At 69.5% G+C, this 57,278-nt stretch carries 51 protein-coding genes (2 of these 51 only partly in view); 33 read left to right on the forward strand and 18 right to left on the reverse strand.

Annotated features, from left to right (window positions below; translation table 11 throughout):
• The 5 genes from ACZ3HL_RS01680 to ACZ3HL_RS01700 form a co-directional block, all read left to right on the forward strand.
• A protein-coding gene (locus ACZ3HL_RS01680; RefSeq protein ID WP_007034748.1) for a ClpP family protease crosses the window boundary here: on the forward strand, window positions 1–145 show its final stretch. It extends 458 nt beyond the left edge of the window; the window shows 145 of its 603 coding nt (coding positions 459–603); its start codon lies beyond the left edge, outside the window; it ends in the stop codon at window positions 143–145.
• Between the two features lie 27 nt (window positions 146–172).
• Window positions 173–844 (forward strand): ATP-dependent Clp protease proteolytic subunit, encoded by a 672-nt coding sequence (locus tag ACZ3HL_RS01685; protein ID WP_005158392.1) that lies wholly within the window; start codon window positions 173–175, stop codon window positions 842–844.
• Window positions 845–1,062: 218 nt separating this feature from the next.
• Window positions 1,063–2,358 (forward strand): ATP-dependent Clp protease ATP-binding subunit ClpX, encoded by a 1,296-nt coding sequence (gene clpX, locus ACZ3HL_RS01690; RefSeq protein WP_016332355.1) that lies wholly within the window; start codon window positions 1,063–1,065, stop codon window positions 2,356–2,358.
• A gap of 104 nt (window positions 2,359–2,462) precedes the next feature.
• Window positions 2,463–2,843, forward strand: coding sequence for a hypothetical protein (locus ACZ3HL_RS01695; RefSeq protein WP_465416452.1), 381 nt, complete (start codon window positions 2,463–2,465; stop codon window positions 2,841–2,843).
• Between the two features lie 73 nt (window positions 2,844–2,916).
• Window positions 2,917–3,837 (forward strand): anti-sigma factor RsbA family regulatory protein, encoded by a 921-nt coding sequence (locus ACZ3HL_RS01700; protein ID WP_465528116.1) that lies wholly within the window; start codon window positions 2,917–2,919, stop codon window positions 3,835–3,837.
• 2 nt (window positions 3,838–3,839) lie between these two features.
• Here the strand turns inward: ACZ3HL_RS01700 and ACZ3HL_RS01705 are convergent, their stop codons facing one another.
• The gene (locus tag ACZ3HL_RS01705) at window positions 3,840–4,781 is read right to left on the reverse strand and encodes an alpha/beta hydrolase-fold protein (protein ID WP_465528118.1); all 942 of its coding nucleotides are present in this window, start codon (window positions 4,779–4,781) and stop codon (window positions 3,840–3,842) included.
• A gap of 104 nt (window positions 4,782–4,885) precedes the next feature.
• Window positions 4,886–5,584: a TetR/AcrR family transcriptional regulator gene (locus ACZ3HL_RS01710; RefSeq protein ID WP_465528120.1), complete on the reverse strand. Its 699-nt coding sequence runs from the start codon at window positions 5,582–5,584 to the stop codon at window positions 4,886–4,888.
• Window positions 5,585–5,656: 72 nt separating this feature from the next.
• Here ACZ3HL_RS01710 and ACZ3HL_RS01715 point away from each other — a divergent pair, with 72 nt between their 5' ends.
• A complete protein-coding gene (locus ACZ3HL_RS01715; RefSeq protein ID WP_465528122.1) occupies window positions 5,657–7,090 on the forward strand; it encodes a carotenoid oxygenase family protein in 1,434 nt (477 codons plus the stop codon).
• Between the two features lie 133 nt (window positions 7,091–7,223).
• On the opposite strand, the gene fdhD is transcribed toward ACZ3HL_RS01715, so the two are convergent.
• Complete coding sequence (fdhD, locus tag ACZ3HL_RS01720; protein WP_465416443.1) at window positions 7,224–8,054, reverse strand: formate dehydrogenase accessory sulfurtransferase FdhD; 831 nt, start codon at window positions 8,052–8,054, stop codon at window positions 7,224–7,226.
• Between the two features lie 119 nt (window positions 8,055–8,173).
• Between fdhD and ACZ3HL_RS01725 the strand changes: the two genes are divergently transcribed.
• The 4 genes from ACZ3HL_RS01725 to ACZ3HL_RS01740 are packed head-to-tail and all read left to right on the forward strand — an operon-like array spanning window position 8,174 to window position 11,866.
• A complete protein-coding gene (locus ACZ3HL_RS01725) occupies window positions 8,174–9,535 on the forward strand; it encodes an L-lactate MFS transporter (RefSeq protein ID WP_465528124.1) in 1,362 nt (453 codons plus the stop codon).
• Window positions 9,532–9,660 carry an MFS transporter small subunit gene (locus tag ACZ3HL_RS01730; protein WP_400945053.1) on the forward strand — a complete coding sequence of 43 codons (129 nt, stop codon included), beginning with the start codon at window positions 9,532–9,534 and terminating at the stop codon, window positions 9,658–9,660. The genes ACZ3HL_RS01725 and ACZ3HL_RS01730 overlap by 4 nt, the downstream gene beginning before the upstream one ends.
• Before the next feature lie 13 nt (window positions 9,661–9,673).
• A complete protein-coding gene (locus tag ACZ3HL_RS01735; RefSeq protein WP_465528126.1) occupies window positions 9,674–10,417 on the forward strand; it encodes an SDR family NAD(P)-dependent oxidoreductase in 744 nt (247 codons plus the stop codon).
• A gap of 48 nt (window positions 10,418–10,465) precedes the next feature.
• Window positions 10,466–11,866 (forward strand): LCP family protein, encoded by a 1,401-nt coding sequence (locus ACZ3HL_RS01740; RefSeq protein ID WP_465416436.1) that lies wholly within the window; start codon window positions 10,466–10,468, stop codon window positions 11,864–11,866.
• A gap of 3 nt (window positions 11,867–11,869) precedes the next feature.
• Here the strand turns inward: ACZ3HL_RS01740 and ACZ3HL_RS01745 are convergent, their stop codons facing one another.
• From ACZ3HL_RS01745 to ACZ3HL_RS01755, 3 genes are all read right to left on the reverse strand, one after another.
• Window positions 11,870–12,754, reverse strand: coding sequence for a hypothetical protein (locus ACZ3HL_RS01745; RefSeq protein ID WP_465528128.1), 885 nt, complete (start codon window positions 12,752–12,754; stop codon window positions 11,870–11,872).
• Window positions 12,755–12,836: 82 nt separating this feature from the next.
• On the reverse strand, window positions 12,837–15,149 hold the full coding sequence (locus ACZ3HL_RS01750; RefSeq protein WP_465416430.1) for an FdhF/YdeP family oxidoreductase: 2,313 nt from the start codon (window positions 15,147–15,149) through the stop codon (window positions 12,837–12,839).
• Between the two features lie 43 nt (window positions 15,150–15,192).
• Window positions 15,193–15,513 carry a hypothetical protein gene (locus ACZ3HL_RS01755; RefSeq protein ID WP_465416428.1) on the reverse strand — a complete coding sequence of 107 codons (321 nt, stop codon included), beginning with the start codon at window positions 15,511–15,513 and terminating at the stop codon, window positions 15,193–15,195.
• A 122-nt stretch (window positions 15,514–15,635) separates the two neighbouring features.
• Here ACZ3HL_RS01755 and ACZ3HL_RS01760 point away from each other — a divergent pair, with 122 nt between their 5' ends.
• Window positions 15,636–18,269, forward strand: coding sequence for a valine--tRNA ligase (locus ACZ3HL_RS01760; RefSeq protein ID WP_465528130.1), 2,634 nt, complete (start codon window positions 15,636–15,638; stop codon window positions 18,267–18,269).
• 51 nt (window positions 18,270–18,320) lie between these two features.
• Here ACZ3HL_RS01760 and ACZ3HL_RS01765 read toward each other — a convergent pair whose 3' ends face one another.
• Together ACZ3HL_RS01765 and ACZ3HL_RS01770 are read right to left on the reverse strand one after the other, a co-directional pair.
• The gene (locus ACZ3HL_RS01765) at window positions 18,321–19,196 is read right to left on the reverse strand and encodes an SGNH/GDSL hydrolase family protein (protein ID WP_465528132.1); all 876 of its coding nucleotides are present in this window, start codon (window positions 19,194–19,196) and stop codon (window positions 18,321–18,323) included.
• Window positions 19,197–19,303: 107 nt separating this feature from the next.
• A complete protein-coding gene (locus ACZ3HL_RS01770; RefSeq protein ID WP_465528134.1) occupies window positions 19,304–19,933 on the reverse strand; it encodes a class I SAM-dependent methyltransferase in 630 nt (209 codons plus the stop codon).
• Window positions 19,934–20,003: 70 nt separating this feature from the next.
• Between ACZ3HL_RS01770 and folC the strand changes: the two genes are divergently transcribed.
• Window positions 20,004–21,680 carry a bifunctional tetrahydrofolate synthase/dihydrofolate synthase gene (folC, locus tag ACZ3HL_RS01775; protein ID WP_465528136.1) on the forward strand — a complete coding sequence of 559 codons (1,677 nt, stop codon included), beginning with the start codon at window positions 20,004–20,006 and terminating at the stop codon, window positions 21,678–21,680.
• Window positions 21,677–22,072: a DUF4233 domain-containing protein gene (locus ACZ3HL_RS01780; protein WP_240594590.1), complete on the forward strand. Its 396-nt coding sequence runs from the start codon at window positions 21,677–21,679 to the stop codon at window positions 22,070–22,072. The genes folC and ACZ3HL_RS01780 overlap by 4 nt, the downstream gene beginning before the upstream one ends.
• A 54-nt stretch (window positions 22,073–22,126) precedes the next feature.
• Here ACZ3HL_RS01780 and ACZ3HL_RS01785 read toward each other — a convergent pair whose 3' ends face one another.
• Window positions 22,127–24,508 (reverse strand): penicillin acylase family protein, encoded by a 2,382-nt coding sequence (locus tag ACZ3HL_RS01785; RefSeq protein WP_465528138.1) that lies wholly within the window; start codon window positions 24,506–24,508, stop codon window positions 22,127–22,129.
• A gap of 158 nt (window positions 24,509–24,666) precedes the next feature.
• Here ACZ3HL_RS01785 and ACZ3HL_RS01790 point away from each other — a divergent pair, with 158 nt between their 5' ends.
• On the forward strand, window positions 24,667–26,223 hold the full coding sequence (locus tag ACZ3HL_RS01790) for an alkaline phosphatase D family protein (protein ID WP_465528140.1): 1,557 nt from the start codon (window positions 24,667–24,669) through the stop codon (window positions 26,221–26,223).
• Here ACZ3HL_RS01790 and ACZ3HL_RS01795 read toward each other — a convergent pair.
• On the reverse strand, window positions 26,177–27,070 hold the full coding sequence (locus ACZ3HL_RS01795) for an NAD(P)-dependent oxidoreductase (RefSeq protein WP_465528142.1): 894 nt from the start codon (window positions 27,068–27,070) through the stop codon (window positions 26,177–26,179). The genes ACZ3HL_RS01790 and ACZ3HL_RS01795 overlap by 47 nt on opposite strands.
• A gap of 112 nt (window positions 27,071–27,182) precedes the next feature.
• On the opposite strand from ACZ3HL_RS01795, the gene ACZ3HL_RS01800 reads away from it, so the two are divergent.
• The 4 genes from ACZ3HL_RS01800 (at window position 27,183) to ACZ3HL_RS01815 (ending at window position 32,276) form a co-directional block, all read left to right on the forward strand.
• Window positions 27,183–27,530, forward strand: coding sequence for a winged helix-turn-helix transcriptional regulator (locus tag ACZ3HL_RS01800; protein WP_465416410.1), 348 nt, complete (start codon window positions 27,183–27,185; stop codon window positions 27,528–27,530).
• A 64-nt stretch (window positions 27,531–27,594) separates the two neighbouring features.
• Window positions 27,595–28,005: a nucleoside-diphosphate kinase gene (gene ndk, locus ACZ3HL_RS01805; protein WP_005158515.1), complete on the forward strand. Its 411-nt coding sequence runs from the start codon at window positions 27,595–27,597 to the stop codon at window positions 28,003–28,005.
• A gap of 55 nt (window positions 28,006–28,060) precedes the next feature.
• The gene (locus ACZ3HL_RS01810) at window positions 28,061–28,804 is read left to right on the forward strand and encodes a maleylpyruvate isomerase family mycothiol-dependent enzyme (protein ID WP_465528144.1); all 744 of its coding nucleotides are present in this window, start codon (window positions 28,061–28,063) and stop codon (window positions 28,802–28,804) included.
• Window positions 28,805–28,931: 127 nt separating this feature from the next.
• The gene (locus tag ACZ3HL_RS01815; protein ID WP_465529083.1) at window positions 28,932–32,276 is read left to right on the forward strand and encodes a phosphodiester glycosidase family protein; all 3,345 of its coding nucleotides are present in this window, start codon (window positions 28,932–28,934) and stop codon (window positions 32,274–32,276) included.
• Between the two features lie 53 nt (window positions 32,277–32,329).
• Here the strand turns inward: ACZ3HL_RS01815 and ACZ3HL_RS01820 are convergent, their stop codons facing one another.
• Window positions 32,330–33,340 (reverse strand): M14 family zinc carboxypeptidase, encoded by a 1,011-nt coding sequence (locus tag ACZ3HL_RS01820; protein WP_465528146.1) that lies wholly within the window; start codon window positions 33,338–33,340, stop codon window positions 32,330–32,332.
• A 118-nt stretch (window positions 33,341–33,458) separates the two neighbouring features.
• Between ACZ3HL_RS01820 and ACZ3HL_RS01825 the strand changes: the two genes are divergently transcribed.
• Genes ACZ3HL_RS01825 through ACZ3HL_RS01835 form a run of 3 tightly spaced genes read left to right on the forward strand, consistent with a single transcriptional unit; the run spans window position 33,459 to window position 36,017 of the window.
• A complete protein-coding gene (locus tag ACZ3HL_RS01825; RefSeq protein ID WP_046199923.1) occupies window positions 33,459–34,373 on the forward strand; it encodes an ABC transporter ATP-binding protein in 915 nt (304 codons plus the stop codon).
• The gene (locus ACZ3HL_RS01830) at window positions 34,373–35,188 is read left to right on the forward strand and encodes an ABC transporter permease (protein WP_465528148.1); all 816 of its coding nucleotides are present in this window, start codon (window positions 34,373–34,375) and stop codon (window positions 35,186–35,188) included. Before ACZ3HL_RS01825 ends, ACZ3HL_RS01830 begins: the two co-directional genes overlap by 1 nt.
• A 1-nt stretch (window position 35,189) precedes the next feature.
• Window positions 35,190–36,017, forward strand: coding sequence for an ABC transporter permease (locus tag ACZ3HL_RS01835; protein WP_465416404.1), 828 nt, complete (start codon window positions 35,190–35,192; stop codon window positions 36,015–36,017).
• Window positions 36,018–36,021: 4 nt separating this feature from the next.
• Here ACZ3HL_RS01835 and ACZ3HL_RS01840 read toward each other — a convergent pair whose 3' ends face one another.
• Window positions 36,022–37,452, reverse strand: coding sequence for a S8 family peptidase (locus ACZ3HL_RS01840; protein WP_465528150.1), 1,431 nt, complete (start codon window positions 37,450–37,452; stop codon window positions 36,022–36,024).
• A 538-nt stretch (window positions 37,453–37,990) separates the two neighbouring features.
• On the opposite strand from ACZ3HL_RS01840, the gene ACZ3HL_RS01845 reads away from it, so the two are divergent.
• The 5 genes from ACZ3HL_RS01845 to proB all read left to right on the forward strand — a co-directional run bounded on the left by ACZ3HL_RS01845 (window position 37,991) and on the right by proB (window position 44,498).
• Window positions 37,991–41,038: a translation initiation factor IF-2 N-terminal domain-containing protein gene (locus tag ACZ3HL_RS01845; RefSeq protein ID WP_465528152.1), complete on the forward strand. Its 3,048-nt coding sequence runs from the start codon at window positions 37,991–37,993 to the stop codon at window positions 41,036–41,038.
• A 168-nt stretch (window positions 41,039–41,206) separates the two neighbouring features.
• Window positions 41,207–41,521 (forward strand): 50S ribosomal protein L21, encoded by a 315-nt coding sequence (rplU, locus tag ACZ3HL_RS01850; protein ID WP_005158538.1) that lies wholly within the window; start codon window positions 41,207–41,209, stop codon window positions 41,519–41,521.
• Window positions 41,522–41,559: 38 nt separating this feature from the next.
• Window positions 41,560–41,817 (forward strand): 50S ribosomal protein L27, encoded by a 258-nt coding sequence (gene rpmA, locus ACZ3HL_RS01855; protein ID WP_007034782.1) that lies wholly within the window; start codon window positions 41,560–41,562, stop codon window positions 41,815–41,817.
• Between the two features lie 111 nt (window positions 41,818–41,928).
• Window positions 41,929–43,392: a GTPase ObgE gene (gene obgE, locus ACZ3HL_RS01860; protein ID WP_465416398.1), complete on the forward strand. Its 1,464-nt coding sequence runs from the start codon at window positions 41,929–41,931 to the stop codon at window positions 43,390–43,392.
• Window positions 43,389–44,498, forward strand: a complete 1,110-nt coding sequence (proB, locus tag ACZ3HL_RS01865; RefSeq protein WP_465416396.1) for a glutamate 5-kinase — start codon at window positions 43,389–43,391, stop codon at window positions 44,496–44,498. Before obgE ends, proB begins: the two co-directional genes overlap by 4 nt.
• On the opposite strand, the gene ACZ3HL_RS01870 is transcribed toward proB, so the two are convergent.
• From ACZ3HL_RS01870 to ACZ3HL_RS01880, 3 genes are all read right to left on the reverse strand, one after another.
• Window positions 44,495–45,181, reverse strand: a complete 687-nt coding sequence (locus ACZ3HL_RS01870) for a hypothetical protein (protein WP_465528154.1) — start codon at window positions 45,179–45,181, stop codon at window positions 44,495–44,497. The two genes, proB and ACZ3HL_RS01870, sit on opposite strands and share 4 nt — an antisense overlap.
• A 2-nt stretch (window positions 45,182–45,183) precedes the next feature.
• Window positions 45,184–45,675, reverse strand: a complete 492-nt coding sequence (locus ACZ3HL_RS01875; protein WP_465528156.1) for a SigE family RNA polymerase sigma factor — start codon at window positions 45,673–45,675, stop codon at window positions 45,184–45,186.
• 78 nt (window positions 45,676–45,753) lie between these two features.
• A complete protein-coding gene (locus tag ACZ3HL_RS01880) occupies window positions 45,754–46,389 on the reverse strand; it encodes a TetR/AcrR family transcriptional regulator (protein ID WP_465416390.1) in 636 nt (211 codons plus the stop codon).
• A gap of 91 nt (window positions 46,390–46,480) precedes the next feature.
• Here ACZ3HL_RS01880 and ACZ3HL_RS01885 point away from each other — a divergent pair, with 91 nt between their 5' ends.
• Window positions 46,481–47,755 (forward strand): FAD-dependent oxidoreductase, encoded by a 1,275-nt coding sequence (locus ACZ3HL_RS01885; protein WP_465416387.1) that lies wholly within the window; start codon window positions 46,481–46,483, stop codon window positions 47,753–47,755.
• On the opposite strand, the gene argS is transcribed toward ACZ3HL_RS01885, so the two are convergent.
• The 3 genes from argS to ACZ3HL_RS01900 all read right to left on the reverse strand — a co-directional run bounded on the left by argS (window position 47,750) and on the right by ACZ3HL_RS01900 (window position 53,029).
• Entirely contained in the window at window positions 47,750–49,474 is a 1,725-nt protein-coding gene (gene argS / locus ACZ3HL_RS01890) for an arginine--tRNA ligase (protein ID WP_465416384.1), read from the reverse strand. The genes ACZ3HL_RS01885 and argS overlap by 6 nt on opposite strands.
• 71 nt (window positions 49,475–49,545) lie before the next feature.
• Complete coding sequence (locus ACZ3HL_RS01895) at window positions 49,546–50,832, reverse strand: MFS transporter (protein ID WP_465416382.1); 1,287 nt, start codon at window positions 50,830–50,832, stop codon at window positions 49,546–49,548.
• Between the two features lie 91 nt (window positions 50,833–50,923).
• The gene (locus ACZ3HL_RS01900) at window positions 50,924–53,029 is read right to left on the reverse strand and encodes a RecQ family ATP-dependent DNA helicase (protein WP_465528158.1); all 2,106 of its coding nucleotides are present in this window, start codon (window positions 53,027–53,029) and stop codon (window positions 50,924–50,926) included.
• Between the two features lie 161 nt (window positions 53,030–53,190).
• On the opposite strand from ACZ3HL_RS01900, the gene nadD reads away from it, so the two are divergent.
• The 6 genes from nadD to ACZ3HL_RS01930 form a co-directional block, all read left to right on the forward strand.
• A complete protein-coding gene (gene nadD / locus ACZ3HL_RS01905; RefSeq protein ID WP_465416378.1) occupies window positions 53,191–53,790 on the forward strand; it encodes a nicotinate-nucleotide adenylyltransferase in 600 nt (199 codons plus the stop codon).
• Window positions 53,791–53,845: 55 nt separating this feature from the next.
• Window positions 53,846–54,250 carry a ribosome silencing factor gene (rsfS, locus tag ACZ3HL_RS01910; RefSeq protein ID WP_016332398.1) on the forward strand — a complete coding sequence of 135 codons (405 nt, stop codon included), beginning with the start codon at window positions 53,846–53,848 and terminating at the stop codon, window positions 54,248–54,250.
• Window positions 54,247–54,861 (forward strand): histidine phosphatase family protein, encoded by a 615-nt coding sequence (locus ACZ3HL_RS01915; RefSeq protein WP_465416376.1) that lies wholly within the window; start codon window positions 54,247–54,249, stop codon window positions 54,859–54,861. Before rsfS ends, ACZ3HL_RS01915 begins: the two co-directional genes overlap by 4 nt.
• A 3-nt stretch (window positions 54,862–54,864) precedes the next feature.
• Window positions 54,865–55,590: a diglucosylglycerate octanoyltransferase gene (gene octT, locus ACZ3HL_RS01920; protein WP_465416373.1), complete on the forward strand. Its 726-nt coding sequence runs from the start codon at window positions 54,865–54,867 to the stop codon at window positions 55,588–55,590.
• 10 nt (window positions 55,591–55,600) lie between these two features.
• Entirely contained in the window at window positions 55,601–56,446 is an 846-nt protein-coding gene (locus ACZ3HL_RS01925) for a DegV family protein (RefSeq protein ID WP_465416371.1), read from the forward strand.
• 144 nt (window positions 56,447–56,590) lie between these two features.
• Window positions 56,591–57,278 carry the 5' portion of a ComEA family DNA-binding protein gene (locus ACZ3HL_RS01930; RefSeq protein ID WP_465528160.1) on the forward strand. Its footprint extends 35 nt past the window's final position, so only the first 688 of its 723 coding nucleotides appear in the window; the start codon lies at window positions 56,591–56,593; the stop codon falls past the right edge of the window.

Here is a 57,278-nt window from a genome sequence, read left to right on the forward strand (position 1 = left end):
GATCACCGCCGAGCAGACCGGCCAGACGGTCGAGCAGATCGTCAAGGACGGCGACCGCGACCGCTGGTTCACCGCGCAGGAGGCGAAGGACTACGGCTTCGTGGACCAGGTCCTCACTCGTGAGAACCCGCTTCCCAACAGCTGATCCGCGCCCGGCACACAGGAGAATTCAATGAGCAACTTCCAGCTTCCGAACGGGTCGCAGGCGCCCGGGATGCAGTCGCGGCTCCAGCTGCCGCAGTCGCGGTACGTCCTGCCCTCGTACGTCGAGCGCACGAGCTACGGCATCAAGGAATCGAACCCGTACAACAAGCTGTACGAAGAGCGCCAGATCATGCTCGGCGTGCAGATCGACGACGCGTCGGCGAACGACGTCATGGTCCAGCTGCTGCACCTCGAGCACGAGGACCCGGACCGCGACATCATGATCCTCATCAACTCGCCCGGTGGTTCGTTCACCGCGCTGATGGCGATCTACGACACGATGCAGTACGTCCGCCCCGACATCGTCACGATGTGCATCGGCCAGGCCGCCTCGGCCGCCGCCGTGCTGCTGGCCGCCGGTACCCCCGGCAAGCGGTTCACCCTGCCGAACTCGCGCGTGCTGATCCACCAGCCCGCCACCGAGGGCACCTACGGGCAGGTCTCGGACCTGGAGATCCAGGCCAACGAGATCCAGCGGGTGCGGCGCCAGATGGAGGTCATCCTGGCGAAGCACACGAACAAGGACGCCGACGAGGTCAAGAAGGACATCGAGCGCGACAAGATCCTGACGGCCGACGAGGCCAAGGCGTACGGGATCGTCGACGAGGTGCTCGAGTACCGCAAGGCTTCGAGCAGCTGATCGTGGGAGGGATCCGGTGCGTGTCGGGAGACGACACGCACCGGATCCCTGGTCTATGGTCAGCTTCTGGCGTGCTCAGATGTGACGTTGGTTCTCCCGCCGACGGCATCGGGCGGGTACCGTCAGTGGCAGTGTGTGAGGCTCCGAGAGGTCATCCGTGACCGGGGCGGCAAGACAGTCAGGCGCGTATCGCGCCGGAGGGGACGAGGTCAACGGCCATGGCACGGATCGGTGACGGCGGCGACCTGCTGAAATGTTCTTTCTGCGGCAAGAGCCAGAAGCAGGTGAAGAAGCTCATTGCCGGCCCCGGGGTCTACATCTGCGATGAGTGCATCGATCTCTGCAACGAGATCATCGAAGAGGAACTGGCCGAGGCCGGTGAGGTCAAGCTCGACGAGCTGCCCAAACCCGCCGAGATCCACGAGTTCCTCGAGCAGTACATCATCGGCCAGGACGACGCGAAGCGATCGCTGGCCGTGGCGGTGTACAACCACTACAAGCGGGTGCAGTCCGACGACAAGGCCGGGCCGAAGGATTCCAAGGACGAGACCGTCGAGCTGGCGAAGTCCAACATCCTGATGCTGGGCCCGACGGGCTGTGGCAAGACCTATCTGGCCCAGACCCTGGCGAAGATGCTGAACGTCCCGTTCGCGATCGCGGACGCCACGGCGCTCACCGAAGCCGGGTACGTGGGTGAGGACGTCGAGAACATCCTGCTCAAGCTGATCCAGGCGGCGGACTACGACGTCAAGCGCGCCGAGACGGGCATCATCTACATCGACGAGGTCGACAAGATCGCCCGGAAGTCGGAGAACCCGTCGATCACCCGCGACGTGTCCGGTGAGGGCGTGCAGCAAGCGCTGCTGAAGATCCTCGAAGGCACCACCGCGTCGGTGCCGCCGCAGGGCGGTCGCAAGCACCCGCACCAGGAGTTCATCCAGATCGACACGACGAACGTGCTGTTCATCGTGGCCGGCGCGTTCGCCGGGCTGGAGAAGATCATCAACGAGCGGGTCGGCAAACGCGGCCTCGGTTTCGGTGCGGAGATCCGCACCAAGGCCGAGATCGACGAGAGCGACATCTTCTCCGACACCATGCCGGAGGACCTGATCAAGTTCGGGCTGATCCCGGAGTTCATCGGGCGTCTCCCGGTCGTCGCGACGGTGACCCACCTCGACAAGGACTCGCTGGTCAGCATCCTGACCACACCGCGCAACGCGCTGGTGAAGCAGTACAAGAAGCTCTTCGAGATGGACAACGTCGAGCTGGAGTTCACCAAGACCGCGCTCGAGGCCATCGCCGACCAGGCCGTGCTCCGCGGCACCGGCGCCCGTGGCCTGCGCGCGATCATGGAAGAGGTCCTGCAGCCGGTCATGTACGACATCCCCAGCCGCGACGACGTCGCGAAGGTCGTCATCACCGAGCAGACCGTCCGCGAGAACGTGAACCCCACGATCGTGGCACGTCAGCCGTCACGCCGTCGCAGCAGCGAGCGCGGCGAGAAGTCCGCCTAGCGAACACACTCTCGTCACCGATGCCCCGGCCGGATCCTTCCGGCCGGGGCATCGGTTTCTCCGGCCCGGTCCGGCCGGTGACCGGACCGGGATAGGATGCGAGGGTGCCGCTGACTTCCACGAAGGACGAGAACGAGGCTCCCGAGCTGGCAGCCGCGAGTCCACGCGAGGTCAGGGGACTCGTCGAGCTCACCGAACGTATCGTCGTCGGGGCCTATCGCGGGTATCCGTGGATCCCGCGCGCGCTGACGATCGCCCTGGGCGTGCTGGTGGCGACCTGCCTGGTGGCCGGTGTCGTCCGGCTGTCGCCGCTGCCGCTGATCCCGTTGCCGTTCTTCGCCGTTTCGGCGTACGCGCTCGTCCGGCTCAAGGCGGCGCGAAGCGCGGAGGCGAATCAGCCGCTCGTCGCCTGGACCGGTCTGTTCACCGGTGCGACGCTCGCCGGATTCTGGTTGATCTCGATGGCGGGACGCTGGCTCGGCTGATCGCCCGGCCTCTTTCCGGATTTCCCTCCGTTAGCAGGGTTTCAGAATCCCCTGGACGGGGTAAGACGAGTCCGTGACAGTCACCGCGGGGCCCTTCTCCCACGTGGGCCTGCTCTACTCCGGTGACGCCGAGTACCTGGACGGTACGATTCCGTACATCCTGGAGGGTTTGAAGCACGACGAGCCCGTGGCGGTGGCCGTGCCGAGCCGGAACCTCGCCCTGATCGAAGCGGCCCTGGGGGAGTCCGCCGCCGAGGTCGAGCTCATCGACATGAGCGAAGCGGGCCGCAATCCTGGCCGCATCCTCCCCGGCGTGCTGCTCGCGTTCGCGGACAACCGGCCCGGGCCGGTCCGGATCATCGGCGAGCCGATCTGGGCGGGCCGCTCGGCCGTCGAGTACCCGGCGTGCGCGCAGCACGAGGCATTGATCAACTTCGCCTTCGGTGACCGCGACCTCAGCATCCTGTGCCCGTACGACCGGACGCGGCTCGAAGACGACGTCCTCGCCGACGCGGAGCGGACCCACCCGACCCTTTCCGGCGCCGGCGGGGATCGCCCGAGCCCGGGCTACGCGCCCGACGCCGTCGTCGAGAAGTACAACCTGCCCTTGCCCGAGCCGCGGGTGGCCGACGCGTTCCGGTTCGACCTCGGCAGGCTCGCCGCGGTGCGGAGATTCGCGCAGGCCCGGGCCGAAGAGAACGGGCTCGCCGAGGAACGGGTGGAGGATCTCGTGCTCGCCGTGGCGGAACTGTCCGCCAACAGCGTGCTGCACGGTTCGGGGCACGGTGTCGTTCGGGTCTGGCGGGACGAGGGTCACGTGCTCTGCGAGGTCGTCGACGAAGGCACCTTGAGCGATCCGCTGGCGGGCCGCCGTCCCGCTTCACCGGGGCAGCTCGGCGGACGTGGCCTGGTGCTGGTGAACCAGGTCGCCGACCTGGTCCGGCAGTACCTCAGGCCGGGGTCGACCGTGACCAGGATCTACTTCCGCGTCTGAATTCAGGCGTGCTTCGGGACGTGCTTGCCGAGGAACGCGATCAGGCTCGGTACGACCGTGCGGTTGAAGGCGTCGCCGTGTTTGCCGCGCGATGTGTGCGAGACCATGGGCCGCGCCTCGGAGATGAACTTCCGCACCCCGCCGATGAACGGGTCTTCGGTCCCGCACCAGATGCCGGTCGGCACGCTCTTGGTGACGTCGATGTGGCGCAACGGATCCAGCGAGCCCCAGTCGGCGGCGTCGCGGAACGCGCGCCGCTTGCGCATCTCGGCCCACGACGTGATCAGCGCGGGCGCGAGCGCCGCGACCGCGGCGGGCGGACGACGGCGTTCCAGCCGGCGCCGGGTGTACAGCAGCGCGCCGAAGCCGCCCATCGAAAGCCCGGTGGCGGCGAACGGCTGCCCGTCCCGGCCGCCGAGGCCGCGTGCGGCCAGCCAGCGGGGGACCTCTTCGAGCAGCATCGCCATCGGGTTGTCGCCCGGTTTGTTCTCGTGCCAGTAGTGGTCACCGCCGTCGACGGCGACGAACCCGAAGGGCGGCACCGCCTTGCGGGCGACGTCGCTGCCGAGCTGCTTGAGGAGCCCGGTGGGGGCCGCGTGGCGCGCGGTGCCGTGGAGGCCGTGGAGCATCAGCGACATCGGCAGGCCCTTGGGCGGGGCCTTGGTCGGCAGCATGAGCACGAGGTCGACTTCGCGGCCGCGGGCTTCGGAGTAGACACGTTCGACGCGGGGGCTGCCCAGCTGGGTGGCCGGGGTCGGCGACGCGACGCCGAGCGCCCGCTGGAGCGCTTCGCTGAACGGCAGGGCTCCGGTGGCCGTTCCGGCGGCGAGCCCGGCGACTCCGAGGCCGGAGGCGCCGGCGATCAGCACGGACCGACGGCTCAGCCACCGGCGGGCGCCGTCCACCCCCGGCAGCGGCTTGTGCCCCTGGTCGTCCTCGTTCACCGATCCCCGTTCCCCATTCCCCCGTAGAGCTTCCACCAGGTCAGACGCGCGCTACCGTTCGAAGGTTGCACGATTCACCGACCTGTGACCGGGGTATCGCCGGATCAGGTGCCGATGTTTCCCTCTTTCGCGCGCCAGGCCTTGATCGACATCCGCGCGGACCGCGTCGCCGCCTCGTAAGTGTCGCCGAGACCCACGCCGAGGGCGGTGGCCAGGGGAATCAGGATGTGGTCCACACCATTCTCGCCGTCGCCGAAGTGACCGGCGACCTCCAGCGTGATGTAGCCGTGCACGGCGCTCCAGAGCTGGGCGGCGACTTCGAATTCCGAAGTGGGACGGAAGCGGCCGGCGTCGATCACCCGCTTCGCGGCGCGGACGAGGTAGCCGAAGGCCTCGATGCCCTCTTCGCTGGCGTTCTGGCGGGTCTCCTCCTTGGTCATGTCGCCCAGTGCCGCCTTTTGCCCGCTGGGCTGGCTCTGGCCGAAGGTCACCGCGTAGAGCTGCGGGTTGTCGACCACGGTCCGCCGGTAGGCCAGCGCCAGGGTGAGGATGTCGGCGACCGGGTCGCCGGTTTCCTCGACTTCGCCCAGATTCGCCGACAGCCGCCGGAAGCCTTCGCGCGCGACCTCGTTCACCAAGGCGCCCATCCCGCCGAAGTGGGTGTACACGGCCATGGTCGACGCACCGATCTCGGCCGCAAGTTTGCGGGCCTGGAGCGCCTCCGGGCCGCCGTCCGAGAGCAACCGGATCGCCGCCTCGATCAGCTTGGCCTTGACCTCGGCGGCGGAGGGTTTCGATGCCATGCTTGCCAGTATCCCATAACCCTGTTATAAATGAGCGCATAACATCGTTATTCCGCCGGTAGGGGGCCAGTGATGGGCAACAAGTTCCTCGAGGGCAACTTCGCCCCGGTCAGCCGTGAGCACACGATCACCGAACTGAGCGTCACCGGGCACATCCCGGAGTACCTGGACGGGCGCTATCTGCGGAACGGGCCGAACCCGCTGTCCGAAGTGGACCCGGCGACCTATCACTGGTTCATGGGCGACGGCATGGTGCACGGTGTCCGGCTGCGGGACGGCCGCGCCGAGTGGTACCGCAACCGCTGGGTGCGCAATCCCCGGCTCGCACGGGAACTCGGTGAGCGCTGGGACGGTGGGGACGCGGCCTCTTTCGGGGCCAACACGAACGTGATCGGCCACGCGGGCAAGACCCTCGCGCTGATCGAGGGCGGCGCCACGAGCTTCGAGCTGACCGACGAACTCGACACCGTCGGCGCCTGCGACTTCGACGGCACGCTGCCGGGTGGTTACACCGCCCACCCGAAGCGCGATCCGGAGACCGGTGAACTGCACGCCGTGTCGTACTTCTTCGGGTCGGGAAACAAGGTCCAGTACTCGGTGATCGACGCGCACGGCCGGGCGCGCCGCACGGTCGACGTCGAGGTCACCGGCTCGCCGATGATGCACGACTTCTCCCTGACCGAGAAGCATGTCGTGTTCTACGACCTCCCGGTCGCCTTCGACAGCGACCAGGCCGTCGCCGCGTCCGTCCCGTCGGTCCTGCGCACGCCCGCGCGGCTCGTGATGTCCGCGCTGGTGGGCAAAGTGAAGGTGCCGGATCCCTTCGGGGCGAAGCTGCGCCAGCGGATCTCGGGCAACGCGGGCCTGCCGTACCGCTGGAACCCGAAGTACCCGGCGCGGATCGGGGTCATGCCGCGGGAAGGCGGCAACGGCGACGTCCGCTGGTTCGAGATCGAGCCGTGCTACGTCTTCCACCCGTTGAACGCCTACGACGACGGTGACGACATCGTGCTGGACGTCGTCCGGCACCCGAAGATGTTCGACACCGAACTGCTCGGACCCGCCGAGGGGCCGCCGACCCTGGACCGCTGGACGATAGACCTGAGTGTCGGCAAGGTCGTCGAGGAACGTCTCGACGACCAGGGGCAGGAGTTCCCGCGCGTCGACGAGCGTTTGGTGGGACGACGGCACCGCTTCGGCTACTCGGTGTCCACAAGGGACGGATCGGCGTCCTCGGGGTCACTGCTCAAACACGACCTGTGGAACCGTTCGGTCGCTTCGCGGGAATTCGGTGCGGGCAGCCAGGTGGGGGAGTTCGTCTTCGTTCCGTCCTCTGTGGACGCGGGGGAGGACGAGGGGGTGCTGATGGGCTTCGTCTACGACGCCGCGACGCAGAAGAGCGATCTGACCATTTTGGACGCGGGGACACTGGAAACCGTCGGCGCCGTGCACCTGCCGGACCGGGTGCCGAACGGCTTCCACGGCAACTGGGTGGGCGCGGAGTAAGGGGCCACCGGACTTTCGCGACGTGACGCCGCGCTTGGTCGGAGGAGATCTGCTGCCTCTACCGGCGTTGCGAAAGCCACTTCCGCAACCTTCAACGTTGCGGAAGTGGCTTTCGCAACACGTCGCGCCAGGCTCAGTCCAGGCCGAGCACCCGCTGTTCCCCGCTGTAGAGGTTCATGCTGTCACCGCGCAGGAAACCGATCAGGGTCATGCCGTTCTCGTCGGCCAGTTCCGCGGCCAGCGACGACGGCGCGGAAACCGCCGCCAGCAGGCCGATCCCGGCCATGGCGGCCTTCTGCACCAGTTCGAACGAAGCGCGCCCGGACACCAGCAGCCCGACGTCCGCCGCGGGGATCCGGCCCTCCTGCAGCGCCCAGCCGAGCACCTTGTCGACGGCGTTGTGCCTGCCGACGTCCTCGCGGACGACGGCGAGGTTCCCGTCACCGTCGAACAGGGCGGCCGCGTGCAGGCCGCCGGTGCTGGAGAACACCTTCTGGTGTGCGCGAAGCGTGTCCGGAAGCTTCGCCAGTACGTCGGTGCTCACCGTGAACTCGGACTTCTCCGGCGAAAACCGGCTTTTCAGCTTCACCGCGTCGAGCGCGGCCTTGCCGCAGACGCCGCACGACGACGTGGTGTAGAAGTTCCGCTCGACACCCGTCTCCGGCGGAGCCACCCCTTCGGCCAGCGCGATGTCCAGGACGTTGTAGGTGTTGCGGCCCTGGTCGTCGACGCCGTCGCAGTACCGCGCGACCGCGACGTCCTCGCGCGAGGTGAGCACGCCCTCCGACAGCAGGAACCCGTGCGCCAGTTCCACGTCGTTGCCGGGTGTCCGCATGGTGACCGCGAGTGCCTTGCCGCCGACCCGGATCTCCAGCGGTTCTTCGGCCGCGAGCGCGTCGGGCCGTCGCACGTCCTTCGTGGCGGAGATCTTCCGCACCGGACGCCGCACCGTCACCCTGCCCACGTGGGGTCCACCCTTCTGACCGGTTACTCGACGCTGAAACATTCAACACCTGAGTACTGCAACGTCGGGAATTAAGTAATACATTCCCAGTGCACATCCTCAGAGTACGGAGGCGCCGGATGGCTGTCGGCTTCCTGGACCGTTCCCGCATCGTCGCATCGCCGGGCTGGAGCCGCTGGCTGGTGCCGCCCGCCGCGCTGGCCGTCCACCTGTCGATCGGGCAGGCGTACGCGTGGAGCGTCTTCAAACCACCGCTGGAGAAGACCCTCGGGCTCAGCGGCACGGAGAGCGCGCTGCCGTTCCAGCTCGGCATCGTGATGCTCGGGCTGTCGGCGGCGTTCGGCGGGACGCTCGTCGAACGCAACGGGCCGCGCTGGGCGATGTTCGTCTCGATGGTCTGTTTCAGCTCGGGCTTCCTGCTCTCCGCGCTCGGCGTGGTGACGTCGCAGTACTGGCTCGTCGTCCTCGGCTGGGGCGGGATCGGCGGCATCGGGCTCGGCATCGGGTACATCTCGCCGGTGTCGACGCTGATCAAATGGTTCCCGGACCGGCCGGGGATGGCCACCGGGATCGCGATCATGGGCTTCGGCGGCGGCGCGCTGATCGCCTCCCCGTGGTCCTCGCAGATGCTGGGCGCGGCGCCGTGGTCGGCCGGAACGGTCGCGACGGCCTTCCTGGTGCACGGCCTGGTCTACGCGGTCTTCATGACCCTCGGCATCCTGCTGGTCCGTGTTCCCGCCGACGGCTGGAAGCCGGCGGGCTGGGAACCGAAGACCGACCACGGCAACGCGATGATCACCACCGCGAACGTGTCGGCGCGCAACGCCCTCAGGACGCCGCAGTTCTGGCTGCTCTGGGTGGTCCTGTGCTTCAACGTGACCGCGGGCATCGGCATCCTGGAGAAGGCGTCGCCGATGATCGCGGACTTCTTCCGCGAGACCTCGACACCGGTCGGCACCGCCGCCGCGGCCGGGTTCGTCGCGTTGCTCTCGCTGACCAACATGCTCGGCCGGTTCGTCTGGTCGTCCACTTCGGACCTGGTGGGGCGCAAGAACATCTACCGGCTCTACCTCGGTGCCGGGGCCCTGCTGTACCTGGTGATCGCGCTGACCACCAACGCCTCGAAGCTCGTGTTCGTCCTCTGCGCGATGCTGATCCTGTCCTTCTACGGCGGCGGCTTCGCCACCGTGCCGGCGTACCTGAAGGACCTCTTCGGCACCTACCAGGTGGGCGCGATCCACGGCAGGCTGCTGACCGCGTGGTCGATGGCGGGGGTGCTCGGGCCGCTCATCGTCAACGCCATCGCCGACAGCCAGAAGGCGGCGGGCAAGGTCGGCCCCGACCTCTACTCGACGTCGCTGTTCATCATGATCGGCCTGCTGGTGGTCGGTTTCGTCGCCAACGAACTGGTGCGCCCCGTCGACCCGAAGTACCACGAGCCGGCGCCGTCCGGCGAGCCCGCGAGGAGTGAGGCCCGATGACCGAACAGGCTCCCGAACGCCGCCGCACCGGGCTGATGATCTTCGCTTGGCTGTGGGTCGCGCTCCCGTTCGCCTACGGTGTCTACGAACTGTTCCGCAAGGTGGTTCAGCTTTTCGGCGGCTGAGTAAGGTCGGGGCGTGGGAGTTCTGGTCACCGGGGCGTCGCGCGGCATCGGCCGTGCGATCGCCCGCGCCTTCGCGGAAAAGGGCGACCGTGTCGCCGTCCACTACGCCTCGAAGCGGGAGGACGCCGAGCGGACCCTCGGCGAGCTGCCCGGTTCCGGCCACGGGCTGGTCCAGGGCGACCTCTCAGATCCCGAGGTGGCGCAGCGGGTCGCCGACGAGGCCGAGGCGCTGGTGGGCGGGGTGGACGTCCTCGTGAACAACGCCGCCTTCGCGCCGTCCGCGCCTTCGGCCCATCCTGTCGCCGAAGTGTCCTATGAGGACTGGCAGCGGGTCTGGCGGCGGATGCTCGACGTCAACGTGCTCGGCACCGCGAACGTGACCTACTGCGTGGCCCGGCACATGATCGGGCGCGGCGCGGCGGGCCGGGTGGTCAACATCGGCTCGCGGGGAGCCTTCAAAGGCGAACCCGAGTTCCCGGCGTACGGCGCGAGCAAGGCCGCGCTGCACTCGCTCGGGCAATCGCTCGCCGTCGCCCTCGCTCCGCACGGGATCGCCGTGACCACCGTCGCCCCCGGCTTCACCGCGACGGACCGGGTCGCGGCGAAGGTCGAAGGCGCGAGCGGCGAGAGCCCGTTCGGCCGGGTCGGCACGCCGGAGGAGGTCGCGGCGGCGGTGCTCTACCTCGCTTCCGGCGACGCCGCGTGGGCGTCCGGCGCGATCCTGGACCTGAACGGCGCGTCGTACCTGCGGATGTGAACTGGATCACCTATGCATCAATGAGGGCCTCCCGCGCGTCTTAGGGATGTGCACAAGCTGGGGAAGGTCCTGGTCGCCGCGCTGGCGGTGGCGGTGTTCGGCGGGACCGCGTACGGGTACACGACGTTGGAGTCGCTCGACGGCGTCACGCGTGAAGACGTGATCGAAACGCCGGACCCGGGAGAGCAGCCCGCCGACGGTTCACTGGACATCCTCCTGGTCGGCCGCGACGCGCGGACCGACAACCAGGACCGGCCGCTCCCGCCGGAGGTCCTGCGCGAACTGCGGGCAGGCGCGAACGGCGACGACCTGACCGACACGCTCATCGTGCTCCGCATCCCCAACGGGCAGCAGGCCGTGAAGGCGTTCTCGATCCCGCGTGACTCGTGGGTCGCGCAGCCGGGCACGAAGGACAAGAGCAAGATCAACGAGATCTTCGGCCGGACCAAGTTCGCCTCGGCGAGCGAGCAGCGCGCGGCGGGCAAGACCGACAAGGCCGAGATCAACAAGCAGGCGATCACCGCCGCCCGGAAGGCGACCCTGAAAGCGGTCGAGGAGCTCAGCGGCGTCAAGATCGATCACTTCGCCGAGGTCAACCTGCTGAGCTTCTACGAGATCAGCAAAGCGGTCGGCGGGGTCGAGGTCTGCCTGAACAAGGCCACCAAGGACCGGGATTCCGGCGCGGACTTCCCGGCCGGGCGGCAGACGATCCAGGGCGCCGACGCGCTCGCCTTCGTCCGCCAGCGCAAGAACCTGCCTCGCAGCGACCTCGACCGCGTCCGTCGTCAGCAGGTGTTCCTCGCGGGGCTGGCGCAGAAGGTGCTGTCCGGCGGGACCCTCGCCAACCCGGCGCGCGTGTCCGATCTGATCGACGCGGTGAAGCGTTCGGTGGTGCTCGACGGTTCGTGGGACCTGCTCGATTTCGTCCGGCAGATGCGCGGGGTGTCCGGCGGCGGTATCGCGTTCGAGACGATCCCGGTGGTCAACCCCGACTACCGCTACGACCCCCGGCATCCGACCTGGACCGCGGTGCAGGTGGATCCCGCCCAGGTGCGCGCGTTCGCCGCTTCGCTGATCGGCGCGCAGCCCGCGACCCCGCAGGCGCCCGCCGGCCCCAAGGTCGACGTCGTCAACGCCAGTGGCAAGGACGGTCTCGCCGCCCGCGTCTCGGATCTGCTGGCGGAGAAGGGTTTCGGCAAGGGCGACACGAAGGCCGAGGCCGGGCGGCGGACGTCGGTCGTCCGGTACAGCGACGCGGCCGGGCCCGCGGCGGAGATCGCGAAACTGCTCGGTGGACTGGACGTCCAGAAAGCCGATTCGGTCGCCGCGGGCCAGGTCGAGGTCGTACTAGGCCAGGTCTACAAGGGACCTGGCGTGTCCGCGGGCGGGGGAGCGCCCGCTCAGGGCGACCAGCCGATCACCCCGGACGGTGCCGGCTGCATCGACTGATTCTCAGCCCGGCGGGACCTTGCCGTTCTTGGCCACCGGAAGGCCCAGTTGCACCGGTTCGGTGATGACGACCTCTTCGCCGGGAAGCCGCGCCAGCACCGGGTTCAGATGGGTCAGTTTCAGCGTGACCGGCCCGACGACGCTGGGCGCGGTGCCGACGTCCGCCTTCGCCAGATCCAGCCATTGGACGGTGCCGAGCACCTCCGGCGGGATCTCGTCACCGCGTTTGGCCACCGGGACGCACAACTGCCGCGCGTTGCCGACCTTGACATCCACCTTCGGCCGGTCGGCCAGCACCGGGTTGAGATGGCCCAGCGTCAGCGGGAACGGGACGGTGGGGATGCCGAGGACGCGCAGGGCGTAGCACTCGAGGTCGATGTGCCGCACGAACGACAGGATCTCCGGCGGCGGCAGCTTCCCGTTCTTCGCGACCGGGACGCACAACTGCTCCGGCGACAACATCGTGACGTGGGAATCCTGGATGCCGAGCTTCTGTACGACGGGGTTCAGGTGACTCAGCGTCAGCGGGAATTCCACCGCACGGCCTTCGATCCGGTAGCACGACAGGTCCACCCAGCGGATGTAGTCCACGATCCCCGGCGGCGGGATCGCGCCGTTCTTCGCGACCGGCACGCAGAGCTGTCGGCGTTCCCCCAGCTTGACCGTCTCCGACGGCAATTTCGCGAGGACGGGGTTGAGGTGCGTGAGGGTGAGCTCCACCGGGGGCGGTTTGTAGCCCTCGGTCCGGTAGCAGGACAGGTCGAGCTGGGAGACGAAGGACAACGGCGGCGGTGCGCCCGGAGCGGCGGTGGCCGCGCCGGGCAGGACCGCGACGAGCAAGAGCGAGGCCAGGGCGGCGAAGCAGCGCAGAGTCGATCTTCGTGACATGGCAAGGCCTTTCCGCGAAGTGGGTTGGCCACTTCACGGTGGACCCCTGCCGAGCCCTCCCGACACCGCCGACCGGGCGCGCTTAAGGTGCGGTCACCGGCTCCAGCCGCACCACGATCGCCTTCGACACCGGGGTATTCGACTTGTCGGCCACCGAATCCAGCGGTACCAACGCGTTCGCCTCGGGGAAGTACGCCGCCGCGCAACCCTTCGCCGTCGGGTAGGAGACCACCCGGAACCGCGGGGCCCGGCGGTCGCCGTCCCGCCATTCCGAGACCAGGTCGACCATCGCGCCGTCGGCGAGTCCGAGCGAAACCAGGTCCTCGGGGTTCACCAGCACCACGCGCCGCGCGTCCTCGATCCCGCGGTAGCGGTCGGAAAGCCCGTAGATCGTGGTGTTGTACTGGTCGTGGCTGCGCATCGTCTGCAGCAGCAGCCTGCCTTCGGGAACCTCGGGATACTCGAGTTCGGAGACGGTGAAGTTCGCCTTGCCGTTGGCGGTCCCGTTGAACTGCCGGGAATCGCGCGGCGCGTGCGGCAGGACGAACCCGTCCGGCTCGCGCACCCGGGCGTTGTAGTCGTGACAGCCGGGGACGACACGGGCGATCCGGTCACGGATGAGGTCGTAGTCGGCGTGGAAGTCCCGCCACGGCACGGCGTGCCCGGCGCCGAGCAGGGCCTCCGCGAGATGACAGATGATCGCGACCTCGGACAGCAGGTGCTCACTGGCCGGGGCCAGCCTGCCGCGTGAGGTGTGCACCTGCGACATCGAGTCCTCGACGGTGACGAACTGCTCGCCGCCCGCCTGGACGTCGCGTTCCGTGCGGCCGAGGGTGGGCAGGATCAGCGCGGTCTTGCCGGGGACCACGTGCGAGCGGTTGAGCTTCGTCGACACGTGCGCGGTCAGCGAGCACGACTTGAGCGCCTTCTCGGTCAGCTCCGTGTCCGGGGTGGCGGACGCGAAGTTGCCGCCGACGGCGAAGAAGACCTTGCCCTCGCCGTCCCGCATCGCGCGGATCGCGGCGACGGTGTCGTGCCCGTGGTCTCGCGGGACCTTGATGCCGAACTCGGCGTCGAGACTGTCCATGAAGGACTCGGGCATCTTCTCCCAGATGCCCATCGTCCGGTCGCCCTGGACGTTGGAGTGCCCGCGCACCGGGCACAGGCCCGCGCCCGGTTCGCCGATCATGCCGCGCACCAGCGCCAGGTTCGCGACCTCGGAGATCGTCTGCACCGCGTGCTTGTGCTGGGTCAGGCCCATCGCCCAGCAGTAGATGGTCCGCTTCGAGGTCGCGATCATCCGCGCCAGCCGCTCGATCTGCTCCCGCGGCAACCCGGTCGCCGCGTCGACCTCGGCCCAGTCGATCTCCCGTAGATGTTTCGCGTAGTCCTCGAACCCTTCGGAGGACGACTCGATGAACGCGTGGTCGACGATCGTGCCGGGGGTCTCCTGCTCCCACTTCAGCAGGAGGTGACCGATCGCCTGGAACAGCGCGAGGTCGCCGCCGAGCCGGATCTGCGCGAACTCGTCGGCCAGCGGGGTGCCCTTGCCGACCACGCCGCGGACGTTCTGCGGGTTCTTGAACCGCATCAGACCGGCTTCGGGCAGCGGGTTGACCGCCATGATCTTCGCGCCGTTGCCCTTGGCCTCCTCCAACGCCGACAGCATGCGCGGGTGGTTCGTGCCCGGGTTCTGGCCGACCACCACGATCAGGTCCGCCTGGTGGATGTCGGCGAGCGACACCGATCCCTTGCCGATCCCGGTCGTGGCCGCGAGCGCCGCGCCGGAGGACTCGTGGCACATGTTGGAGCAGTCGGGGAGGTTGTTGGTGCCGAAGGAGCGCACGAGCAGCTGGTAGAGGAAGGCGGCCTCGTTGCTGGTGCGGCCGGAGGTGTAGAAGATCGCCTCGTTCGGGTCCTGTAGCGCGCGAAGCTCGTCCGCGACCAGCGTGAACGCGTCGTCCCAGGAGATCGGCTCGTAGTGCGAAGCCCCCTCGCGCAGCACGAACGGCTCGGTGATGCGGCCCTGCTGCCCGAGCCAGTAATCCGTCTTGTCCGCCAGGTCGTGGATGGAGTGCGTGGCGAAGAACTCGCGGCCGACGCGGCGCTTCGTCGCCTCCTCGGCGACGGCCTTCGCGCCGTTCTCGCAGAACTCGGCGAGCTTGCGGTGCTCACCGTCGACCTCGCGCGGCTCCGGCCAGGCGCAGCCTGGGCAGTCGAAGCCGTCGCGCTGGTTCAGCAGGCGCAGCGTCTTCACCGTGCGCGCGGCGCCCATCTGTTCCATGCCGCGCATCAGGGAGACGGCGACCCCGGGGATCCCGGCCGCCCAGCTCTTCGGTTTCCCTACTTCGAGCTGTGTCTCGTCAACGTCGTTCGCGGGTGCTTCGCGGGTCATGACCCCATCGTGCGCCTTGCCGCTTCCGCGCGCGACCGAGGGGTCAGGCGTCGGTGACGAGCCGGGTGATCTGCGATTCGTCCAGCGGGAACCAAGGTGTCTCGTTGACGCCGCGTTCCTGCACCGCGTTCACCGTCACCGCGGCCACGACCAGCACGATCAGGGCGACGAGCGCGGCGACGCCGGGCCACCGGCTCGACCCCGGCGCGGAGTAGCCGCCACCGGCGGCCGCCTTGCGCTGCTTGCGGCGCTTCTTCTTGAGCTCCTTCTTCGCGCCGAGCCAGGCGTCCAGTTCGGCGTGCTTCTGCCAGCTCGGGTCCACCAGGTCCGGGTGGGTCTCGATCCGCCGGTCCTCTTCGTCCATCTGACTCGTGTCCCCCGGTTGGTGTGATCCGCCGCCGAATTCCACCGGCCACCTTACCCGGACCATCGCGGCGTTACGGCCGGTGAGGAACTCGATGGAGAGGGTTCGTAGACTTGTCAACTGTGACCGAGAACGCCCAGCCGCAGCAGACCGACCTTCCGGGTACCTGGAACCCGGCCGACGAAGAAGCCTCGCTCTACCAGCGTTGGGTAGACGCCGGCTACTTCACGGCCGACCCCACGTCGGACAAGCCGCCGTTCACGGTAGTCATCCCGCCCCCGAACGTGACCGGTTCGCTGCACATCGGGCACGCGTTCGAGCACACCCTGATCGACGCCATCACCCGCTACCACCGCATGCTCGGCGACGAGACGCTGTACCTGCCGGGCATGGACCACGCGAGCATCGCGGTCCACGCGCTGGTCGAGAAGCAGCTCCGCGCCGAGGGCACCAGCCGCCGCGAGCTCGGCCGCGAGGCCTTCGTGGAGCGCGTCTGGCAGTGGAAGAACGAGCACGGCGGCAAGATCCTCGCCCAGATGAAGCGTCTCGGCGAGGGCGTGGACTGGACCCGTGAGCGGTTCACCATGGACGACGGCCTGTCCAAGGCCGTCAACACGATCTTCAAGAAGCTCTTCGACGACGGCTTGATCTACCGCGCCGAGCGGCTGGTCAACTGGTCGCCGGAGCTGCGGTCGGTGCTGTCCGACGCCGAGGTGAAGCACGAAGAGGTCGAGGGCGAACTCGTCTCGATGCGCTACGGCGACGGAGAGAACGCGATCGTCGTGGCCACCACCCGGATGGAGACGATGCTCGGCGACACCGCCGTCGCGGTCCACCCGGACGACGAGCGCTACACCCACCTCATCGGCACCGAGGTCGAGCTTCCGCTGACCGGGCGCAAGATCCCGATCGTCGCGGACAAGCACGTCGACCCGGAGTTCGGCACCGGTGCGGTCAAGGTGACGCCCGCGCACGACCCGAACGACTTCGAGATCGGCCAGCGGCACGACCTGCCGATGATCACGATCATGGACGAGCAGGGCCGGATCGACGGCACCGGCACCGAGTTCGACGGCATGGACCGCTTCGAGGCCCGTGTCGCGGTGCGGGAGAAGCTGCGGGAGCAGGGCCGCATCGTCGCGGAGAAGCGTCCGTACCTGCACAGCGTCGGGCACTCCGAGCGGTCCAAGGAGCCGATCGAGCCGCGGCTCTCGCTGCAGTGGTTCGTCAAGGTCGGCCCGCTCGCGAAGGCCGCGGGCGACGCGGTGCGCGACGGCCGCGTGAACGTCCACCCGGCGGAGATGGAGAAGCGCTACTTCGACTGGGTCGACAACCTGCACGACTGGTGCATCTCGCGCCAGCTGTGGTGGGGCCACCGCATCCCGGTCTGGTACGGCCCGAACGACGAGGTCGTCTGCGTCGGACCGGACGAGGAGCCGCCTTCGGGTGAGGGCTGGACCCAGGACCCGGACGTCCTCGACACGTGGTTCTCCTCGGGGCTGTGGCCGTTCTCCACCCTCGGCTGGCCGGAGAAGACGCCGGACCTGAACAAGTTCTATCCGACGTCGGTGCTGGTCACCGGCTACGACATCCTGTTCTTCTGGGTCGTGCGGATGATGATGTTCGGCCTCTACGCCACCGGCGAGGCGCCGTTCAAGACCATCGCGCTGCACGGCATGGTCCGCGACCAGTTCGGCAAGAAGATGTCGAAGACCGCGGGCAACGGCGTCGACCCCATCGAGTGGATGGACAAGTACGGCACGGACGCGCTGCGGTTCACCCTCACGCGGGGCGCCAACCCGGGCACCGACGTGCCGATCGGCGAGGAGTGGGTCGCGGGCTCCCGGAACTTCACCACGAAGCTCTGGAACGCCACCAAGTTCGCGATGATGAACGGCGCGGACGCGAACGCCTCGCTGCCGCCTGCCGCCGAGCTCACCGAGGCCGACCGCTGGATCCTCGGCAGGCTCGGCAACGTCGTCGACGAGGTCACCGGCTACCTGGCGGACTACCAGTTCGCGAAGGCCACCGACACGCTGTACCAGTTCACCTGGACCGAGCTGTGCGACTGGTACCTGGAGCTGTCGAAGGTCCAGGTCTTCCAGGGTGACGAGGCCCGCGTGACGGCGACGCGCGCGGTGCTGGGGCACGTGTTCGACACCGTGCTGAAGCTGCTGCACCCGTTCATCCCGTTCATCACCGAGAAGCTGTGGACGGCGCTGACCGGCCGCGAATCGCTGGTGGTCGCCCCATGGCCGGTGGCCGACGCCTCGTACGCCGACGCCGTGGCGGACAAGCGGATCGCGGACGTGCAGAAGCTGGTCACCGAGGTCCGCCGCTTCCGCGCGGACCAGGGCCTCAAGCCCAGCCAGAAGGTGGCCGCACGGCTGTCCGGCGACGGGTTCGCCGAGATCACCGGGCACGACGAGCCGATCCGTGCGCTGGTCCGGCTCACCCAGCCCGAGGAGGGCTTCGCGCCGAGCGCGTCGCTCGAGGTCGGCCTGTCGGCCGGTGTGGTGACCGTGGAGCTGGACCTGTCCGGCACGATCGACGTCGCCGCCGAGCGCAAGCGCCTGCAGAAGGACCTCGGCGCGGCGGAGAAGGAACTGGCGCAGGCCGAGGCCAAACTCGGCAACCAGGCCTTCATCGACAAGGCGCCGGAGCCGGTGATCGGCAAGATCCGGGCCCGCAAGGAGACCGCGGTCGCGGATATCGAGCGCATCAACGCCCGGCTGGCGACGCTTCCCGCCTCCTGACCTCGTGAGTGGCAAGGACGGTTAGAACCGTCCTTGCCACTCACGAGGCTTTCAGCGGAGGTGACGGAGGATCACTCCGGCTACGCCTGCCATCCCCGTGCGATACGGGTGGTAAGCCGCCGCGGCGAGCAGTTTCGTGTGCTGCCCGTTGATCCAGGCGGCCCCGTTCTTCGCGCAGGCGTCGTGCCCGGCGGACGGACCGAAGGTGTCCACGAAGGTCGCCTTGCCATCGGCGGCGACGGCTTTCTCGATCGCCGAGTTCAACGCCTTCTCGACGTCGTTGAGCCACGCGTAGTCGCCCTCGGCGAAGGGCAGGATCTTCGGGCAGTAGCCGCGTTCCGGCGCGATCCGCGGGTAGCCGACGACGAGCACGTCGGCACGCGGCGAGCGGGCGTGGATCCCGGCCAGCACCTTCTCGACGTTCTTGCCGGTGTCGGCGATCTTGGCCTTGATGGTGTCGACGCCACCCACGGTGAACCGGTCCTGGCACGGGTTCCCCGTGGGATCGCTCGCGCGCAGTGACGGGCAGGTGCCGACGAGCGTGCCGAAGACGCCGTAGTCGTTGCCGCCGATCCCGACCGTGACCAGGTCGGTGTTCGCGCGCAGGGCACTGAACTGGGGCGGGTTGCTGCCGAGGGTGACGCTCTGCCGCCGCGTCATGTCGGTGGTGTCGGCGCCACCGCAGCTGATGTCGGTGAAGGAGCGGACCCGCAGTGCCGAGGCGAGTATCGACGGGTAGTTCTGCGTCGACTTGCCGCAGAAGAGCGGGTCGAGGCGGGGGAGCGGGATGAGCGGCCCGGAGGTGTAGGAATCACCCAGCGCGACGTAATTCCGGTAGGACCGCGTGGTGGCGGTGGCCGCCGTGGCGGAGGCGATCAGCAGGACGACGGTCGAGACGGCCGCGAACAGGACGCGTCTGTAGCGCATGAGGACCCCGATCTCCGGACTGGATGGCCTCTCAAAAATGAACCGGATCCGCTCCCGTCGGCGCCGCCGATCGGGTGGTCGGGTGCCGGTTTCACCCGCTTGGGGTGTCACATCGGGTGATCATCTTCCGGCCGCCGGTAGACGAGGAGATAGCGGAAGAAGAGCAGGTTCCGGACCTTGCTCCCCGGCAGCAGGCGGCCCGCGTCGCGCCGGATCCGGTTCATCGGCGGGTAGGTCTCCGCGATCGGCGCCGCCGGCAGCGGATCGACCCCGCCGTTCAGCCGGTCTCCGGCGTACACGATCACCCTGGCCACGGCGTTGACCGGGGTGGCCACGAGGGCCCGCGCGTAGTCGGCGAACGTGCTGGGCCTGCCGAGGCCGAGCACGGCCAGCACACCGCCCGGGACCAGCGCGTCACGCAGCTTCGTGACCGTGTCGAACGGCACGTGGTGGAGCGAAGCGAGGCAGGAGATGAAGTCGTACGCCGCCTCCGGCAGCTTTTCGGCGACCACGTCGGCCTGCCGGTACGAGATCGTGCCCGGTCCCGGTGAACCGGCGGCGCGGGCGAGCTCGATCATCGGACCGGACCGGTCGATCGCCTCGACGTGCATCCCGGTCGCCGCGAGCCGCCGCGCGAACCGCCCGCCGCCGCAGCCCACGTCCAGTGCCACGCCGGGGCCGGGAGGCAGCTGGTCGAGCAGCAGCGGGTGGTAGTGGTCGTTGTGGTTGAACCCCATGCGTCGAGAGTGCCAGGAAAAGCCGCACGTAGACTCGGTCCGACAGGTAGCAAGGCTAAGAGGAGAGTTCGTGCCGCGAGGTGACGGCCGGGATTCCGAAGATTTCAGGGAATCCCCGGACCTGGCAGATCTGGACAGTTTCGCCGGTGTCGACGAATTGGGGGCCCGCGCCCACGATCCGTCCGACGACACCGACCCGGATCTGGACGCACCCGACGCCGCGTACCAGGCGGGCGGCGGTGCACGGGGTGGCATCGGCGGGATCGGGCAGCTGGGGGACAACCTCGCGCTCGGCCCCGTGCCGGACCTCGTCGCCCCCGAGGACGTGGAACTGCACGAACTGGACGACCAGGGCGACGAGTTCGCCCCGGCCGACCCGAACGGGCAGCAGGCGCGCCGCGAACTGCTCGCCGTCGAGGCCGAGCTGAACCAGCGCTGGCCCGAGACCAAGATCGAGCCGTCCCTCGCCCGGATCGCGGCCCTGGTCAACCTCATGGGTGAACCGCACCGCGGCTACCCGGTGCTGCACGTCGCCGGGACCAACGGCAAGGGCTCGACCACCCGGATGATCGACGCGCTGCTGACCCGGATGGGTCTGCGCGTCGGCCGGTACACGAGCCCGCACCTGCAGCTGGTCACCGAGCGGATCGCGCTCGACGGTGCCCCCATCTCCGCCGCCGCGTACGTCGACCTGTACCGCGACGTCGCGCCGTACGTGACCATGGTGGACAACGCGGGCGGGCCCGACGCGGTGCCGATGAGCAAGTTCGAGGTGCTCACCGGTATGGCGTTCGCGGCCTTCGCCGACGCGCCCGTCGAGGCCGCGGTCGTCGAAACCGGGCTCGGCGGCTCCTGGGACGCCACCAACGTCGTGGACGGCGACGTCGCCGTCATCACCCCGATCGGCGTCGACCACGTCGAGTACTTCGGTGGCTCTCCGGCCAAGGCCGCGGTGGAGAAGGCCGGGATCATCAAGCCCGGCAGCGTCGCGGTGATCGCCGAGCAGGACCCCGAAGTGCAGAAGATCCTGCTGGAACGCGCCGTCGAGGTCGACGCGAGCGTCGCCCGCGCCGGCAGCGAGTTCGGCGTGCTGGAGCGGGAGGTCGCCGTCGGCGGGCAGATGCTCAAGCTGCAGGGCCTCGGCGGGGTCTACGACGAGATCTTCCTGCCGCTGCACGGCGCCCACCAGGCGGCCAACGCCGCGCTCGCGCTGGCCGCCGTCGAAGCGTTCTTCGGCGCGGGCAAGGACAAGCAGCTGGTCATCGAAGCGGTCCGCGAGGCCTTCGCCGAAGTCGAGACCCCCGGCAGGCTGGAGCGCGTCCGCGCCGCGCCGACCGTGCTGCTCGACGCCGCCCACAACCCGCACGGCGCCAAAGCGCTCGCGACCACCGTCGCCGAAGAGTTCGCCTTCCGCCGTCTCGCCGCCGTGGTCAGCGTGATGGCGGAGAAGGACGCCCGCGGCATCCTGGACGCCCTCGAACCGGTGGTGTCCGAGATCGTCGTCACCAAGAACTCGTCCCCGCGTGCGATGCCGCTCGACGAGCTCAACGACATCGCCATCTCGATTTTCGGCGAAGACCGGGTCGTGGCCGAGCCCAGCCTGGACGCCGCGATCGAGACCGCCATCGGCCTCGTCGAGCAGAGCGACGACCCCGAGGAACCCCTGGCGGGAGGGGGCGTGCTGGTCACCGGCTCGGTCGTCACCGCGGGCGAGGCCAGGACCCTGTTCGGTAAGGAGCCGGCGTGACCGACGAAACCCCGAAGCCGCCCGCCAAGGACCCGATGAAGTCCTTCCGCGGCGTGATGGCCGGTTCGCTGATCATGGAGGGCATCACCGTCGCGCTCGCGCTGCCGGTGGTGGCGAAACTCGGCGGCGGCGTCGGCTCGCTCACCGGCTGGTCGGTGATCGTCATCGCGGTCGCGCTGATCGTGCTGTGCGGGTTCCTGAAGAAGCCCTGGGCGGTGCCCGCGGTGCTCGTCCTGCAGGTCGCGCTGATCGCGTTCTTCGTCGCGCTGCCCGCCGTGGCGATCCTCGGGGTGATCTTCCTCGGGATCTGGCTGTGGCTGCTGTGGCTGCGCCGCGATGTGGCGCGGCGGATGGCTGCCGGGACGTTGCCCAGCCAGCAACAGGCTCAGTAGGCCTCGTGAGTGGTAAGGACGGTTCTAACCGTCCTTACCACTCACGAGGTTTTGTCAGCGCAGCCTCACCACCCGGAGCTCCGGCGACCGCGCGATGTCCGCGGCGCAGAAGCGTCCCCGCACCCAGCCGCCCCGCGAGTACAACCGCGTTTGGTCGGCGAAATGCGGTGAAGTGACGTCGGTCGACTGCGAGTACGTCATGATCGTCGAGACGTCCGGGCAGGCCTTGCCATCGAACCCGACCACCTGCACGTAGCTGGATCCGTGCCTGACCTCGTGGTTGCCTCGCGCCGGATCCCACCGCGCCGTGATCACGTTGAGCACGCCGAGGTCGCCCGGTCCGCCGTGGATCGGGATCCGTTGCCCGGCCCGGGTCACCGTCTGGTGGTCGCCCAGCCTGCCGCCGACTGGGATGCCGTTGGCGCGGAATTCCGCGAGCGTGTCACCGAAGGCCTTCTGCACCTCGGGGTTTCCGGTCGCGAGGGTGTTCGGCGTGGTGACCGGCTGCTTCGGGTCGAACGGGACCTGCCAGATGCCCCGCAGTCCGCCGATCCGGTCCACGAACCGCTCGAAGAAGAGCGCGCCGCGGCTGTCGAGCCGGAATGTGCGGTCCCAGGAAGCCAATGTCGTGCAGGCGTCGCCGACGGGCACCGGCCCCGACGTGGACGGAGCCTGTCCTCCCGGGAAAGCCGCGCACATCTTCGCCGTGTCGGCGGCGGCGAGTTCCGCGGTGCGGCTTCGGTCGCGGTACAGCATGTCCTTCATCGACGACGGCGTGAATCCCTTGCCCGCCAAGCCCTCTTCGGTGGCGATGAGCGCTTCCCGCGTCCGGTCCGACCGCTGGGTCCCGGTCGTGCCGACGATCCGGGGGAGCGGCGCGATCGGTGCGCGGGCGTTGGAGAGCCAGGCGCTGTCGTTGGCGTTGAGTTCGTAGTCGCGGCGCTGCTGCAGTGGCAGCCGGGATGGTGCGAACAGGCCCGGTTCCAAGGATCCTGGATCGGAACCCCAGGCGCACGACGACTTCGAACCGTCCAAAATGGAGAGTCCGGTGCCGGGGAAGAGTGCCCGGCCCAGCGGGGTTCCGCAGTCCGCCGCTCGCTCGTCGGTGACGTGCGGCACGACCTGGATGTCGCTGTACAGCGCGTTCCCCGCCCTGTCCGTGGCGATGGTGTTGACCCACGGGACGCCTTGGGTGCGCGCGAGCGCGTTGGCGACGTCCGTGGTGCCGCGTGCTCCGGCCAGTTCGAACCAGGTGTTGAGGCCGCGCAGGTTGCCGGCGTTCCCGTCTCGCAGCGCGTGCGCGGACTTCGTCGTCCACGGCGTGGGCACGCCGAACGCCGAACCGAGCACCTGGCCGTACCGTGTCCCGTAGAAGGTGCGGGCGACCTGCCGCCGCTCGCCGCTCGGCTCCCGGACCTCGACCTTCACCTCCTGGGCGGTCATCTTCTCCGGTTTCCCGTCGACCAGGTACGTCGTCGGGTCGCCGGGTGCCAGCGGTACTTCGAAGAGGCCGAACGTGATCGCCGTCGACACCGTATGCGTCCACGCGACGTCGGTGTTGTGGCCGATCTGCGGCAATGGGAGCCCCAGCAGGCTGCCGCCCGCGACGTCGAACCGGCCGGGAATGGTCAGCTGCGACTGCCAGAACCGGCGCCCGCCCTGCCACGGATAGTGCGGATTCCCGAGCAGCAGGCCGCCGCCGGACTTCGTCCCGTCTCCGCCGACGGCGATGCCGTTGCTGCCGAGTTCGCCGGTCTTCATGGTCTTGCGGAGGCCGTCGGCGATCTTCGGCGCGGCCTCCGGACCCGAGGCCGGAGCGTCCTTTGTGGACGGCGGCCGGGTGCGGACGAGGTCGGCCGCGAGCAGGCCCTGCCCGCCCACCGAGGAGACGGCGTAGAAGTGCCGGTAGAAATCGAGTTCGGTGATCGGCCGGACCCAGTCCGCGCCGCGGCAGACCGGATCGGTGATGCGCTGGACGCCGGTCTGCTTCAGGTACGCGTTGTAGCCCGCGATGTATCCGGCCGCGAGCTCCCGGACCTCGGTCCGCGGGCCGTGCGGCGCGGGCCGCGCGAGCAGCCGCTCGACCACGCCCGAGTCGTTGATCCGCTGGAAGTGCAGATCGCTGTCGAGGTTGTTCTCCGCCTCGCTCATCGCCGGGTTGCCCTGGCCGCCCGCGCCGAAGTACGCGGATCGCCGCGCGGACACCGTCAGGTAGGTGTTCGCGAGTTCGCAGATGTTGTCCTTGGCCGCGGCGAACCCGTAGCCGTAACCGAGCCCGTCGAAGTCTTTCGCCGCGATATGCGGGATGCCGTACTCGGTGTAGCGGATCACCGCCCGCGACCTGCCCAGCTCGTCCGCCGACGAAACCCCTGTCGTCAGGCTCGACACCGCCAAAGCCGCCGTGAGCAGCACGAGACCGCGCTGGAATCTTCGCATCGTTCCCCCATCCGGATCGACCATCCCCGTGATCGAAAGTACCGGCGCCGACACGGGGAGGCATCGACCGAACGGTTGAGCCGGCTACCGCCCGTTCGTTCATCACCAGGTCAACCGCCGTTGGCCCACCGGCCGTGACCACGGGATAGAACCGCGCCATGACCGCAACCCACCACAACCGCCGCACGCTGCTCAAAGCCGGTCTCACCGGCGCCGGAGCGGTCGCGGGCGGACTGCTCCTCCCCGGAACCGCGACCGCGAACGCCGTCCCGCTCCTCCGCCGCGACCGCCCGGTGCTCACCCACGGTGTCCAGTCGGGCGACGTCACCACCGGCTCCGGCATCGTCTGGTCGCGCGCCGACCGGCCGTCGCGGCTGATCGTGGAGGTTTCCCGGGATCCGTCGTTCCGGCACGCGCGCGTCGTGCGCGGCCCGGTGATGAGCCCGGAGACCGGCGGCACCGGCAAGGTCCGCGTCGCCGGCCTCATGCCGGGGACCGAGGTCCACTACCGCGTCACCGCCGAAGACCTCGACGGCCGCGCCCGCAGCGAGGCCGTCACCGGCCGCTTCGCCACCGCCCCGGTCGGCCGCTCGGACGTCCGGCTGCTGTGGTCCGGCGACGTCGCCGGGCAGAACTGGGGCATCAACCCCGAACGCGGCGGCATGACCATCTACCGCGCGATGGCCGATCGCCGTCCCGATCTGTTCCTCCACTGTGGAGACACGGTCTACGCCGACGGGCCGCTCACCGAGACCGTCGCGCTGCCCGGCGGGCGCGTGTGGCGCAACATCGTCACCCCGGAGAAGGCGAAGGTCGCCGAGACGCTCGACGAGTACCGCGGCCAGTTCGCCTACAACCTGCTCGATGAAAACCTCAAGCGCTTCACCGCGAACGTGCCCGCGTATGTCCAGTGGGACGACCACGAAGTCGTCAACAACTGGTACCCGGGTGAGATCCTCGACGACCGCCCCGAATACACCGAAAAGCGCGTCGACGTGCTCGCCGCGCGGGCGTTCAAGGCGTTCCACGAATGGCACCCGATCGACCGCCGCCAGGCCGTCGACGGCCGCGTGTACCGCAACTTCCGGCACGGTTCCCGCGCCGAGGTGTTCGTGCTGGACATGCGGACCTACAAGGACGCCAACACCTCCGACCAGACCAAGCCGGGCCGCGTCCTCGGCGACCGTCAGGCCCGCTGGCTCGTCGACGCGCTCGACCGCAGCACCGCGACCTGGAAGATCATCCAGGCCGACCTGCCGATCGGGCTCACCGTCCCGGACGGCAAGGCCATCGAGGGCGTCGCCAACGGCCTGCCCGGCGCGCCCGGCGGCCGCGAAACCGAACTCGCCTGGGTGCTGCGGGAGATCTCGCGGCGCCGCGTGCGCAACGTCGTCTGGCTGACCGCCGACGTGCACTACACCGCGGCACACCACTACTCGCCGGATCGCGCGTCGTTCACCGATTTCGACCCGTTCTGGGAGTTCGTCTCCGGCCCGCTCAACGCCGGCGCGTTCGGCCCGAACACCCTCGACCCGACCTTCGGGCCGGAAGCGGTGTTCGTGCACGCCCCGCCCGCCGCGAACACCTCGCCCGCCGACGGCTTCCAGCACTTCGGCGAGGTGAACATCGACGGACGGAGCGGCGCGCTCACGGTCGACCTGAGGGACGCTACGGGTGCTTCGCTGTGGTCGAAGACCCTGCGGCCCCAACGCTGAGCAGTTCGGTCAGGACCGCGATGCTGCGGTCGCCATGCCCGTCCTCGACGGCCCGCCGGACGAGGTCGTGCATCGGCTGCTGCCACGCGACGTCGACGCCTTCCTCGGCCAGTCCGAGGTCGGCGGCGGCGCCGGCGTGGAAGATGTCCACCGATGACGCGGGATCCGAGTAGTCGCCGCTGTCGATTTCCTTGGTGAACACCGGAAGCACCGAGATGATCATCTCGAACCACTTGGTGGCGTAGGGCAGGAGCGTCTCGGCCGCGAGCCCGCGCGACCGCAGCGCGGCGGCACCCTGGAAGAACCCGACCAGCGCGGGCAGCAGGGTGCCGCCGACGGCCGTTTCGTACAGCGCCGCGAGGTCGGTGTCCTCGCCGAGGTGGACGGTGTCGCCGCCGAGCACGCGCAACGTGTCCAGGTGCTCGTCGAAGACGGTCTTGTCGCCGCCGTAGTACAGCAGCGTGTCCGGCGCGCCCACGGCCGACGGCACGTTCTTGATCGCGCCGTCGAGGTATCGCGCGCCGTGCTCCTTCGCCCATTCGGCCATGCGGCGCGCCCCCGCGGGTGAGCCGCTGTTCAGCGTCACCAATGAGCGTCCGGTCAGGGAAGCGGGCTCCAAGGCCGCGCGGGTGTCTTCGTAGGTGGTCAGGCAGGCGATGGTCAACGGGCTCGCCCGCACCGCGTCCCCGGCCGTCGCGGCCAGGATCGCTCCACGCGCGACCAGCGGCTCGGCCTTCGAGGCCGTCCTGTTCCACACGGTGGTGGGATGCCCGGCCGCCAGGAAGGTGTCCGCCAGGGCCGAACCCATCGAACCGAGGCCCACGACGGTCACCGGCATCTTCGGCATTTTTCGCTCCAGTCCAAGGAAATCTTCGGGATGACTCCATGCTGGGCGGTCGCGTACATTCGATCAAGTACCTACTATTTCGCCAGGTACTGACAAAAAGGTATGTGAAGCGATGACCAAGAACCGCACGTTCACCTGCGGCCTCGACGCCGCGATAGCCGTCGTGGGCGGCAAATGGAAAGGGCTCATCCTGTTCGCGCTCCAGGACGGGCCACTGCGTTTCGGGGAGCTGCGGCGCGCGGTGCCCGGCATCAGCGAGCGGGTGCTGATCCTGCAACTGCGCGAGATGGAGACCACCGGACTGCTGCATCGCGAGGTGTACCACCAGGTTCCGCCGAAGGTGGAGTATTCGCTGACGGAGTTCGGGGATTCCCTCAACACCGCGATGGCCGCGCTCGGGGAGTGGGGCGAGGAGCACCTCGAACGGATCGAGACCATTCCCTGGTCCGAAGTGAAGTGAGCGGTGCGGCACCCAGTAGGCTCCGGGCGAATAGCACGAATCCCACCCAAGGAGTAATACCGCCGTGACTGAACGCACGCTGGTCCTCGTCAAGCCCGATGGCGTCGCGCGCGGCCTCGTCGGCGAGGTCATCGCTCGCATCGAGCGCAAGGGCCTGAAGCTCGCCGCCCTCGAACTGCGCACCGTCGAGCGCTCGGTCGCCGAGGAGCACTACGCCGAGCACAAGGAGCGCCCGTTCTTCGGCGACCTCCTCGAGTTCATCACCTCGGGCCCGCTGGTCGCGATCGCCGTCGAGGGCCCGCGCGCCATCGCCGCGTTCCGTCAGCTCGCCGGCGGCACCGACCCGGTCGAGAAGGCCACCCCGGGCACCCTGCGCGGCGACTTCGCGCTGGAGACCCAGTACAACCTGGTGCACGGTTCGGACTCCCCGGAGTCGGCCGAGCGCGAGCTCAAGCTCTGGTTCCCCGAGGTCTGACAGAATCGTGGACGGCGCGGGACAGCCGTGCCGTCCACGAACCTGGGGAGCCACGATGACACCGGACGAGTACCTGGAGCGCTTGCGGGAACTCACCGCCGGTTTCGCGCGGGTCGCGAGCACCGGGGACCACGCCGCGCCCGTGCCGTGCTGCGGCGAGTGGCGCCTGCGTGACCTGGTCGTCCACCTCGGCAACGTCCATCGCTGGGCGGCCGGGATCGTGCGCACCGGCGAGCCGGCCCCGCAGGACCTCGACGCCGAACCGGGCGTGGATCTCGCCCCGTGGTACCGCGAAAGCGCGGACGAACTCATCGAGGCGCTGCGCGAGGCAGCTCCCCAGGACGGCGCCTGGAACTTCACCGCCGCCGCCAAGACGAAGTCCTTCTGGTTCCGCCGCCAGGTCCACGAGACCGCGGTGCACCTGCTCGACGCGCACCGCGCGGCAGGGACCGAATACACCTTGGACCCGGCCCTCGCCGCCGACGGCGTGGACGAGGTCCTTCTCGGCATGCTGCCGAAGGTGAAGCGCTGGCACACCCCGCCGGCGGTCACCGTTCCGTTGCTGCTGAAGACATCCGACACCGGACACGCCTGGTTGATCACACCGCCGGGTGAGACCGACGTCCCCGGCTCGCGGCAGGCGGACCCCGCCGAAGCGGCCGGCGCCGTTGTCGCGGGGACCGCGGAAGCGCTGGACTTGCTGCTGTGGCAACGGATCGAGCTCGACGGCGCCGGCCTCGAAATCACCGGTGACGCCGCGGCGGCGAAGACCTTCCTCGCCGGGCCTCTCACGCCCTGACCTTCGCGCCCTACGCCGTTCGGTTCACGTTCACCTCGGGGTCTTCTCCTGGCGGCTCGCGTCCGCTGTGCTGAGCGATGCTGCCTATCACTCGATCGTGGGGTAATTCGTGAGAAATTCACGCCTGTTGCTGCTCGCTGCCCTGCTGCCTGGATTGTTCGTCGCCCCACCGGCGTACGCCGATCCCTTGGCCGCTCCGCTCGGCCCGGCGCCCGTCGAAGCCGCTCCAGCGGCCTCGTCGGCGAAGGAGGGGCCGTCCGCGTACGCCGTGGCCGCGCCGGACGACGGTCTCGTCACCACCAGCGCCACTTCGCGCGTGGCGCCGGGGCTGAGTCTCACCGAGTTCGACCGGTACGACCCGGCGGGCTGGATCCGCGGCGACACCCTCGCCGTCGACCTCACCAGCAAGACCCTCAAGCCGACCTACCTCAGTCCCGGCACGGTTTCCGCGCGGACACCGCTTTCGCAGCAGGTCGCCAGGGCCGGTGCGGTCGCCGGGGTCAACGGGGACTTCTTCGACATCAACGCTTCCGGCGCGCCGATCGGCGTCGGCATCGACGCCGGGAACCTCCAGACGGCGCCCGCGCGCGGCCACAACCTGACCGCGTCGATCACCGAAGAAGGCAAGGCACGGCTCGCGGAGGTGTTCCTCGAAGCATCGGTGACCTTGCCCGACGGCGAGGTCGTGCCCGCTTCGAACTTCAACAGCCCCGTGCTGAGCGGTGACGCGATCGGCGTCTACACGCCGTTGTGGGGCGCGTCTTCGCGGCGGACCTCGATCGCGGGCGCGCAGCGTGTCGTCGAGATCGAGGTCTCCGACGGTGTCGTCACGCAGGTGCGGCCGCAGCCCGCCGACGGCCCGATCGCCGCGGGGGCGACGATCCTGCTCGCCCGTGACGGCGGCGTGGACTCGTTGTCCGGGGTGAAGCCCGGTGACAAGGTGGGCGTCACGTACGCGCCGAAGAGCGACGCGGGCAAGCTCTCCGTCTCGGTCGGCGGGAACAAGGTCCTGCTACGTGACGGCGCGGTCCAGCCGGTCGACAACGTCGCCATGCACCCCCGGACCGCGGTCGGGTTCTCCGCCGACGGCACGAAGATGTGGCTGGCCACGGTCGACGGTCGCCAGGCGGACAGCCGCGGCATGACCGAACTCGAACTCGCCCGGCACATGAAGTCGCTCGGCGCGGACGACGCCCTCAACCTCGACGGCGGCGGCTCGTCGACGATGCTCGCCCGCGAAGAAGGCGAGAAGTCGCCGCTGGTGCGCAATTCGCCGTCGGACGGCGGGGAACGCCTGGTGCCCAACGGGATCGGCATCGCCACCGTGCCGGGAAGCGGGCGGCTGACCGGGTTCGCGCCCGCTCCCGCGCAGGACACCACCGACGCGACGCGGGTGCTTTCCGGGCTGACGCGGAAACTCGTCGCCGGGGGCCACGACGAGACCGGCGCCGCCGTCGACGGGAACGTCCGATGGCTCAGCACCAACCCCTTCCGCGGCACCGTGACCGGTGGCCTGTTCACCGCGCACGCCGACCGGCTCCGGCCCGACGCGCCCGCGAACGTCGACGTCTACGCGAAACGCGGCGGCGTGATGGGCAAGACCACGCTGAACGTCCTCGGCTCACCGGTCCGGCTGGGCACGAGCACCGAACAGGTCGCGTTGTCCGGCGAAGGCGCGAAGAGCACCTTCAAGGTCTTCGGCTACGACGCCGACGGTTACGGGACGTGGATCGAGCCCGACGACGTCAAACTCGACTACGACCCCGCGGTGGTGCAGATCGAACCGTCCGGCGACGGCTTCGCGGTCACGGCGCTCAAGGCGTCGGGCGCTTCGGCGATCACCGCGACCGCGGGCGGGAAGGTGACGCATCTGGTGGCTTCCGTCGGCACGGAATCCCGGCTGGCGTCGCCGCTGGACGGTCCGGCAGGCTGGACCGCCAGCGTGTTCCCCGCCGTCGTCGGCGCCGCGCTTTCCGAGGCACCCGGCCGTGACGGTGGTCGCGGTCTCGCGCTGGACTACCGGCTGAACGGGACCAACGCCACGCGCGCGGCCTACGTCAACTCGGCGGCGCCGCTCGCGCTGCCGCCCGGCACCCAGCGTGTCGGGCTGTGGGTCAACGGCGACGCGAAGGGCGCCTGGCTGCGGGCGGAACTCCGTGACGCCGCCAACGTCCCGTCCGTCGTGGACCTGTCGCTGAGCGTCGACTGGACGGGCTGGCGCTACGTCCGCGCGGCGATCCCGGCCGGGCTCCCCGACGGGCAGCGGCTGACGAAGTTCTACGCCGTCGAGAACGTTCCTGCCCAGCAGTACGAGGGACGGCTGGTCTTCGACGACCTCACCTTCGAGGTCGCGCCCGCGGCCGCCGTCCCCGCCGATCCGGCACCGCGTGACCCGGCGCTGATCACCGACGGCGCCGCGACCGGTGGCCTGCGGATCGCCGTGGTCAGCGACGCGCAGTTCACCGCCGACCAGTCGGACGGCCCGCTGGTCGCCCAGGCCCGGCGCGCGCTGCGCGAGGCGGTGGCGGCGAAACCGGATCTCGTGCTGATCAACGGCGACTTCGTCGACCGGGGCACGGCCGCCGACTTCGTGCTGGCGAAGTCGATCATCGACGAGGAGCTCGTCGGCAAGGCGCCGTGGTACTACGTTCCGGGCAACCACGAGGCCGACGGCGGGCACGGGCTCGCGGAGTTCCAGGCGGCGTTCGGGGAGACCCATCGCGTCGCCGACATCGCCGGGATTCGGCTGGTGCTGATGGATTCCTCGCGCGGATCGCTGCGCGCGGGCGGATTCGACCAGATCCGGATGCTGCGCGAGGCGCTGGACGGGGCGAAGGCGGACAGGCGGATCCGCGGCGTGGTCGTCGCGATGCACCATCCGGTGAAGGACCCGAGCGCGAGCGGGAATTCGCAGCTGGCCGACCGCAAGGAGGCCGCAATGCTGACCGGCTGGCTGACCGCCTTCGAACGCGAGTCGGGTAAGCAGGCGGCCGCGATCGCCTCGCACGCGGGCGTTTTCACCCTCTCGCGCGTCGACGGCGTGCCGTACCTGGTGAACGGCAACTCCGGGAAGTCGCCCGCGGCGGCTCCGGGTGACGGCGGGTTCGTCGGCTGGACGATGGTCCGGTTCGAACCGGGGGACAAGGCGCAGCCGGTGCGGTTCGAGACGCGGCCGAACGTCGACACGCTGACGCTGTCCGGGCCCTCGTCGCTGGCTCGCGGGGAGAAGGCGGACGTCCGGGCCGTGGTGACGCAGGGAGCGCGTCAGGTGCCGGTTTCGTATCCGGTCAGCGCGGACTGGAAGGGCGGCTGGGGCACGCATGTCGCCGGCGGTTTCCTGCCCGCGATGCCGTGGGATGTCGCGTCGTTCGACCCGGCGACCGGGGTGCTGACCGCGCTGCGGCCGGGGACGGCGAGCCTTTCGGTCACCGTCAACGGGGTCACGAAGAGCCTCTCGGTCACCGTCCGCTGAACCACCTCGTGAGTGGTAAGGACGGTTCTAACCGTCCTTACCACTCACGAGGCTCAGACGGCTTCGTGCGCCTCTTCGACCGTGCCCGGAAGCGCGGGACCCCGCGGCGGGATGGCCTCGGCGTCGGCCGGGTCCACCTTCCGCACCGAACCGTCGGCCGCGGACCGCGCGATCGCGACCATCGAGGCCAGCGCGTCCTGGATCTGCTGCTGCTCCCGCTCCGGGATGAGGCTCAGCTCGATCAGCACGCTGCCGTTGCCGAGCAGCCCGTAGCCGTTGCGCGCGATGCCCTGGTAGTCACCGCCGGGGTACTGCGAAACATAGCCGCCGTTGGCGTCGATCGACCGCTGCACCACGACCGCGATCTGCTTCGCGAAGTCCACATCGGACGGTTTCACGCCCGGATGCGTCGGCCACATCGTGGAAGCCGTGATCTCCCTGCCGTCGGCGTCCCGGTAACGGCCCTGCATGTGGTAGTCGACCATGATGTCCGGCTTGAACGACGCGTTCCGCCGCTGGATCAGGCCCGCCTCGGTGGCCGGGTTGTCCTTCGGCGCCAGGGCCGGGTCGTGATAGCGGTTGATGTCGTACCCCTTGCCCTTCTCACCGTATTCGGGAGTGGCGTCCGGGTCGTAGTTGTAGCGCCAGTCGCGCTCGTGCCCGTCGGGGTTGGCGCGCACGACGATGTCGACGGTCACCTTCGCGAGCAGCTTCCGTGCCCACGCGCTGTTCCCGACGCCGACCTCACGCAGGAACTCGAGCGCGGCGGGCGTGCCGAGCGGCTCGTTACCGTGCTGCTGGGTGACGTACTGGATCCGTGTCTTGCCGTGGCCGACCCTGGCCGCCCACACCGGTCGGCCCTCGTTGCTGCGGCCGATCTTGTCCACGCGGATCTTCCCGTGGCTGAGCGCCGCCAGCTTGTGCAGTTCGAAGGCCAGCTTGGCGGTGGACGGACGTGGGTCCACAGTGGCCGCGGTGGTCTCGGCCGCCTGCGCGGCGGGCGCCACCAGGAGCCCGGCGCTGACAAAAACGGACAACAGGGCGATTTTCGGCTTGAGACTCATGGTCGGTGAGTATCGACGAGCGGGCAACGGGCGACAAGGGCCCGGATAAACGGGTCGAGTTTTGTCGGTGGCAGGTCCTAGGGTGCCTACCGTGGGTGACTCAGAGCACGAACCGGCGATGGTGCAGGCGAAGGCGTTGGTCAAGCGGTTCGGCGATTTCGAGGCCGTACGCGGGATCGACGTCGAGGTCCGCCCGGGGGAGGCGTTCGGCTTCCTCGGGCCCAACGGCGCGGGCAAGTCCTCCACCATGCGGATGATCGCGAGCGTCTCCCCGCGCACCGACGGTGATCTGCGGGTCCTCGGCATGGATCCGGACGTCGAGGGGCCGAAGATCCGTGCCCGGCTCGGGGTGGTGCCGCAGCAGGACAATCTGGACACCGAGCTCACCGTCCGGCAGAACCTGCAGATCTACGGCCGCTACTTCGGACTCTCCCGGTCGCACGTGCGGAGCAAGGCCGAGGAGCTGATGGAGTTCGCCCAGCTCACCGACCGCGCGAACGCGGAGGTCGATTCGCTCTCCGGCGGGATGAAGCGGCGGCTGACCATCGCGCGGTCCCTGGTCAACGACCCGGAGCTGCTCCTGCTCGACGAGCCGACAACGGGGCTCGATCCGCAGGCCCGGCACCTGTTGTGGGACAGGCTGTTCCGGCTCAAGGCCGGCGGGACCACGCTCATCATCACCACGCACTACATGGACGAGGCGGAGCAGCTCTGCGACAGGCTGGTCGTGATGGACAACGGCCGGATCGCCGCCGAAGGCTCGCCCGCGGACCTGATCAGCCGGTACTCCACCCGCGAGGTCGTGGAGCTGCGCTTCCCGAACGGCGAGCAGGAGGCGGCCGCGAAGCGGATCGAGGGCCTCGCGGAACGCGTCGAGGTCCTGCCGGATCGCGTCCTGCTCTACACGATGACCGGCGAGGCCACCCTCGAGCAGGCGCACGCGCGCGGGCTGCGTCCCCTGTCGAGCCTGGTCCGCCGCAGTTCGCTGGAGGACGTCTTCCTCCGCCTCACCGGCCGGACGCTGGTGGACTGATGACCACTGCGCAGACGAGGGCGTCGACGGGCCGCGTGGTCTCGCGCTGGGCAGGAGCCTGGCTGCGGGTCGAGGGCCATTGGATGTGGTACCGCCGGTACTGGGTGTCCACTTTGTACTCGACAGGGCTGCAACCGGTGCTCTTCCTGGCCGCGATGGGGCTCGGCTTCGGTTCGCAGGTCCAGGCCGGTGCGGCGACGGGCGGGTTTTCGTACCTCGAGTACGTCGCCCCCGCGCTGCTCGTGGCGGGTGCCGCGCAGCTGGCGGTGGGGGAGTCGAGTTACCCGGTGCTTTCGGGGTTCAAGTGGCAGCAGGACTACATCGCCGTCACCGCCACCCCGATCACGGCGGGGCAGGTGCTCGGCAGCCAGATCATGTGGGTGAGCCTGCGGCTGACCCTGGCGGGCGTGATCTACGCCGTCATCGCCGCGCTCTTCGGATCCTGGACGAGCTTCGGCGTGCTCGCCGTCATCCTGATCGGGACGCTCACCGGGATCGCGTGCGGCACCCCGGTGATGGCGCTCGCCGCGACCACCTACGACGAGGGCACCCGGTTCGGCCTGGTGTTCCGGTTCGTCCTGATCCCGATGACGTTGTTCTCCGGCACGTTCTTCCCGATCACCGAGCTGCCCGCCCCGCTGATGTGGATCGCCTGGATCTCCCCGCTGTGGCACGGCAACGAGGCGGCAAGGGCGGTCAGCCTCGGCACCGTCGGCCCGCTCGCCACGCTGGGCCATCTCGCCTTCCTGGTCGTGCTGGCCGGGGTGGGCTGGGCGCTGGCGCACAAGTACTTCTACCGACGGCTGGTGGTCTGAAATGGCGGTGCTCACCGAAGCCCCGCGACGCGGGGTGCTGTTGCGCATCCTGCCGTCCGCGCTGTACAGCGGCCGGTCGACGGCGGTGCTGGAGCGCACCTTCCTGACGTACTCGCACGCCTGGATGTTGTTCGTGTCCGGCGTCTTCGAGCCGCTGTTCTACCTGATGGCCTTCCAGCTCGGCTTCGGCAAGCTCGTCGGCGAGGTCGTCGGGCCCGGCGGGCAGGCGATGAGTTACGTCGCCTTCGTCGCGCCCGGGCTGCTCGCGGCGTCGGCGATGAACGGCGCGATCCTCGACTCGACGTACAACCTGTTCTTCAAGCTGAAGTACGCCAAGCTGTACGACGCCATGCTCGCCACCCCCATCGGGCCGTTGGACATCGCGCTCGGCGAGGTCGGCTGGTCGGTGCTGCGCGGCGGGATCTATTCGGCGACCTTCCTCGGCGTGATGACCGTGATGGGGCTGCCCGGCTCGTGGTGGGCCCTGCTGATGATCCCGGCGGCGCTGCTGATCGCGATGGCGTTCTCGGCCATCGGCATCGTGCTGGTGACCTTCCTGCGGTCGGTGTCGCAGTTCGACTACATCAACCTCGTGCTGATGCCGCTGTTCCTGTTCTCCACGACGTTCTACCCGCTTTCGGTGTACCCGGCCGGGATCCAGTGGATCGTGCAGGTCTTCCCGCTGTACCACGGCATCGAGCTGATGCGCGGGCTCTCGACGGGCGTCCTGTCGTGGGGCATGGCCGGCAACGTGGCGTATCTGGTGGCGCTGGCGGCGGTCGGGATCTACGCGTCCTCGAAGCGGTTCGGCAAGCTGCTGCTGCGCTGACCGGTCAGCGAGCCGGGTTCGCCCCGGTCCGCCGGGGTGCGACCGCGGCCAGCGCGTCGACCATCCCGTGCCCGTAGAAGCCGTTGAACCCCGCGTACCCGGTGCAGTACGCGTCCTGCGAGCCGTCACCGGTCAGGTCGTAGTCGGCGGGGCACGCGATCGGGGTGGCCTGGGCGTCCAGCGTCCGCCGCAGCTGGCGGGCGCTGTGACCGGGGTGCTTCGAAGCGAGCAACGCCGCCACACCGGCGACGTGCGGTGCTGCCATCGACGTCCCGCACAGCGGCGCGTATCCGCCGGGAACGGTCGAAAGCACGCACTGCCCGGCCTCGCCGCCGGGAGCGGTCACGTCGATCACGCCCAGCCCGTACGAGCTGTACCCGGCCTTGACCCGCTCTTCGCTCACGGACGACACCGCGACCACGTCACGCAGGCCCGCGGGCAGCGCCTGGCAGCCCTCGGACCCGGACCGGGCACCCGAACGCGGTGACGGCACCAGCTCGGCGGCCTCGTTGGTCGCCGCCGCGATGCTGAGGGTGCCCGCCGAGGTCGCGTACTCGACGGCGCGGGCCATGACCTCGTTCACCACGCCCCGCGCGTCGTTGTGGGCGCACGAGAGCGACCACGGGTCGACGAAGTAGCTGCTGTTCGTCACCGCCATGCCCTGTGAGGCGGCCCACATCAGCCCGCAGACGGCGGCCTCGGGGTCGGCGTAGCCACGATCGTCGATCACCTTCACCGAGGCGATCCGGACGCCGGGCGCCACCCCGGTGACGCCTTTGCCGTCGTCGGCCGCGGCGATGATCCCCGCGACGTGGGTGCCATGCGCCGAGGTCGTCGCGGCCCAGTTCCGGTCGGGCACGCCGGTCAGGCAGCCCGCGGACTTCGCGGGGTCGAGGGCGCTCGTCAGTTCGGGATGGGCGGGGTCGACGCCGGAGTCGAGGACGCCGACGACGACGTCCCGGCTGCCCGGTTCGATCGCGTGGGCCTTGTCGGCACCGATCGCGCGCATGTCCCACTGCTCGCCGGTGCGGTCGGTGGAGGGGACCTTCGCCGGATCCGTCGGCTGGAGTTCGGCACGAGCGGGCGCGGACCTGACCGGTGACGTGCCGTTGGCCCGCTGCACCGCCAGCCGTTCCGCCTGCGCGCTGAACGCGGCGGCGGGCCGGACCAGGTCGGCGAACGCAGGATCGGCCGAGGTCGCCACGGCCACCGCGATCTGCGGATAGTAGGTCGTCGTGCTGCCACAGCCGTCCGCGATGGCCGCCCTGGCCTCGCCCTCGGCGGTTCCCTTGTCGAAGGCGACGACGTAACGCAGCGCCCGTCCCTGAGGATGACACGAGGACTCGGCCTCGGCCGTCGCCACGGCGGCGACCGAACCGCAGAGCACCACGAAGGCGCACACTGCCGCTCGCAGGGACCGCCCCAGCAGGGACACCGGACCTCCCACCGGAGAACATGACGACTACGGGAGCCACCGCCGCCTGGGCTGGGCTGGACGCCGGCACCCCCCGAGCGGCACGCTAGCCACCCTCGGCCGGGTCGACAAGCTCTTCCGCGAAGTTCGCCCGGGCGGTGGCCGCGGCGCGCCCGGGAGCCAGCTCTGTGGCACCGAGTACACCGGAGTGGGGCCGGGGTGTGGGATACTCGCGGTGGCCGCTGGCCGACGGGCCCACGTGAGAGGTGGCGCTCGCGGTCTTGTGGCCCGGTGGTGTGCTGCACATCCTCCACACGCGTCGCCGCTGCATGCGGCTCGACGACGTGGCGGGCGGCCCGATGTCGCGAACGTGGCCAGCGCTCCGCCGAGCAGACCTTCAGCCGTACGCGGCGCCCGGACAACCCCGGCGCCGTCGCGGTGCCGGGCAAGGATTCCCGCTGCTGGTGACCACCACGGCGGAACGAACAGAAAGGGGCCCCTGCGCGGCCGCGTCGAGCCGGTGTGAGCCAGCCGACGCGCCCGGGGGCGGAGGAGATATATGTCGAACGCGGACACACCCGCCGTCACCGGCGGGAATACCGCCACACCCATCGCAAGCCAGCTGGGCGAGCTGCCTCCCCGGATCCGGGTGCACGCGCTGGCGAAGCTGCTGGGATCCAACAGCCGTGAACTGATGGCCAAGCTCGGTGAGCTCGGCGAGACCGTCCGGAGCGCGCAGTCCAGCGTCACCCGTGAGGTGGCGCACAAGCTCGCCGAAGCCCTCGCCGGCGGCGACGAGCCCGAGACCGCTCCTGCCGCCGAAGCTCCTGTCGCCGAGACCCCGGCGGCTCCCGAGCCGAAGCCTGAAGCCGAGCCGGAGCCCGCTCCGCAGGCGGAGGCCCCTTCGCGGCGTGTTCCGCCCGCGCTCGCCGCCCCGGTGACGCCGGAGCCGCCGCAGGCGACGACCAGGCCCGCGAAGGCCTCCGTGCACGTCCCGGTGTTCGCCGCGCCGTCGCCGGTGTTCCTGCCGCCGGAGCCTGTCGCGGCGAAGCCCGCCCGCAAGCCGGAGCCGGCCTTCACCCCGACCGAGGAAACCGCCTCCGACGAGGACGAGACGCAGACCGACCAGGCCGAAGGCCACGGCACCGACGAGGACGGTGACGACGCCAACAGCCGTCGCCGCCGTCGTCGCGGACGCCGTGGCCGCGGCCGGGGCAAGGGCGGCGACGAGAACTCGGCCGAGTCCGAGAACGAGGACGAGCAGCCCGCCGAAAGCCCGCGAGGTCGTCAGCAGCGCACGAAGGACGCCGACACCGAAGAGGCCGGCGCCGAGAGCACCGAAGAAGCGTCCACCGAGGCCGATTCGGACAACGACGGCGATTCGGACGGCGGCAGCAAGCGCCGCCGTCGCCGTCGCCGTCGCAAGGGCGGGGACGACGACAACGCCGAGACCACCAGCGACGACCCGCCCAACACGGTCGTCCACGTGCGCCAGGCCAAGGCCGCCGAGACCGAGCGTCCCGCCAGGGACGAGGTCCGCAGCGTGCGCGGCTCGACCCGGCTCGAGGCCAAGCGCCAGCGCCGCCGGGACGGCCGCGAGGCTGGCCGCCGTCGCGCGCCGATCCTGTCCGAGGCCGAGTTCCTCGCCCGCCGCGAGTCGGTCGAGCGCACCATGGTCGTCGCCGAGAAGGGCGAGTCCACGCAGATCGGCGTGCTCGAGGACGGCGTCCTCTGCGAGCACTTCGTGACGTCGTCGGGCACCGGCTCGATCGTCGGCAACGTGTACCTGGGCCGTGTGCAGAACGTGCTGCCGTCGATGGAGGCCGCCTTCATCGACATCGGCCGCGGCCGCAACGCCGTGCTCTACGCCGGTGAGGTCGACTGGGACGCCGCCGGTCTCGAGGGCAAGGCCCGCAAGATCGAGCAGGCGCTCTCCACCGGCGACTCCGTGCTGGTCCAGGTCACCAAGGACCCGGTCGGGCACAAGGGCGCCCGGCTGACCACGCAGATCTCGCTGCCGGGCCGCTTCCTGGTCTACGTGCCCGCGGGCGGCGCCACCGGTATCTCCCGGAAGCTCCCGGAGAACGAGCGCCGCCGCCTGAAGGACATCCTCAAGCGCATCGTCCCCGAGGACGCCGGTGTGATCATCCGCACCGCGTCCGAGGGCATCAGCGAGGAGGAGCTGGACCGTGACGTCCGCCGCCTCAAGGCGCAGTGGGACGTCATCAAGGAGAAGGCCGAAGCCGGCAACGGGGGCAAGAAGAACAGCGCCCCGGTCATGCTCTACGAAGAGCCGGACCTGCTGGTCAAGGTCGTGCGCGACCTGTTCACCGAGGACTTCGCCAAGCTGGAGATCCAGGGTGACAAGGCCTGGGACACCATCTACAACTACGTGCAGCACGTGGCGCCGGACCTGGCGGATCGCGTCAAGCGGTACACAGGCACCGGTTCGGCCTTCGCCGACCACCGGATCGACGAGCAGATCACCAAGGCGCTGGACCGCAAGGTCTGGCTGCCCTCGGGCGGTTACCTCGTCATCGACCGCACCGAAGCGATGACGGTCATCGACGTCAACACCGGCAAGTTCACCGGATCGGGTGGCAACCTCGAAGAGACGGTGACCAGGAACAACCTGGAGTCGGCGGAGGAGATCGTCCGCCAGCTCCGGCTCCGGGACATCGGCGGCATCATCGTCATCGACTTCATCGACATGGTGCTCGAGTCCAACCGCGAGCTCGTGCTGCGCCGGCTGACCGAATGCCTCGGCCGTGACCGCACGCGTCACCAGGTCGCCGAGGTCACCTCGCTCGGCCTGGTGCAGATGACCCGCAAGAAGATCGGCACCGGGCTGCTCGAGGCGTTCTCGACGCCGTGCGAGCACTGCAAGGGCCGCGGCGTGGTCGTCTCGACCGAGCCGCAGCGCACCGGTGGCGGCGGAAACGGGCACAACCACGGCGGTGGTGGTGGCGGTGGCGGCAAGGAGCAGGGCTCCCGCCGGTCCCGCGGCCGGGGCAAGGGCGAGGACCAGGGGCAGAACGAGCCCGCCGCGGCCAAGACCGAGGCGCCGCCGGCGCCCGCTCAGCGTGAGTCGGTGGTTTCGGCGGTCCAGGCCGTGGCCAACGCCACCAAGGCGGCCAAGGGCGAGCACTCGCCCGAGGCCACCGAGAACGTCGAGGGTGCCGCGCTCAACGGCCACGCCCCTCAGGCGGCTGAGCCGGTTTCGGAGCCCGTAGCCGAAGCGACCGTCGAACAGGCGGCCGAGGCGGCCGCTGAGCCGGTTTCCGAGCCGGTCGCCGAGGCGCCCGCGACGGAACTCGCCGGTGAACCGGTGACGACCCCGGACGACGAGGCTCCGGCCGTGCGCGAGGAAGAGATCGCCGTCGTCGCGGAATCGGGCCCGGAGCCCGAAGCGCCCGAGATCCCGGTGACTCCTGAGGCTGTCGTGACAGAAGAGGTTTCGGAGCCCGAAGCTCCTCCGGCTCAGGAGGAGAGCGAGCCCGAGGTGGACGTCCCGGCCCCGGCCGTGCGCTCCACCACCCGCCGTCGTCCGCGTCGGGCGGCCTCGCGGCCGGCCGGTCCGCCGGTCAAGGCGTCGGAAAAGAGCTAGTGAACACCTAGGGGCACCCCGGTGTGATCGCACCGGGGAGCCCCACGTAACCTGTAGAACGGCCCGCCACCTAGAGCGGGCACCTTGCGCAGCATCCGGACCACCGAGCTTTCTCAGTGGGCCGATCACGCAAGCCCCCACCCGTTGTCGAGTAAGCAGGAGACTTCCGTGTCGGCGTACGCGATCGTCAAGACTGGCGGCAAGCAGTACAAGGTGGCCGTCGGCGACGTCGTCGAGGTCGAGAAGCTCGAAGGCGAGCCGGGTACCGAGCACACCTTCCCCGCAGTCCTTTTTGTGGACGGTGGCGACGTCACCACGGACGCCGACGCGCTGGCGAAGGTCTCGGTCACCGGCAAGGTCGTCGAGCAGACCAAGGGTCCGAAGATCCGGATCCACAAGTTCAAGAACAAGACCGGCTACCACAAGCGCCAGGGTCACCGGCAGAAGCTGACCCGCGTCGAGGTCACCGGCATCTCCAAGTAGGACTTTCTCCGGATCTTCGTCAGAAAGAGGATTGAGCCATGGCTCACAAGAAGGGTGCGTCCAGCTCCCGCAACGGTCGCGATTCGAACGCGCAGCGACTGGGCGTCAAGCGCTACGGCGGCCAGGAAGTCAACGCGGGCGAGATCTTGATCCGCCAGCGTGGCACCAAGTTCCACCCCGGTGTGAACGTCGGCCGTGGCGGCGACGACACGCTGTTCGCGCTGGCCGCCGGTGCGGTCCAGTTCGGCGAGAAGCGTGGCCGCAAGACGGTCAACATCGTGCCGACCGAAGCCTGAGTTCCGGCTTCGAGTTAGAACCTCTGACGAGGGGTGGGGCCGGAATATCCGGGCCCACCCCTCGTTTGTTTTGTGTATCCCCTTTTCTTCGCGAGTGAATAGAGGCAAGTCATGGCGTCCCGGTTCGTGGACCGAGCGGTGATCCATCTGGCCGCCGGTGACGGTGGGAACGGCTGCGCCTCGGTGCACCGCGAGAAGTTCAAGCCCCTCGGCGGCCCGGACGGCGGCAACGGTGGCAACGGCGGCGACGTGCTGCTGGTCGTCGACCCGAACGTCCACACCCTGCTCGACTTCCACTTCCGCCCGCACGCCCGCGCCGGCAACGGCAAGCTGGGCCAGGGCGGCAACCGCGCCGGCGCGGCGGGGGAGACGCTGGAGATGCGCGTCCCGTCCGGCACCGTCGTGATGACCGAGGACGGCGAGATCCTGGCCGACCTGGTCGGGCCTGGCACCACCTTCGTCGCCGCCCAGGGTGGCCGTGGCGGCCTCGGCAACGCCGCGCTGGCCTCCAAGGCCCGCCGGGCACCCGGATTCGCGCTGCTGGGCGAGCCGGGGGAGGCCCGCGACCTCGTTCTGGAGCTGCGCTCGGTCGCCGACGTGGGTCTGCTGGGCTTCCCGTCCGCGGGCAAGTCGTCGCTGATCTCGGTGCTGTCGGCCGCCAAGCCGAAGATCGCCGATTACCCGTTCACCACCCTGGTGCCGAACCTGGGCGTGATCACCGCCGGCTCGACCGTGTTCACCATGGCCGACGTGCCGGGGCTGATCCCCGGCGCGAGCGAGGGCAAGGGGCTCGGCCTCGACTTCCTGCGCCACATCGAACGCTGCGCGGTGCTGGTGCACGTCGTCGACTGCGCCACCTTCGAGCCCGGCCGCGACCCGCTGTCCGACATCGACGCCCTCGAAGAAGAGCTCGCTCGCTACACCCCGAGCCTCGGCGGCGACCTCGCCGACCGGCCGCGCGTTGTGGTGCTGAACAAGATCGACATCCCGGACGCCGCCGAACTCGCCGAGTTCGTGCGCCCGGAGCTGGAAGCCCGTGGGCTCAGCGTGTTCGAGATCTCCACGGCGTCGAGGCAGGGACTGAAGGAACTGACCTACGCGCTCGCTGCCGTCGTCGAGAAGTACCGCGCCGACCAGCCCGCCCCCGAGCCGGCCAAGGTCGTGCTCCGGCCGATGGCCGTCGACGACGCCGGCTTCACCGTCGAGCTCGACCCGGAGGAGGAAGGCGCGTTCATCATCCGCGGCTCCCGCCCGGAACGGTGGATCCGGCAGACCAACTTCGGCAACGACGAAGCCGTGGGTTACCTCGCGGACCGGCTCAACCGGCTGGGCGTCGAGGAAGTGCTCGCACGCAAGGGCGCCGTACCCGGCAGCCCTGTCACCATCGGCGACGTCCAGTTCGAGTGGGAGCCCTCGACCCCGGCCGGGGTCGCGGTGCACCTGTCGGGCCGGGGCACGGACGTACGGCTGGAGAACACCAGCCGGATCGGTGCCGCCGAGCGCAAGGAAGCCCGCCGGATCCGCCGTGACGGCCCGGACGGCATCGAAGACGAAGACGAGATGGACGACGAGTGAGCTCAACCCGGGTGGCGATCGCCGACGCGAAGCGGGTGGTCGTCAAGGTCGGTTCCTCCGCGCTGACCACCGCCGGCGACGGTCTCGACGTGACCAGGCTGGACGCACTGGTGGACGCGATCGCCGACCGGGTCTCCCGCGGCACACAGATCGTGCTGGTGTCCTCGGGCGCGATCGGTGCGGGGCTCGCGCCGCTCTCGCTCGGCAAACGGCCGCGTGATCTCGCGACCCAGCAGGCCGCGGCCAGTGTCGGCCAGCTCGCGCTGGCGCACGCCTACGCCGAGTCGTTCGGCCGGTTTTCCCTGACGGTGGGCCAGGTTCTGCTGACGTCGGACGACGTCGTGCGCCGCGCGCACTACCGCAACGCGCAGAACACGTTCACCCGGCTGCTGGCCCTCGGCGCGGTCCCGGTGGTCAACGAGAACGACACCGTCGCCACCGAAGAGATCCGCTTCGGCGACAACGACCGGCTGGCCGCGCTGGTGGCTCACCTCATCGGCGCCGACGCGCTCGTCCTGCTGTCCGATGTGGATGGTCTGTACGACGGGGATCCCCGTGACGGTGCGACCCGCAAGATCGCCGAGGTCGCCGGTGAGTCCGATGTGGACGGAATCACGGTCGGCATGTCGAGCTCCGGGCTCGGCACCGGCGGCATGGTCTCGAAGCTCGCCGCCGCCCGTACCGCCGCCGGCGCCGGGATCCCGGTCCTGCTCGCCGCCGCTTCCGAGGCCGCACGCGCCCTGACCACCGCCGAAGTCGGCACGGCGTTCGCCGCCGCCGACTCCCGGCTGTCGGCCCGCCGGTTCTGGCTGGGCTACGCCGCAGGCGCGTCCGGGAAACTGCACCTCGACGACGGCGCGGTCGCGGCCGTCGTCCGCCGCCGCCGCTCGTTGCTGGCCGCCGGGATCACCGGCGTCGACGGTGACTTCCAGGCGGGCGACGTCGTCGACCTGGTCGATGTCCGGCAGCGGACCGTGGCGCGCGGCGTCGTGGCCTTCGACGCCGGCGAACTGCCCGACCTCATCGGCCGCTCCAGTCACGACCTCCCCGCCGAGCAGCGGCGCGAGGTCGTCCACGCGGACGACCTCGTCCCACTGCGCCGCTAGGGCACCAGGCCAGGGGTCAGGGCGATTTCGCGGAGCTGGGCCTCGCTCAGAGGCGGCTGCGCGTTTTCGCCGCCGTCCGTGGAGACCTCCACGATCGCCGTCCCGGTTTGATAGGCGGCCCCGTAGGTGAGGTGGCCGTCGTTCTCCTTGGTCGTCGTCTCCACCAAGGTCCCGCCGTCGATCAGGCTCGCCGAGCACGTCGCCGGTGCCGGATCCAGCCTTCGACAGGCCAGCCCGGCCGAGAGCAATGTCCCGTCGTTGGGCATCACGGCCACGGAAAGCGAACCGTCGCGAACCGGGTGGTTCAGGAGGTAGCCGTTCCCTTTGCCGATCGGAACGGCCTTCAACTCGAAGGGCGTGTCCGAGCCGAGGGTGACCCTGGTCCGGACCGCCGTCTCGATCACGCAGGAAAGCCGGGCCTTCGCCGCTTCAGTCGTTTCCTCTGGCGGCTTCTCGCCGCAAGGTGAGGCCGCGGCCGGCTCTTGCCGGTCGGGAAGCGCGACGAGTGCCGTTCCCGCGGGGAAACCCGCCGCGGCCAACGCGACCACCGCGATCACGGTCGTCAGCCGTCGCCGTCGGGCACGGCGGCCCGCGGCGAGCACGACGTCACCGTTGAGCCCGATCGGCGGCTCGGCTTCGGTCACGTATTCCTTCAGCGCGGAGCGGACGTCCTGGTCTTCCATGACTACTCCTTGCTCGTCTGGGAGGGCAGGGCGGCGCGCAGTGCCTCGATCCCACGGGCGGTCTGGCTCTTGACGGTGCCTTCAGCGACGCCGAGCAGCGAAGCGACTTCGGCGACCGAGAGGTCTTCGAGGAAGCGAAGGACGACCATCGCGCGTTGGCGCGGCGTCAGATCGCTGAGCACCCGTTCGAGGTCGATCCGGTCGTGGCTGTCGTGACCCTGCGGCGCGGCCCGGTCGGGCGGCGTCGAGGTCACCAGTTCCCGGCGGTTCTTTCGCCTTCCATTGAGGAAGAGGTTCAGCAGGATCCGGCGCGCGTAGGCGTCGACGGTGTCCGGCCGGACGCGCCGCCAGCGCCGGTACAACTGGATGAACGTGGCCTGCACCAGGTCCTCGGCGCCGTGCCAGTCGCCGCACATACCGAACGCCAGCCGCCGAAACCGCTGTACACGGGCCGCGAAGTACTCGCTGAAGTCGGCGTCTCTCGCTTGTCCCACCGGCCACCCCCCTCTTCCTCGTGCCCTCTCTAGTCCGGCGGGGGCCCGAAAGGTTCAAGCGACAGCGGGGGACCTTCGCTACCGCTTCCCCGGATCGGCGAGGTGACCGACGAGTCGTGCCAGTTGTTCGCCGTAGGCCTCGGCGAACTCGGCAGACGCGGGATCCTGGCCCGAGACGGCTCGTACGACGCGAGGCAGCGCCACCGCGGCACTGGACGCGGCCATGAAGATCACCAGCAGGAATGCCGGCTCGAGGTCGGCGGGGAAATCCCCTGCGGCTTGACGGGCCCGGACATACTCCACCTGGCGTTGGAGGAAGTCGCGCTGGCCCTCCACGCCGACCGCGTCGGGTGCGCCGTCGGTCAGGTTCTCCCAGAGAACCAGCTTGGCGAGGTCGTGATCCCGGACTCCTGACTGAACGAAGAACCGGACGACCTCCGCGAACGGCTTCTCGTGGTCCGCGGCCGCGACGTAGTCGTCGTACATCGTCGCGGTCAGCGCGTTGTACAACCCTTCCTTGCCGCCGAAGTAGTACGAGATCAGCTGTTTGTTCACACTCGCTTTCGCGGCGATCTCGCTGACGCGTGCCGCGGCGTAACCCTTCGCGCCGAACTCGGCCTTCGCCGCCTCCAAGAGCTGTGCCTTCGTGCGCTCAGGATCGCGCTGGCGTTCGACGGGGGCGCGGCGAGAGCTGCGCGGGGCGGCTTCGGACATGCGGTTCAGCTTAGCCGCTGACTCTTTCAAACATGCAGTTGACTGTATCATCCGTTTGGTTGATAGTTGGAGGCGAGAGAGGGAGGAACTCATGACCACGAGAATCGCGATCATCGGCGGCGGAACAGGCGGACTCTGCCTGGCGCAAGGTCTGCGCAAGGCGGGAATCGACGTGTCCGTTCACGAACGCAGCCGCACCCGGACCGAACGCCTGCAGGGCTATCGCGTGCACATCAACCCGCACGGTTCGGCCGCGCTGCACGAATGCCTGCCGCCCGAACTCTGGCAACGCTTCCTGGAGACCACGGGCACCACGAGCGGACCGTTCACCTTCGTCACGGAGCGGCTGAAGGACCTGATGGTGATCGACAGTGAGCTCACGTCGAGCCCGGATCCCGCGTCGAACCACCACTCGGTCAGCCGGATCAGCCTCCACCAGGTGCTGTCCGACGGGCTCGACGGAGTTCTGCACCACGGCAAGGAGTTCGTCGGCTACCGCCGTGAAGGCGAGGTGGTCGTCTGCGAGTTCGCCGACGGCAGCACCGTCGAGGCCGACTTGGTCATCGGCGCCGACGGGGCCAATTCCCGGGTGCGCAAACAATTTCTTCCCGGAGCCGAGCGAGTGGACACCGGGATCATCGCGATCGCGGGCAAGCACCCGCTGACCGATGAGGTCCGCAAGCGTTTGCCAACCCGGCTGACCGACGGCCCCAGCATGGTGATGCCGCGGACCGGCGCGGGTCTGTTCAGCGCGCCGCACGAGCTGAGCGGCGTCTCGTCGGTCAACGACGAGACCGCCGACCACGACCCCGTCCTGTTCGACAACACCTCGAGTTACGTCATGTGGGCGTTCGCGGCGGACAGCAGGCGATACCCGGGCGACCTGTCCTCGTGGGATGGATCCGCTCTGCGTTCTCTGGTGCTGGACCTGATCGACGGCTGGGCCCCCGCGTTCAAGGAACTGGTCGCCGGCTCGCCCGAGGGGTCGGTGTCAAGGTTGCCGATCTTCACTTCGCAGCCCATCTCTTCCTGGCCGACGAGCAACGTCACCCTGCTCGGTGACGCCATCCACAGCATGACGCCGTTCCGCGGCATCGGGGCGAACACCGCCCTCCGGGACGCGCAACTGTTGTGCCGCAACCTCGTCGAAGCACGGAAGACCGGCGCGGTGCGCTCCGCGGTCGCCGACTACGAGCAACGGATGCGGGACTACGGTTTCGCGGCGGTGCGCGACTCGGAACGCAGCGCCCGCCAGTTCGTGTCGGAGAACCGGGCGGGCCGCACGATGGCACGAGGGATGTTCCGCTTCTTCCAAGCGGTCCCTCCGTTGAAGCGCAAGGTCTTCAGCGACCACGGCGACTCATAGCCGGGCAGGGGTGGAGATGCCGAGCAGGGACAAACCCAGCGTCAGCGTCTTCGACGTGAGCTCGGCCAGCAGGAGACGCGAGTCGCGGACGCCGGGGCCTTCCGCGTTCAGCACCGGGCACTGTTCGTAGAACCGCGTGAACACGACCGCGGTTTCGTACAGGTAGGTGCACAGCTTGTGGGGGAGATGCCCGGCGGTCGCCGCGCCGACCGCTTCGGGGAAGCGGGCCAGTGCGAGTGCCAGCGCCCGTTCCGCGGGATGGCCGAGCAGGATCCGCACACCGGTGAGATCCTGGTCCGCCTTCGCCAGCACGGAACGGATCCGCGCGTTGGCGTACTGCAGGTAGACCGACGTGTTCCCGTTCTTGGAGAGCATCCGGTCCCAGGAGAAGACGTAGTCGCGCTCGCGATCGCCGGAAAGATCGGCGTACTTGAGCGCACCGGTCCCGATGGCCTTGGCGACCTCTTCCCGCGCGTCGGGGGAGAGGTCGCCCCGGCCTTCGATCACTTCGGCGGCGTGGGAGACCGCCTCGGCGAGCAGGTCGGAAAGACGGATCGACTCACCCGCCCGGGTCTTCATGGCACGGCCGTCTTCACCGAGCACCGAGCCGAACGCGATGTGCTCGGCCCGATGCTCCTCGCGGAGCCAACCGGCGGCCCGGCAGACGGCGAACACCATCGCGAAGTGCTGCGCTTGCGGTGCACCGACGACGTAGAGCAGGTCGGTCGCCCCACGTTGTTCCGTCCAGTACCGCAAGGTCGCGAGATCGGTGGCCGCGTAGCCGTATCCACCGTCCCGTTTCCGCACGATGAGCGGTAGCGGATCGCCTTCCCGGTTGCGGAAACCGTCGGGAAAGACGCATACCGCGCCATCGCTGGTCTCGGTCAGCCCGGCTGCGGTCAGGTCGTCCACGACGGCGGCGAGAAACGGGTTGTAGAAGCTCTCGCCGTAGATGTCCCGACCGGTCAGGTCGATGCCGAGGAGTTCGTAGATTTCAGTGAAATGCCGTCTCGACTCGTCGACCAGGCGCCGCCACAACGACAAAGTCTCGTCGTCGCCGCTTTGCAGGAGCACCACACGGTTCCGCGACCGGATCGCGAAGTCGTCGTCGCTTTCGAACTTCGACCGGGCGACCCGGTAGAAGCCGTTGAGATCTCCGATCGTGTACGGATCCGAGGGGCGCTCGTCGAGCAGATGCTCGATCAGCATGCCGAACGGTGTACCCCAGTCACCGAGATGGTTGTGCGGGATGACCTCATGCCCGGCGAACCGCGCCAGCCGCGTGATCGCGTCACCGATGACGGTCGACCGGAGGTGTCCTGCGTGCATTTCCTTCGCCACGTTCGGACTGCTGTAGTCGATGGCGATCCGTCGCGGCCGCGACGTCACCGTTACACCTAGCCGTGGGTCACTGTTGAGCGCCGTCGTCCGCGCTTCCAGCCAGGAGGAGTGCAGCGTGAAGTTCAGGAAGCCCGGCCCCGCGACCTCGGGTGGCTCGGCGAGGTCGGCGACGTCGAGCCTCGCCGCGAGGTCAGCGGCGATCTCCCTCGGTGGCCTGCCGAGCCGCTTGCCGAGACTCATCGCGAGATCGCACTGATAGTCGACCCCGTCCCGTGCGGAGACCCGCACCAGTGCGGACGGAGGCTCGAAGTCGGTGACGTGACGAAGGGCATCCACCACGCGTCGCGCCAATTCCTCGCTTACATCGCCGAACAACACGGTGCCCCTCCTTCGCGCTCGTCGTAGGAGCGCGAGGGTAACCACCTCGCCCCGTCATCGGCGACGGAGTTTCACCGCAGATCGCTGCCCTTGGTCTCCGGCAGGGTGCGGATGACGAAGAACGCGACCACTGCTCCGGCGGCCACGTACCAGAAGAACAGCGTCGACAACCCCGCGTCGGACAGCGCGGTGAGCACCAGGGGAGCGGTCCCGCCGAACAACGCGACGGTCAGGTTGTACCAGGCGCCGATGCCGAGACCGCGCAGTTCAGTGGGGAACAGCTCGCTCATGATTGCGGGCGCGATCGACGTCATCGCCGTGTACAGGCAAAGCCCGACGCAGAACACGACCAGCAGGCCCGGCAGCCCCGGCCGGACCAAAGTGGACAGCGGGACGATGAGGATCGCGGTCGCCGCCGCCCAGACGAGGAGCTGTGGCTTGCGGCCGAAGCGATCCGACAAGGCGCCCATCGGGTATTGGAGCGCGACGAACAACGCCGTCGCGATCGACAACGCGAGGAACACGTCGACGTCGTCGGCCTTGCGGGTCTTGACCGCGAAGGAGGTCAGGGCGCTGAAGAACGTGTAGTAGCAAAGGGTCGACAGCATCGAGAAGCCCACGAGCTGCACGACGGCCCGCGGGTGCTCGCGAAGGGTGGTGCGCAGCGGACGTTCGACCCGGCGCGCCGTCGACTTCCTCTCCTCGAAGATCTCGGTCTCGGCGAGACTGCGCCGGAGCCACAGGCCGATGATGCCGAGAACACCGCCGAGCAGGAACGGGATCCGCCAGCCGTACGCGGTCAGATCCGCTTTGGACATCGTCCGCGCGAGCACGAACCCGAGGATCGAGGCGAGCAGGACGGCGGAACCGGTCGAGATGTAGAAGAAGGCGGAGTACCGGCCGCGACGGGCGGGCGGCGCGATCTCACCGAGGTAGGCCGAAGCGTTGGAGACCTCACCGCCGAGCGAAAGCCCTTGCGCCACCCTGGCCAGCAGCAACAGGATCGGGGCCAGCCAGCCGACCTGGTCGAACGTCGGCAGGAGGCCGATGGCCACCGATCCGCCCGCCATCAGCACGATGGTCAGGATCATCGCCGGCTTCCGGCCCCTGACGTCGGCGAACCGGCCGAGCAACATCCCGCCGAGCGGGCGGAAGAAGAACGCCAGCGCGTAGGTGGCGAAGGTGTTGATCAACGCCAGAGCTTCGTTGCCCTTCGGGAAGAACTCACTGGCGAAGTAGATGCTGAAGGTCGCGTAGATGGTCCAGTCGAACCATTCCAGCGCGTTGCCGACACTGGCGGCGAACAACTTCTTCACCGGGAGCCGATGTCCCAGCCGCTCCGTCGTTGAGTCCGCCATCGGCACCTCCGTACTCGCGCGTGGACGGAACCTTGCCAGAAAGTCCTCGCGCGGGAAAGAACCTGTCGAATGTCGGGATCGGGCTCTTCGGTTACGAGGTACTGGCGAGAGCGAACGGCAGTACCGCACGGGCTCCGGCCTGGCGGAGCAGCCGCGCGGACAGCGTCATCGTCCACCCGGTGTCGATAAGGTCGTCGACCAGCAGGATCGGGCCGTCGGCCGCGGCCACTCGCGCCGACAGGTCGTCGGGGAGGCTGAGGCGTTTCCAGAGATCGGCCAGCCGCTGTGCGCTGTTCGCCTGACGCGGGGGCGGCCCCGCCGAGGCGACGGCGCCCAGGTACTCCAGGCGTCCGATCGACGCCAGCTTCGTCGCCAGGCTGTGGACCAGCTGAGGTCGCGTGGCGGAGGGCACCTCCACCACTGCCACCGGGCGCTCCGTCCACTGCCAGCCCTTGAGTACCTCGATACAGGCTTGGAAGACCGGTTCGGGGAGTTCGGTGTCCGCCGCGGACGGGCCGACGAGTTCGCGCAGCCGCGTGCCCCACCCGACGTCGGTCACCCGGCCGACGACCTGGCCGGTTTCGGCCTGCTCACCCGCCGGAAGCCGCCCGGAGAGCGGGACCTCCAGCCCGGCCATCCCGGTCGGCCACATCTTCCGCGGCGCGACCTCGACCCCCGGACGGCGCAGCCGTTGCCGGGTGGCGTCGACGACGTCGTCGGAAATCGTGGTGTCCCAGTGTTTTCCGGTGCAGTTGTCACAACGTCCGCAGGGGGTGGCTTCGGGATCGTCGAGCTGTTTCCGCAGGAACTCCATGCGGCAGCCGGTGGTCTCCAGGTACGCCAGCATGGCGTTCTGTTCGTTGGTCCGCGCCGCGCTCACCCGCGCGTAGCGTTCCTTGTCGTAGCGCCACTCTTCGCCGGTGCCCTCCCAGCCGCCCTTCACCCGGCGCACGGCGCCGTCGACGTCCAGCACCTTCAGGACCATCTCCAGCCGGGAACGGGAGAGCTCGACGAACGGTTCGAGCGCCGGTGTCGACAGTGGACGGTCCGCGTACGCCAGCGCGTTGAGCACCTGGGTCACCCGGAGTTCGTCCGGGAACGCCAGCGAACCGAAGTACGCCCAGATGTCCTTGTCCTCGTGGCCCGGTAACAGGATCACTTCGGCGCGGTCGACGCCACGCCCGGCACGGCCGACCTGCTGGTAGTACGCGATCGGGGAGGACGGAGCGCCGAGATGGACCACGAAGCCCAGGTCCGGCTTGTCGAAGCCCATGCCCAGCGCCGAAGTCGCCACCAGCGCCTTGACGTTGTTGTTCAGCAGGTCGTCTTCGGCCGCCTGCCGGTCCGCCGGGTCGGTCTTCCCGGTGTAGGCGGCGACCGGATAGCCGCGCTCGGTCAGCAATCCCGCGACGTCGTGCGCGGCGGCGACGGTGAGCGTGTAGATGATGCCGGAGCCCGGCAACTCCGCCAGGTGCTCGGCCAGCCAGGCGAGCCTGGCCTGCGACGTCGGCAGCTTGGCCACCGACAGATGCAGGCTTTCGCGGTCCAGGCTGCCGCGCAGGACGAGGGTGTCGCCCCCGTTGCCGATGCCGAGCTGCTCGGCGACGTCGGTCGCCACGCGGTCGTTCGCGGTCGCGGTGGTGGCGAGTACCGGGACGCCGTCGGGCAGGTCCTTCAGCAGGGTCCGCAACCGCCGGTAGTCCGGCCGGAAGTCGTGGCCCCAGTCCGAGATGCAGTGCGCCTCGTCGACCACGAGCAGGCCGGCGGTCGCGGTCAGCTTCGGCAGGACGGTGTCGCGGAAATCCGGGTTGTTGAGCCGCTCCGGGCTGACCAGGAGGACGTCGACCTCGCCGGCCGCGATCGCCGCCTGGACCTGATCCCACTCCTGCGGGTTCGCGGAGTTCATCGTCGCCGCGTGGATACCCGCCCTCGCCGCCGCGGAGATCTGGTTGCGCATCAGCGCGAGCAGCGGCGAGATGATCACCGTCGGGCCGTTGCCCCGCTCCCGCAGCAACGCGGTGGCCAGGAAGTACACCGCGGACTTCCCCCAGCCGGTGCGCTGCACGACGAGCGCGCGGCGGCGATGCGCGACCAGCGCCTCGATGGCCGTCCACTGGTCGTCACGCAGCCGGGCGCCCTCGCCCGCCAACGACTGGAGGAGGGTCTCGGCGCGGTCCCGGAGAGTCGATGTGTCCACGTCCCCACCTCTACCCCATGCCACCGACGAAGTCGCGATCGGCATGTCGTGAACGGACCGTTCATCCATGGAACGGACTGTAATGTGATCCAGATCACGCCTGGTCGGTGGATCCGGCGACCCGAGCGTGAAGCCTCGCGCGCTGTATAGGCTCACGACCCATGTCACCACGCAGGATCGGGGTCATGGGCGGCACGTTCGACCCCATTCACCACGGGCACCTCGTCGCGGCCAGTGAGGTCCAGTCGCGGTTCGCGCTCGACGAGGTCATCTTCGTGCCCACCGGTCAGCCGTGGCAGAAGTCCGACAGGGTGGTCACCCGTGCCGAGGACCGTTATCTGATGACGGTGATCGCGACGGCGTCCAACCCCGTGTTCTCGGTCAGCCGCGTCGACATCGACCGCGTCGGGCAGACCTACACCGTCGACACCCTGCGCGACCTGCGTGCCGAATACCCGGACGACCAGCTGTTCTTCATCACCGGCGCCGACGCGCTCGAACAGATCCTCACCTGGCGCAACGCCGACGAGCTGTTCGACCTGGCCCATTTCATCGGCGTCACCAGGCCCGGCTACCGCCTCAATTCGCAGCATCTGCCGAGCGGGAAGGTGAGCCTGGTCGAGGTGACCGCGATGGCGATCTCGTCCACGGCGTGCCGCGAGCGCGTCGAAGGCGGGGAGCCCGTCTGGTACCTCGTCCCCGACGGTGTGGTGCGCTACATCGCCAAAAAGGACCTCTATCGGAAAGACCGGGGTTCGTGACCGGGTACCCTCGTCGGGCGCACCCGCGAGTAAAGCCATCTGTTTGAGGAGAACTGTGACAGCCACGTCCGAGGCACGAGAGCTGGCCGTAGCGGCCGCCCATGCGGCGGCGGACAAGAAGGCGAGCGACGTGGTCGTGCTGGACGTGTCCGACCAGCTGGTCATCACCGACGCCTTCGTCATCGCGTCCGCGCCCAACGAGCGCCAGGTCGGCGCCATCGTCGACAACGTCGAGGAGCAGCTCCGGCTCGGCGGGCACAAGCCCGTCCGCCGTGAAGGCGCCCGTGAGGGCCGCTGGGTCCTGCTGGACTACGTCGACGTCGTCATCCACGTCCAGCACCAGGAGGAACGCTCCTTCTACGGTCTCGAGCGGCTCTGGAAGGACTGCCCGCGGATCGAGGTCGCCGGTCTGGAGACACCCGCCGAGGAGGACCCCGCCGACGCGCAAGGCGCCTCGTGAGCCCGCGGCGGCTGGTGCTCTGGCGCCACGGCGAGACCGACTACAACGCGGCAGGCCGGATGCAGGGGCATCTGGACTCCGCGTTGACACCGGTCGGCTGGAACCAGGCCAGGTTCGCCGTACCCGCGCTCGCCCGGTTCTCTCCGGATCTGGTGATCGCCTCGGATCTGCGTCGGGCCACCGACACGGCCACCGTGCTCACTGAGGCCATCGGCGTCCCGTTGCGGATCGACAAGCGCCTCCGGGAAACCCACCTGGGTGAATGGCAGGGCTTCACCGGCCAGCAGGTCGACGAGAAGTACCCGGGGGAACGCGCGCGCTGGCGCGTCGACGCGACCTGGGCACCGCCCGGCGGTGAGTCGCGGGTCGACGTCGCCGAACGCGCGATGGAGGTCGTCGCGGACCTGGACCGGCCCAATTCCGACGCCGGCGACGCGGTACTGCTGGCCACGCACGGCGGCCTGATCATCGCGCTGACCGCGAAACTGCTCGGCCTGCCGGTCCCGTCCTGGCCTTCGCTGGGCGGGATCGCGAACTGCCACTGGGTCGAACTGACCAGGCGTGACGGCAACTGGCGGCTGGCCGCCTACAACGCGGGCATCACCGGCTGATCCATGGCTCCGCGCCTGCTGGTGTTCGGCGATTCCCTCAGCTTCCACGGTCCGGACGGCCCGCACGCCGCCGACGACGCGCGTCTGTGGCCCAACATCGCCGCCGAAGCGCTAGGTGGCGACGCGGACCTCGTCGCCGGGTTCGGCTGGACCGCCCGTGACGCCTGGTGGTCGTTGATCGGTGATCCGCGTGTCTGGGCCGATCTCCATCACGTCGACGCCGTCGTGCTGGCCGTCGGCAGCATGGACACCCTGCCCTCGCCGCTGCCCACCTACCTGCGCACCGGTCTCCGCTACCTGCGGCCCGACCCGCTGCGACGCGTGGTGCGCAAGGCGTATCTGGCCGCTCAGCCGCGGCTCGCGATCGCCCTCCGGGGCCGCCCGGTGGTCTTGCCGTCGAAGCTCACCGTCCAGTATCTCGACACCGCGGTCGGAGCTTTGCGCACGCTGCGACCGGAGCTGCCGATCTTCGGCATGCTGCCCTCCGTGCACCGATCCGACTCGTACGGCCGCGTCCACACCGCCCGCGCCGGTGCCGCCGCCGCCCTCGCCGGCTGGGGCCGTCGCGCAGACGTCCCGCTGCTGGATCTCGAAGCCGTCGTCGGCGAGCATGTGCTGAGCGGACGGGGCAATCCGGACGGAATGCACTGGGGGTGGGAGGGACATGCCGCCGTCGGCACGGAAATGGCCCGCCTGATGGCCCCGGTGCTCCGCCCCGCGGCAACGTAGGCTGACTGCCGTGTCGGTCGCCGTAGTCACGGATTCCACCGCCCACCTGCCGGAAGGCTTCGCCGAACGGAACGGGATCCGGGTGGTCCCGCTGCACGTCCTCGTGGACGGCGTCGTCTTCCTCGACGGCCTCGAAATGGGCCCCGCTGCCCTGGCCGAGGCGCTGGGCAAACGCAGCTTGGTGACGACCTCCCGGCCGACGCCCGCCGAATTCGTCAAGGAGTTCCGGGCCGCGCTGGCCGAGGGGGCGGACGCCGTCGTGTCGGTGCACCTGTCGCGGGAGCTGTCCGGCACCTGGGAGGCCGCGGTGCTCGCGGCCCAGGAGGTCGGGCCGGACAAGGTGCGCGTGGTCGATTCGCGCAGCACCGCGATGGGACTCGGCTTCGCCGCCCTGCGCGCGGCGAGTGCCGCCGCGGACGGGGCGGGCCCCGCCGAGGTGGAGGCCGCCGCGGTCGACGCCGTGGGCCGCTCGGAGACCCTGTTCGCCGTCGAAACCCTCGAATACCTGCGCCGCGGTGGGCGGATCGGCCCGGCGGCCGCCCTGCTCGGCACGGCGCTCGCGGTGAAACCGGTGCTCCACATGTCCGAAGGCCGGATCCAGCCGTTGGAGAAGGTACGGACGATGAATCGCGCGGTGGCGCGGCTGGTCGAACTCGCCGTGAAAGCGGCCGAAGGCGGACTCGCCGACATCGCCGTCCACCATCTGGCTTCCCCGGAGCGCGCCGTCGAACTGGCGAACCGGCTCGAGGAATCCATCAACTGCCCGGACGGGTGCGTGGTCTCGGAGATCGGCGCCGTCATCGGGGCCCACACCGGCCCCGGCGTGCTCGGCGTCGTGATCCAGCGAGCTGGTTGAAAGCCGGCAAGCCTCCCACACCGCACCGACGGAAACCGGTGAACAGGCCTCGGCCGCGGCCGGGTTGTCCACAACACCCCACTTGTCCACAGCCTCGGGATTCACCACTGCCGCCCGCCACTCCCGCTCCGTAGCGTCGTTCACGTGTTCGACCAAACCGCCCGTCCATCGGGACCCTCCGTCAACGCCAGGCTGGCGTGGCTGGCAGCGCAGCTGTCGTCGCCCACCCAGGGCCCGCCCGCGGGCAGGCTCGTCCGCCGCTGGGTGCCCGCCCGGTTCACGGCGGACGGGATCCCGGTGAACCGGCGGTGGTTCGCCGTGGCGGCCGTGCTGATCGCGGTGGCCGTGATCGTGACCGGTGCGATCGCCTTGTTCGGACACCGGCCGGGGGCGGAGACCCCGCCGCCCCTGCCGTCGGCGAAGGCCGCCGGAGACGTCCCCGCCGCGGCGGGCAAGGCGCCTCTGGTGGTCAGTGTCGTCGGCCGGGTTCTGAAACCCGGCCTGGTCAAGGTTCCTCCGGGCGCACGGGTCGCCGATGCCCTCACGGCGGCCGGTGGGGCACAGCCCGGAACGGATCTGACCGGAGTGAATCTGGCCCGGCGGCTCACCGACGGCGAGCAGGTGGCCGTCGGCGTCGCTGTTCCCGCCGCGGCGGGCACAGCGACGCCACCGGGGAAGCTCGACCTGAACTCGGCCACGGCCGAGCAACTCGACACCCTGCCCGGGGTCGGCGAGGTGATGGCGAAACGCATCGTCGACTGGCGGTCCGGGCATGGTGGGTTCACCAGCGTCGAGCAACTCCGTGACGTAGAAGGGATCGGCGAAAGCAAGT

It is taken from the genome of Amycolatopsis sp. NPDC000009 (assembly GCF_055563465.1).

Coding starts and splice junctions, on each gene's coding strand:
- ACZ3HL_RS01685 (WP_005158392.1), top strand. CDS start 173: ATGAGCAACTTCCAGCTTCCGAACGGGTCGCAGGCGCCCGGGATGCAG.
- clpX (WP_016332355.1), top strand. CDS start 1,063: ATGGCACGGATCGGTGACGGCGGCGACCTGCTGAAATGTTCTTTCTGC.
- ACZ3HL_RS01710 (WP_465528120.1), bottom strand. CDS start 5,584: ATGGCATCGAAACCCTCCGCCGCCGAGGTCAAGGCCAAGCTGATCGAG.
- ACZ3HL_RS01715 (WP_465528122.1), top strand. CDS start 5,657: ATGGGCAACAAGTTCCTCGAGGGCAACTTCGCCCCGGTCAGCCGTGAG.
- ACZ3HL_RS01725 (WP_465528124.1), top strand. CDS start 8,174: ATGGCTGTCGGCTTCCTGGACCGTTCCCGCATCGTCGCATCGCCGGGC.
- ACZ3HL_RS01730 (WP_400945053.1), top strand. CDS start 9,532: ATGACCGAACAGGCTCCCGAACGCCGCCGCACCGGGCTGATGATCTTC.
- ACZ3HL_RS01745 (WP_465528128.1), bottom strand. CDS start 12,754: ATGTCACGAAGATCGACTCTGCGCTGCTTCGCCGCCCTGGCCTCGCTC.
- ACZ3HL_RS01750 (WP_465416430.1), bottom strand. CDS start 15,149: ATGACCCGCGAAGCACCCGCGAACGACGTTGACGAGACACAGCTCGAA.
- ACZ3HL_RS01755 (WP_465416428.1), bottom strand. CDS start 15,513: ATGGACGAAGAGGACCGGCGGATCGAGACCCACCCGGACCTGGTGGAC.
- ACZ3HL_RS01765 (WP_465528132.1), bottom strand. CDS start 19,196: ATGCGCTACAGACGCGTCCTGTTCGCGGCCGTCTCGACCGTCGTCCTG.
- ACZ3HL_RS01770 (WP_465528134.1), bottom strand. CDS start 19,933: ATGGGGTTCAACCACAACGACCACTACCACCCGCTGCTGCTCGACCAG.
- ACZ3HL_RS01785 (WP_465528138.1), bottom strand. CDS start 24,508: ATGCGAAGATTCCAGCGCGGTCTCGTGCTGCTCACGGCGGCTTTGGCG.
- ACZ3HL_RS01790 (WP_465528140.1), top strand. CDS start 24,667: ATGACCGCAACCCACCACAACCGCCGCACGCTGCTCAAAGCCGGTCTC.
- ACZ3HL_RS01795 (WP_465528142.1), bottom strand. CDS start 27,070: ATGCCGAAGATGCCGGTGACCGTCGTGGGCCTCGGTTCGATGGGTTCG.
- ACZ3HL_RS01800 (WP_465416410.1), top strand. CDS start 27,183: ATGACCAAGAACCGCACGTTCACCTGCGGCCTCGACGCCGCGATAGCC.
- ACZ3HL_RS01810 (WP_465528144.1), top strand. CDS start 28,061: ATGACACCGGACGAGTACCTGGAGCGCTTGCGGGAACTCACCGCCGGT.
- ACZ3HL_RS01820 (WP_465528146.1), bottom strand. CDS start 33,340: ATGAGTCTCAAGCCGAAAATCGCCCTGTTGTCCGTTTTTGTCAGCGCC.
- ACZ3HL_RS01825 (WP_046199923.1), top strand. CDS start 33,459: ATGGTGCAGGCGAAGGCGTTGGTCAAGCGGTTCGGCGATTTCGAGGCC.
- ACZ3HL_RS01830 (WP_465528148.1), top strand. CDS start 34,373: ATGACCACTGCGCAGACGAGGGCGTCGACGGGCCGCGTGGTCTCGCGC.
- ACZ3HL_RS01835 (WP_465416404.1), top strand. CDS start 35,190: ATGGCGGTGCTCACCGAAGCCCCGCGACGCGGGGTGCTGTTGCGCATC.
- ACZ3HL_RS01845 (WP_465528152.1), top strand. CDS start 37,991: ATGTCGAACGCGGACACACCCGCCGTCACCGGCGGGAATACCGCCACA.
- rpmA (WP_007034782.1), top strand. CDS start 41,560: ATGGCTCACAAGAAGGGTGCGTCCAGCTCCCGCAACGGTCGCGATTCG.
- obgE (WP_465416398.1), top strand. CDS start 41,929: ATGGCGTCCCGGTTCGTGGACCGAGCGGTGATCCATCTGGCCGCCGGT.
- ACZ3HL_RS01870 (WP_465528154.1), bottom strand. CDS start 45,181: ATGGAAGACCAGGACGTCCGCTCCGCGCTGAAGGAATACGTGACCGAA.
- ACZ3HL_RS01880 (WP_465416390.1), bottom strand. CDS start 46,389: ATGTCCGAAGCCGCCCCGCGCAGCTCTCGCCGCGCCCCCGTCGAACGC.
- ACZ3HL_RS01885 (WP_465416387.1), top strand. CDS start 46,481: ATGACCACGAGAATCGCGATCATCGGCGGCGGAACAGGCGGACTCTGC.
- ACZ3HL_RS01895 (WP_465416382.1), bottom strand. CDS start 50,832: ATGGCGGACTCAACGACGGAGCGGCTGGGACATCGGCTCCCGGTGAAG.
- nadD (WP_465416378.1), top strand. CDS start 53,191: ATGTCACCACGCAGGATCGGGGTCATGGGCGGCACGTTCGACCCCATT.
- octT (WP_465416373.1), top strand. CDS start 54,865: ATGGCTCCGCGCCTGCTGGTGTTCGGCGATTCCCTCAGCTTCCACGGT.